This is a genomic window from Embleya hyalina, from assembly GCF_003967355.1.
Classification (GTDB): domain Bacteria; phylum Actinomycetota; class Actinomycetes; order Streptomycetales; family Streptomycetaceae; genus Embleya; species Embleya hyalina.
In genome coordinates this window covers 280,479-337,538 of the sequence record NZ_BIFH01000016.1, presented here as the reverse complement: position 1 = coordinate 337,538, position 57,060 = coordinate 280,479, and the positions used below count along the sequence as shown (strand labels likewise).

General features: G+C 72.7%; 56 protein-coding genes (2 of these 56 running past the window's edge). 31 read left to right on the top strand and 25 right to left on the bottom strand.

From position 1 onward, the window contains the following. Together EMA17_RS12210 and EMA17_RS12205 are read right to left on the bottom strand one after the other, a co-directional pair. Window positions 1-1,452, bottom strand: the start of a protein-coding gene (locus EMA17_RS12210; protein ID WP_126636954.1) for a non-ribosomal peptide synthetase/MFS transporter. Its footprint begins 4,014 nt before the window's first position; only the first 1,452 of its 5,466 coding nucleotides appear in the window; its start codon is at window positions 1,450-1,452; the stop codon falls past the left edge of the window. Further along, entirely contained in the window at window positions 1,449-6,455 is a 5,007-nt protein-coding gene (locus EMA17_RS12205; RefSeq protein WP_160161383.1) for a non-ribosomal peptide synthetase, read from the bottom strand. The genes EMA17_RS12210 and EMA17_RS12205 overlap by 4 nt, the downstream gene beginning before the upstream one ends. Before the next feature lie 480 nt (window positions 6,456-6,935). On the opposite strand from EMA17_RS12205, the gene EMA17_RS12200 reads away from it, so the two are divergent. Next, window positions 6,936-8,873: a glycerophosphodiester phosphodiesterase gene (locus tag EMA17_RS12200; protein WP_126636952.1), complete on the top strand. Its 1,938-nt coding sequence runs from the start codon at window positions 6,936-6,938 to the stop codon at window positions 8,871-8,873. Between the two features lie 134 nt (window positions 8,874-9,007). On the opposite strand, the gene EMA17_RS12195 is transcribed toward EMA17_RS12200, so the two are convergent. After that, a complete protein-coding gene (locus EMA17_RS12195) occupies window positions 9,008-9,577 on the bottom strand; it encodes a hypothetical protein (RefSeq protein ID WP_126636951.1) in 570 nt (189 codons plus the stop codon). Between the two features lie 124 nt (window positions 9,578-9,701). Between EMA17_RS12195 and EMA17_RS12190 the strand changes: the two genes are divergently transcribed. Further along, the gene (locus EMA17_RS12190) at window positions 9,702-10,259 is read left to right on the top strand and encodes a 2'-5' RNA ligase family protein (RefSeq protein WP_126636950.1); all 558 of its coding nucleotides are present in this window, start codon (window positions 9,702-9,704) and stop codon (window positions 10,257-10,259) included. A gap of 47 nt (window positions 10,260-10,306) precedes the next feature. Here the strand turns inward: EMA17_RS12190 and EMA17_RS12185 are convergent, their stop codons facing one another. The 3 genes from EMA17_RS12185 to EMA17_RS12175 form a co-directional block, all read right to left on the bottom strand. Next, window positions 10,307-10,855: a DUF1062 domain-containing protein gene (locus tag EMA17_RS12185; RefSeq protein ID WP_126636949.1), complete on the bottom strand. Its 549-nt coding sequence runs from the start codon at window positions 10,853-10,855 to the stop codon at window positions 10,307-10,309. A gap of 276 nt (window positions 10,856-11,131) precedes the next feature. Next, entirely contained in the window at window positions 11,132-11,485 is a 354-nt protein-coding gene (locus tag EMA17_RS12180; RefSeq protein ID WP_126636948.1) for a DUF6204 family protein, read from the bottom strand. A gap of 73 nt (window positions 11,486-11,558) precedes the next feature. Further along, window positions 11,559-11,999 (bottom strand): Lrp/AsnC family transcriptional regulator, encoded by a 441-nt coding sequence (locus tag EMA17_RS12175; protein WP_126636947.1) that lies wholly within the window; start codon window positions 11,997-11,999, stop codon window positions 11,559-11,561. Between the two features lie 248 nt (window positions 12,000-12,247). Here EMA17_RS12175 and EMA17_RS12170 point away from each other — a divergent pair, with 248 nt between their 5' ends. From EMA17_RS12170 to EMA17_RS12115, 12 genes are all read left to right on the top strand, one after another. Further along, window positions 12,248-13,738 (top strand): YibE/F family protein, encoded by a 1,491-nt coding sequence (locus EMA17_RS12170; RefSeq protein ID WP_126636946.1) that lies wholly within the window; start codon window positions 12,248-12,250, stop codon window positions 13,736-13,738. A gap of 80 nt (window positions 13,739-13,818) precedes the next feature. Continuing rightward, window positions 13,819-14,418, top strand: a complete 600-nt coding sequence (locus tag EMA17_RS12165) for a helix-turn-helix domain-containing protein (RefSeq protein ID WP_126636945.1) — start codon at window positions 13,819-13,821, stop codon at window positions 14,416-14,418. Window positions 14,419-14,430: 12 nt separating this feature from the next. Then, window positions 14,431-14,949 (top strand): GNAT family N-acetyltransferase, encoded by a 519-nt coding sequence (locus tag EMA17_RS12160; protein ID WP_126636944.1) that lies wholly within the window; start codon window positions 14,431-14,433, stop codon window positions 14,947-14,949. A gap of 208 nt (window positions 14,950-15,157) precedes the next feature. After that, complete coding sequence (locus EMA17_RS12155) at window positions 15,158-15,934, top strand: hypothetical protein (RefSeq protein WP_246126608.1); 777 nt, start codon at window positions 15,158-15,160, stop codon at window positions 15,932-15,934. A gap of 92 nt (window positions 15,935-16,026) precedes the next feature. Continuing rightward, complete coding sequence (locus EMA17_RS12150) at window positions 16,027-16,743, top strand: hypothetical protein (RefSeq protein ID WP_126636943.1); 717 nt, start codon at window positions 16,027-16,029, stop codon at window positions 16,741-16,743. Window positions 16,744-16,904: 161 nt separating this feature from the next. Beyond that, window positions 16,905-17,360 carry a VOC family protein gene (locus EMA17_RS12145; RefSeq protein ID WP_126636942.1) on the top strand — a complete coding sequence of 152 codons (456 nt, stop codon included), beginning with the start codon at window positions 16,905-16,907 and terminating at the stop codon, window positions 17,358-17,360. Between the two features lie 69 nt (window positions 17,361-17,429). Continuing rightward, complete coding sequence (locus EMA17_RS12140; RefSeq protein WP_126636941.1) at window positions 17,430-18,428, top strand: pyridoxamine 5'-phosphate oxidase family protein; 999 nt, start codon at window positions 17,430-17,432, stop codon at window positions 18,426-18,428. Then, on the top strand, window positions 18,407-18,619 hold the full coding sequence (locus EMA17_RS12135; RefSeq protein WP_126636940.1) for a ferredoxin: 213 nt from the start codon (window positions 18,407-18,409) through the stop codon (window positions 18,617-18,619). The genes EMA17_RS12140 and EMA17_RS12135 overlap by 22 nt, the downstream gene beginning before the upstream one ends. Window positions 18,620-18,833: 214 nt before the next feature. Next, window positions 18,834-19,373, top strand: coding sequence for a hypothetical protein (locus tag EMA17_RS12130; protein ID WP_126636939.1), 540 nt, complete (start codon window positions 18,834-18,836; stop codon window positions 19,371-19,373). 247 nt (window positions 19,374-19,620) lie between these two features. Then, complete coding sequence (locus tag EMA17_RS12125; RefSeq protein WP_126636938.1) at window positions 19,621-20,457, top strand: DUF4097 family beta strand repeat-containing protein; 837 nt, start codon at window positions 19,621-19,623, stop codon at window positions 20,455-20,457. A 34-nt stretch (window positions 20,458-20,491) separates the two neighbouring features. Continuing rightward, complete coding sequence (locus EMA17_RS12120) at window positions 20,492-21,502, top strand: ATP-binding cassette domain-containing protein (RefSeq protein WP_126636937.1); 1,011 nt, start codon at window positions 20,492-20,494, stop codon at window positions 21,500-21,502. Further along, complete coding sequence (locus EMA17_RS12115; RefSeq protein WP_126636936.1) at window positions 21,499-22,284, top strand: ABC transporter permease; 786 nt, start codon at window positions 21,499-21,501, stop codon at window positions 22,282-22,284. The genes EMA17_RS12120 and EMA17_RS12115 overlap by 4 nt, the downstream gene beginning before the upstream one ends. 253 nt (window positions 22,285-22,537) lie before the next feature. Here the strand turns inward: EMA17_RS12115 and EMA17_RS51705 are convergent, their stop codons facing one another. Then, window positions 22,538-23,320: an ABC transporter permease gene (locus EMA17_RS51705; RefSeq protein ID WP_160161382.1), complete on the bottom strand. Its 783-nt coding sequence runs from the start codon at window positions 23,318-23,320 to the stop codon at window positions 22,538-22,540. Beyond that, window positions 23,317-24,246, bottom strand: coding sequence for an ABC transporter ATP-binding protein (locus tag EMA17_RS12105; RefSeq protein ID WP_126636934.1), 930 nt, complete (start codon window positions 24,244-24,246; stop codon window positions 23,317-23,319). The genes EMA17_RS51705 and EMA17_RS12105 overlap by 4 nt, the downstream gene beginning before the upstream one ends. Window positions 24,247-24,445: 199 nt before the next feature. Here EMA17_RS12105 and EMA17_RS12100 point away from each other — a divergent pair, with 199 nt between their 5' ends. Both EMA17_RS12100 and EMA17_RS12095 read left to right on the top strand, forming a co-directional pair. After that, entirely contained in the window at window positions 24,446-25,669 is a 1,224-nt protein-coding gene (locus EMA17_RS12100; RefSeq protein ID WP_126636933.1) for a sensor histidine kinase, read from the top strand. Continuing rightward, window positions 25,666-26,349, top strand: a complete 684-nt coding sequence (locus tag EMA17_RS12095) for a response regulator (RefSeq protein ID WP_126636932.1) — start codon at window positions 25,666-25,668, stop codon at window positions 26,347-26,349. Before EMA17_RS12100 ends, EMA17_RS12095 begins: the two co-directional genes overlap by 4 nt. Window positions 26,350-26,361: 12 nt before the next feature. On the opposite strand, the gene EMA17_RS12090 is transcribed toward EMA17_RS12095, so the two are convergent. From EMA17_RS12090 to EMA17_RS12080, 3 genes are all read right to left on the bottom strand, one after another. Next, window positions 26,362-26,802, bottom strand: a complete 441-nt coding sequence (locus tag EMA17_RS12090; protein ID WP_126636931.1) for an NUDIX domain-containing protein — start codon at window positions 26,800-26,802, stop codon at window positions 26,362-26,364. Between the two features lie 230 nt (window positions 26,803-27,032). Continuing rightward, entirely contained in the window at window positions 27,033-27,485 is a 453-nt protein-coding gene (locus EMA17_RS12085) for a cytidine deaminase (RefSeq protein ID WP_126636930.1), read from the bottom strand. Window positions 27,486-27,558: 73 nt separating this feature from the next. Beyond that, window positions 27,559-28,134 carry a TetR/AcrR family transcriptional regulator gene (locus tag EMA17_RS12080; protein ID WP_126636929.1) on the bottom strand — a complete coding sequence of 192 codons (576 nt, stop codon included), beginning with the start codon at window positions 28,132-28,134 and terminating at the stop codon, window positions 27,559-27,561. A 131-nt stretch (window positions 28,135-28,265) separates the two neighbouring features. Between EMA17_RS12080 and EMA17_RS12075 the strand changes: the two genes are divergently transcribed. Both EMA17_RS12075 and EMA17_RS12070 read left to right on the top strand, forming a co-directional pair. Further along, entirely contained in the window at window positions 28,266-28,946 is a 681-nt protein-coding gene (locus EMA17_RS12075) for a hypothetical protein (RefSeq protein ID WP_371862990.1), read from the top strand. 74 nt (window positions 28,947-29,020) lie between these two features. After that, window positions 29,021-30,007, top strand: a complete 987-nt coding sequence (locus EMA17_RS12070) for a helix-turn-helix domain-containing protein (protein ID WP_246126607.1) — start codon at window positions 29,021-29,023, stop codon at window positions 30,005-30,007. A gap of 22 nt (window positions 30,008-30,029) precedes the next feature. On the opposite strand, the gene EMA17_RS12065 is transcribed toward EMA17_RS12070, so the two are convergent. The 5 genes from EMA17_RS12065 to EMA17_RS12045 all read right to left on the bottom strand — a co-directional run bounded on the left by EMA17_RS12065 (window position 30,030) and on the right by EMA17_RS12045 (window position 34,601). After that, a complete protein-coding gene (locus EMA17_RS12065; protein WP_126636927.1) occupies window positions 30,030-30,890 on the bottom strand; it encodes an alpha/beta fold hydrolase in 861 nt (286 codons plus the stop codon). Between the two features lie 112 nt (window positions 30,891-31,002). Then, window positions 31,003-31,500, bottom strand: a complete 498-nt coding sequence (locus tag EMA17_RS12060; protein WP_246126606.1) for a TetR/AcrR family transcriptional regulator — start codon at window positions 31,498-31,500, stop codon at window positions 31,003-31,005. 808 nt (window positions 31,501-32,308) lie between these two features. Then, window positions 32,309-33,295 (bottom strand): aminoglycoside phosphotransferase family protein, encoded by a 987-nt coding sequence (locus EMA17_RS12055; protein ID WP_246126605.1) that lies wholly within the window; start codon window positions 33,293-33,295, stop codon window positions 32,309-32,311. Window positions 33,296-33,409: 114 nt separating this feature from the next. Next, window positions 33,410-34,015, bottom strand: a complete 606-nt coding sequence (locus EMA17_RS12050; RefSeq protein WP_246126604.1) for an HIT family protein — start codon at window positions 34,013-34,015, stop codon at window positions 33,410-33,412. 292 nt (window positions 34,016-34,307) lie between these two features. Beyond that, a complete protein-coding gene (locus EMA17_RS12045; protein ID WP_126636925.1) occupies window positions 34,308-34,601 on the bottom strand; it encodes a hypothetical protein in 294 nt (97 codons plus the stop codon). Between the two features lie 207 nt (window positions 34,602-34,808). Here EMA17_RS12045 and EMA17_RS12040 point away from each other — a divergent pair, with 207 nt between their 5' ends. From EMA17_RS12040 to EMA17_RS12030, 3 genes are all read left to right on the top strand, one after another. Continuing rightward, window positions 34,809-39,944, top strand: a complete 5,136-nt coding sequence (locus tag EMA17_RS12040; RefSeq protein ID WP_160161381.1) for a caspase, EACC1-associated type — start codon at window positions 34,809-34,811, stop codon at window positions 39,942-39,944. A gap of 48 nt (window positions 39,945-39,992) precedes the next feature. Continuing rightward, window positions 39,993-40,502, top strand: a complete 510-nt coding sequence (locus tag EMA17_RS12035; protein WP_126636923.1) for a DinB family protein — start codon at window positions 39,993-39,995, stop codon at window positions 40,500-40,502. Window positions 40,503-40,707: 205 nt separating this feature from the next. After that, window positions 40,708-41,733, top strand: coding sequence for an AraC family transcriptional regulator (locus EMA17_RS12030; RefSeq protein ID WP_126636922.1), 1,026 nt, complete (start codon window positions 40,708-40,710; stop codon window positions 41,731-41,733). Here the strand turns inward: EMA17_RS12030 and EMA17_RS12025 are convergent. The 3 genes from EMA17_RS12025 to EMA17_RS52900 all read right to left on the bottom strand — a co-directional run bounded on the left by EMA17_RS12025 (window position 41,720) and on the right by EMA17_RS52900 (window position 43,961). Then, window positions 41,720-42,268 (bottom strand): GNAT family N-acetyltransferase, encoded by a 549-nt coding sequence (locus EMA17_RS12025; protein ID WP_126636921.1) that lies wholly within the window; start codon window positions 42,266-42,268, stop codon window positions 41,720-41,722. The two genes, EMA17_RS12030 and EMA17_RS12025, sit on opposite strands and share 14 nt — an antisense overlap. Window positions 42,269-42,358: 90 nt before the next feature. Further along, complete coding sequence (locus tag EMA17_RS12020) at window positions 42,359-43,114, bottom strand: class I SAM-dependent methyltransferase (protein ID WP_126636920.1); 756 nt, start codon at window positions 43,112-43,114, stop codon at window positions 42,359-42,361. A 28-nt stretch (window positions 43,115-43,142) separates the two neighbouring features. Continuing rightward, the gene (locus EMA17_RS52900; RefSeq protein WP_174861348.1) at window positions 43,143-43,961 is read right to left on the bottom strand and encodes a GtrA domain-containing protein; all 819 of its coding nucleotides are present in this window, start codon (window positions 43,959-43,961) and stop codon (window positions 43,143-43,145) included. A gap of 319 nt (window positions 43,962-44,280) precedes the next feature. On the opposite strand from EMA17_RS52900, the gene EMA17_RS12010 reads away from it, so the two are divergent. Beyond that, window positions 44,281-45,279 (top strand): acetylxylan esterase, encoded by a 999-nt coding sequence (locus EMA17_RS12010; RefSeq protein WP_126636919.1) that lies wholly within the window; start codon window positions 44,281-44,283, stop codon window positions 45,277-45,279. Here EMA17_RS12010 and EMA17_RS12005 read toward each other — a convergent pair. The 3 genes from EMA17_RS12005 to pip form a co-directional block, all read right to left on the bottom strand. Further along, window positions 45,260-45,748 (bottom strand): GNAT family N-acetyltransferase, encoded by a 489-nt coding sequence (locus EMA17_RS12005; RefSeq protein WP_126636918.1) that lies wholly within the window; start codon window positions 45,746-45,748, stop codon window positions 45,260-45,262. The two genes, EMA17_RS12010 and EMA17_RS12005, sit on opposite strands and share 20 nt — an antisense overlap. An 88-nt stretch (window positions 45,749-45,836) precedes the next feature. Then, on the bottom strand, window positions 45,837-46,328 hold the full coding sequence (locus EMA17_RS12000) for a DUF1877 family protein (RefSeq protein ID WP_126636917.1): 492 nt from the start codon (window positions 46,326-46,328) through the stop codon (window positions 45,837-45,839). 70 nt (window positions 46,329-46,398) lie between these two features. After that, window positions 46,399-47,355, bottom strand: coding sequence for a prolyl aminopeptidase (pip, locus tag EMA17_RS11995; RefSeq protein ID WP_126636916.1), 957 nt, complete (start codon window positions 47,353-47,355; stop codon window positions 46,399-46,401). Between the two features lie 72 nt (window positions 47,356-47,427). Here pip and EMA17_RS11990 point away from each other — a divergent pair, with 72 nt between their 5' ends. Next, window positions 47,428-48,018, top strand: a complete 591-nt coding sequence (locus EMA17_RS11990; RefSeq protein WP_246126603.1) for a MarR family transcriptional regulator — start codon at window positions 47,428-47,430, stop codon at window positions 48,016-48,018. Here the strand turns inward: EMA17_RS11990 and EMA17_RS11985 are convergent. Beyond that, window positions 47,987-48,874: a SecDF P1 head subdomain-containing protein gene (locus tag EMA17_RS11985; RefSeq protein ID WP_126636915.1), complete on the bottom strand. Its 888-nt coding sequence runs from the start codon at window positions 48,872-48,874 to the stop codon at window positions 47,987-47,989. The genes EMA17_RS11990 and EMA17_RS11985 overlap by 32 nt on opposite strands. A 200-nt stretch (window positions 48,875-49,074) precedes the next feature. Between EMA17_RS11985 and EMA17_RS11980 the strand changes: the two genes are divergently transcribed. Both EMA17_RS11980 and EMA17_RS11975 read left to right on the top strand, forming a co-directional pair. Then, window positions 49,075-49,506 carry a hypothetical protein gene (locus EMA17_RS11980; RefSeq protein ID WP_126636914.1) on the top strand — a complete coding sequence of 144 codons (432 nt, stop codon included), beginning with the start codon at window positions 49,075-49,077 and terminating at the stop codon, window positions 49,504-49,506. Window positions 49,507-49,580: 74 nt separating this feature from the next. After that, entirely contained in the window at window positions 49,581-50,018 is a 438-nt protein-coding gene (locus EMA17_RS11975) for an ankyrin repeat domain-containing protein (RefSeq protein ID WP_126636913.1), read from the top strand. Window positions 50,019-50,110: 92 nt separating this feature from the next. On the opposite strand, the gene EMA17_RS11970 is transcribed toward EMA17_RS11975, so the two are convergent. Then, complete coding sequence (locus EMA17_RS11970) at window positions 50,111-51,019, bottom strand: Gfo/Idh/MocA family protein (protein ID WP_126636912.1); 909 nt, start codon at window positions 51,017-51,019, stop codon at window positions 50,111-50,113. Between the two features lie 43 nt (window positions 51,020-51,062). Beyond that, on the bottom strand, window positions 51,063-51,545 hold the full coding sequence (locus tag EMA17_RS11965; RefSeq protein ID WP_126636911.1) for a hypothetical protein: 483 nt from the start codon (window positions 51,543-51,545) through the stop codon (window positions 51,063-51,065). A 427-nt stretch (window positions 51,546-51,972) separates the two neighbouring features. Between EMA17_RS11965 and EMA17_RS11960 the strand changes: the two genes are divergently transcribed. From EMA17_RS11960 to EMA17_RS11940, 6 genes are all read left to right on the top strand, one after another. Next, window positions 51,973-52,992 carry an ACP S-malonyltransferase gene (locus tag EMA17_RS11960; protein WP_160161380.1) on the top strand — a complete coding sequence of 340 codons (1,020 nt, stop codon included), beginning with the start codon at window positions 51,973-51,975 and terminating at the stop codon, window positions 52,990-52,992. 40 nt (window positions 52,993-53,032) lie between these two features. Further along, window positions 53,033-54,799: a SpoIIE family protein phosphatase gene (locus EMA17_RS11955; RefSeq protein WP_160161379.1), complete on the top strand. Its 1,767-nt coding sequence runs from the start codon at window positions 53,033-53,035 to the stop codon at window positions 54,797-54,799. 161 nt (window positions 54,800-54,960) lie between these two features. Then, a complete protein-coding gene (locus EMA17_RS11950; protein ID WP_126636908.1) occupies window positions 54,961-55,431 on the top strand; it encodes a hypothetical protein in 471 nt (156 codons plus the stop codon). 3 nt (window positions 55,432-55,434) lie between these two features. Further along, window positions 55,435-56,166, top strand: a complete 732-nt coding sequence (locus tag EMA17_RS11945; protein WP_126636907.1) for a class F sortase — start codon at window positions 55,435-55,437, stop codon at window positions 56,164-56,166. Between the two features lie 225 nt (window positions 56,167-56,391). Beyond that, window positions 56,392-56,520, top strand: a complete 129-nt coding sequence (locus EMA17_RS55300; RefSeq protein WP_281290480.1) for a hypothetical protein — start codon at window positions 56,392-56,394, stop codon at window positions 56,518-56,520. Window positions 56,521-56,856: 336 nt separating this feature from the next. Next, window positions 56,857-57,060 carry the beginning of a MauE/DoxX family redox-associated membrane protein gene (locus tag EMA17_RS11940; protein WP_126636906.1) on the top strand. 318 nt of this gene lie beyond the right edge of the window, so only the first 204 of its 522 coding nucleotides appear in the window; its start codon is at window positions 56,857-56,859; its stop codon lies off the right edge, out of view.

Below are 57,060 nucleotides of genomic sequence, written 5' to 3'. Positions count from 1 at the left end.
TTCCTCGGCGGCGGTCAGCAACGGCAGTTCGGCCACAAGCCGTTCCGGGTCGGCCGCCATCGCGTCCAGGACGGTGGCGAGGTGGTCGAAGGTGCGCCGGATGGTGCTCTCGTCGTAGAGCGCGCTGCGCCAGACCAGGTCGGCGCGCAACTCGTCGGCGGGTCCGGTGTCGAGCACCGCGATGGCCAGGTCGAACTTCGCGGCGCCGGTGTACGTGTCCCGCCACTCGACCTCGACGCCGGGCAACGTGGGCTGTACCGAGGTCTGGTTGTGCACGTTGAGCAGCACCTGGAACAGCGGTGTGTAGGCGAGTTCGCGATCGAGGTCGAGCGCGTCGACGAGTCGGTCGAAGGGCAGTTCCTGGCGGGCGAACGCGGCGAGGGTTCCCTCCCGGACCCGGTCGAGCAGTTCGCGTACGCTCGGTTCGCCCGACAGATCGGTGCGCATCGCGAGGGTGTTGACGAAGCAGCCGATCAACGTGTCGGTGCTGCGGTGCGTGCGCCCGGCCACCGGGCTGCCGACGGTCACGTCGGTGCCGCCGTGGTACCGGGCGAGCACCACCTGGAGGGCGGTCAGCAGCACCATGTACGTGGTGGTGGCGGTGCGTTCGGCCAGGGCCCGGACGCGGCGCGAGCGGTCCGCGCCGAAGGCGACCTGGACGCGCTCGCCCGTGGTGTCGGCGACGGCGGGGCGCGGGCGGTCGGTGGGGACGGTGACGGTGGCGGGTGCGCCGCGCAGCCGGTCCACCCACCAGGCGCGCTGCCGGTCGAGCTCGGCGGCGAGGGTGGTCTCCTGGCGGTAGGCGACGTCGGCGTACTGGACCGGCAGGGGCGGCAGTTCGGGTGCACGGCCGGCGAGGCGGGCGGTGTACGCGGCGGTCAGCTCGCGAAACAGCACGCCCACCGACCAGGCGTCGGCCGCGATGTGGTGCAGCACCACGCTCAGTACGTAGCGGTCGTCGGATCGTAACAGGGCGGCCCGGATCGGCGCTTCCTCGGCCAGGTCGAAGGGTTGCCGGGCCTCGGCGGCGAGCCGGTCCGCCACGTCCGGCTCCGGCAGGTCCAGGACGGACATCGCGAACCGGTCGACGTCCAGGACGGTGGGCAGCACGTGGCCGTCCACGCTGGGGTACACCGTGCGCAGCACCTCGTGCCGGGCCACCACGTCGGTCAGCGCGGCGCCGAGCGCGGCCTCGTCGGGGCGGCCGGTCAGGCGCAGCACGAGCGGCATGTTGTAGGCGGCGCCGTCGGGTTCGTACTGGGCCAGGAACCACATCCGGCGTTGCGCGGCGGACAGCGGCGTGGGCACCCCGGCGGGCCTGGGGATCAACTCGGCCCGGGGTGTGGCGGATCGGGCCCGGGCCAGCCGGCGGCGCAGGTGTTCGCGGCGGGCGCGCTCGGGATCGCGGTCGGGCTCGGCGCGGGTGGTCAGGATCTCCTCGGAGTCGGTCATCGTACGTCCCGCACACTCGGGCCGGGGTATTCGGTCGGGCCGGTGTGCTCGATGACGTCGGCGTATTCGTCGAACACCGCGGGATCCTCCGGTTCGGCCATCAGGATGTCCTCGATCCGGCGGGCCATCGCGGCCAGGCTCGGCGCCTCGAAGACGACGCGCAACGGGAAGGTGATCTCGAAGCGCTCCTCGACCATGGCCGCCATGCGCAGTGCCTGGAGCGAGTTGCCGCCCAGGCCCAGGAACCGGTCGTCGCGGCCGATCCGGGCCGGCCCGAGCAGTTCGTGCCAGATCTCGGCCAGGATCTCCTCGCAGTCGCCCTCCGGTGGCGCGCCGCTGCCGCCGGGGCGCGGCTCCGGCAGGGCCTTGCGGTCGATCTTTCCGGCGGGGGTCAGCGGCAGCGCGTCGAGCGGGATCAGTACGCCGGGGATCAGGTGTCGGGGCAGCCGTTCGGCGAGCGCGGTGGTCGACTCGGCGGCGACCAGCGGTGTTTCCGAGACGACGTAGCCGACCAGGGTCGGCCCGGCGGGTGCGTCCCAGACGCTCGCGACGGCGGCGGTCACGCCCGGCAGCGCGGTCAACCCCGCCTCCACCTCGCCCAGTTCGATCCGGAAGCCGCGCAGCTTGACCTGGTGGTCGGCCCGGCCGTGGAATTCGAGCGAACCGTCGCGGCGCCGGCAGGCGATGTCGCCGGTGCGGTACATCAGCGCGCCGGGTGGGCCGAACGGGTCGTGGACGAAACGCTCCGCGGTGGTTTCGGCGTTGCCCGGGTAGCCCAGCGCGACACCGGCGCCGGCGACGCACAACTCGCCGGGCGCGTTGACGGGGGCGGGGCGGCCGGCCGAATCCAGCACGTACACGCGGGTGTTGTCGATCGGCGTGCCGATCGGGACCACGCGCAGCGCGGCGTGCGTGCGGTCGACGCGCAGCAGGGTGGACCAGACCGTGGTCTCGGTGGGGCCGTACATGTTCCACACCCGCGCGCAGCGGTCGAGCAGCGCGCCGGCCAGGTCGCCGGTCAGCGCCTCGCCGCCGGAGAGCGCGACCAGGCCGGGGCGGCCGGGCCAGTGCGCCTCCAGGAGCATGCGCCACGTGGCCGGGGTGGCCTGGCACACCGTGACCTCGCGGCGGTCGAGCCATTCGGCCAGCCGGCGGCCGTCGGCGCTCGTCTCCCGGTCGGCGATCTCCACCCGGGCGCCGACCACGAGCGGCAGCCACAGTTCCAGGGCGGCGATGTCGAAGGTGAGCGTGGTGACGGCGGCCATCGTGTCGGCGGCGGTGAGTCCGGGTTCGCGGGCCATCGAGAGCAGGAAGTTGACGATGGCGCGGTGCGGGACGGCGACCGCCTTGGGCCGGCCCGTGGAGCCGGAGGTGTGGATGAGGTAGGCCGGATCCTCGGCCTCGATGCCCGGGTCCGGGGTGGCGGCGGGGGCGAGGCGGACCTCGTCGCCGTCCACCAGGACCACGTCGTAGCCGGGGTCGGCCAACAGCGGCACGCCGGCCGCGTGCGCGCTCTCCCCGACGATCAGGGTGACCTTGGCGTCGTCGAGCAGGGCCCGGTTGCGGGCGATCGGCTGGTCGGTGTCGATCGGCAGGTAGGCGGCGCCGGTGCGCAACACGGCCAGGAGCGCGGCGGGCAGCAGGTGGGTGCGGGGCATGGCGACCGCCACGCGGGTGCCGCGCTCGGCGCCGTGGTAGCGCAGGGTGCGGGCCAACCGGGCGGCGAGGGCGTCCAGTTCGTTGTAGGTGAGGGTGCCGCTCGCGGCGGAGACGGCGATCGTGTCCGGGGTGCGGGCGATCCGCGCGGCGATCAGATCGGGCAGGGACACGTCGGGGCGGGCGATCGGGGCGGGGTTGGCGGCGTCGACCACCCGCGTGTATTCGGCCGGATCGAGCATGATCGTTTCGGCGATCGCCCGGTCGGGCGCCGCCAGGCCCTCGGCCAGGATCGCCATCAGGTGGTCGACGATCGTCGCGATCGAGGTCTCGTCGTAGCGCCCGGTGCGGTACTCCACGGACAGCAGCGGTCCGCTCGCCGGGAACTCGACGAACATCGACACGTCGGTCTTGGCCCCGCCGTTGCACATCTCTTCCAGGAACTCCAGAGTCATGCCGGGGAGTTCGACCGCCGCGCCCGGGTGGTTCTGTACCGCGAGCAGCAGTTGGGACACGGGTGTGGAGGTGTCGGCGCCGGCCACGCCCGCGAAGCGCAGCTGCTCCAGGTAGGGCAGCGCGCTGTGGTCGAGCGCGTCGAGCACGACCGGGCGCAGCCGGTGCACCAGCCCCCGGAACGAGTCGCCGCCCTCGACCCGGAAGCGCAGCGGCACCGTGTTCAGCAACGGGCCGACCACGTCCTCCAGTTCCGGCAGCGGGCGGACCGCGAACGGGGTGAGTACGGCCTGGTCGACGCGGCCGGTGTAGCGGTTCACGAGGATGCCGAGCGCGGCGAGCATGGCCATGTACAGGCTGGCCCCCTCGCCGGCCGCCCACTCCTCGGCGGCGCGCACGAGGCCGGCGTCGAGGCGGCGGGCGAACCGGGCCCCGCTCGGGTCGAACGGGTCGGCGTGGGTGCGATCGCCCGGCAGGTACTGTTCCGGGTCCAGGTCGGCCAGCCGGCCGGCCCAGCGGCGCGCCTCGTCCTCGTGCGCGTCGGCGTACCGGCGCTCCCAGGCGGCCACGTCGCGGTATTGGAGCGCGGGTTCGGCGAGCGGCAGGCCCTGGTAGGCCCGGGCCAGGTCGTTCAGGAGCAGTCCGATCGACCAGCCGTCCATCGCGATGTGGTGCACGACGAGCAGCAGTTCGTAGCGGTCCGGGCCCACGCGCACGGCGACCGCGCGCAGCAGCCGACCCTCCGCGCGGTCCAGCGGCCGGCGCGCGTAGGGGCGCAGTGCCGCCTCCACCTGCGCGGGGTCCGCGTCCGGCAGGTCGATCAGCGGTACCTCGACCGGGTAGGGCGGTCGAATCTCGGCCACCGCCGCGCCGGCCCGGAACATCAGCGCGGTGCGCAACACCTCGTGCCGCCGCACCAGTTCACCCAGGGCCCGACTCAGTTCGGCCGGATCCAGCGCGCCGGTCGCCCGGATCCGCAGCGGCACGTTGTACAGCGCGCTGCCGGGGGCGACCAGTTCGTGCGTGGCGAACTCGCGCTGGACGGTGCCCACCAGGACGGGGGTGCGCGGGTCGCGGTACGGCGGTTCGACCAGAGGTCCGGTCGAGCCCGGTTCGGCCCGCTCGACCCGTTCGGCCACGGCGGCGGGGGTGGGCAGGGCGAAGAAGGTGTCGAGCGGTATGCGAACCCCGAACTCCCGCTCGACGCGGGCCAGTAGTGCGACGGCCAGGAGCGAGTTGCCGCCGGCGTCCAGGAACGGGTCGTGCACGCCGATGCGGGGCACGCCTAGCACGTCGTGGAAGATCGCCACGACGCGGGTCTCGGTGGGTGTGCGCGGGCCGACGAACTCGGCGGCCACGAAGCGGGATCGGCCGACCTCGGGCAGCGCCTTGCGGTCGATCTTGCCGTTGAGGGTGAGCGGCAGCTCCGGGAGGAGGCGAACGGCGTCGGGGAGCATGTAGGCGGGGAGCCGGGTGAGGCAGTGGGCGCGCAGGTCGGCGGGACCGGCGGCAGGCGCCCGGGCGGCGGCGCCGACGGCCGGACCGGCGGTGGTCCTCCCGGCGGCGGGCTGCACGAACGCCGCCAGGAAGGGACCGGCCGCGTCCTCGCGCAGCACCACGGCGGCGGCCTGCACTCCGGGGTGTCCGGTCAACACCGCCTCGATCTCGCCGAGTTCGATCCGGAAGCCGCGCAGCTTGACCTGCTGGTCGACCCGGCCGTGATACTCCAGCGCGCCGTCGGGTCTGCGGCGCACCAGGTCGCCGGTGCGGTAGCGGCGTTCCCCCGCCACCGTGACGAAGCGCTCGGCGGTCAGGTCGGGGCGGCCGTGATACCCCTGCGCGAGTCCGTCGCCCGCGAGGTACAGCTCGCCCAGCTCGCCGGCCGCGGCGGGTTCGCCGTCCTCGGCGTGTACGTGGGCGGTGGTGCCGGGGATCGGTACGCCGATCAGCGGCTCGGCCCGGTCGTCGCGGTCCACCACGGCCCAGGTGGAGTACACGGTGTCCTCGGTCGGCCCGTACAGGTTGTACAGGAACTCGACCTGCGGGCACGCGTACACCTGGTCCGCGACCCGGCGCGACAGCGCCTCGCCGACCAGGTTGATCGTGCGAACCCCGGCCGGCAGTCCGGGACCGCGCAGCAGCGCGGCGATCGCGCTGGGCACGGTGTTGATCAGGGTGACCTCGTCCCGGGCGGGCGCGTCGGCGAGCGCCAGCACGTTCTCGACGAGGATCACCGTGCCGCCGACGGCGAGCGGGAAGAACAGTTCGTAGACGGAGATGTCGAAGCACACCGAGGTGGAGCACAACACCCCGCGGACCTGGTCGGGGCGATAGGTGTCGGCCGCCCAGCGCAACATCGCGACGACCCCGCGGTGGGTCACCCGGACACCCTTGGGCCGGCCGGTGGAGCCCGAGGTGTAGAGCACGTAGGCGAGATCGTCCGGGCCGGTCGCCGCGCGGGCGGGCGTCGGGTCGGCGGGCGGCGGGCCGTCGACGTGCACGAGCCTGGTCGCGGCTTCGGCCAGGAGGTGTTCGTGGGCGCGGTCGGTGACCACGACGGGGGCCCGCGAGTCGCCGATCACCCACTCCAGCCGGTCGCGCGGATACTCGGGGTCGAGCGGTACGTACGCGGCTCCGGCGCGGAGGATCGCGAGCAGGGTGGCGACGAGGTGGGGTGTGCGGGGCAGGCAGACCCCGACCAGAGTGCCCCTGGTCACCCCGGCCGCCGCGAGGCGCGCCCCGATCGCATCGGCTTGCTCGCCCAACTCGCGGTAGGAGAGCCGGTGTTCGCCGGCGATCACCGCGATCGACGCGGGCGTTCGCACGATTCGGGCGTCCACCGGAGCGGCCAGGGGTGCGGCCGGATCCAGCTCGGGGAATGCGGTTGAACTCATCGACTCTCCTGAAGGGTCCTCATGCCGATTCGTGGTCGGCGACGCAGGCGATGTGCTCCCGGGGAGATCGTGGAGGAAGGATTTGACTGTGCCTAGCATCTTCCCCCCACGACTTCGGGTTGGCCGAAAGCAGCCGTAGCACCACCACGCCCGGAGGGCGACGAACCGGGTCGAGTCGGACCGTGGCGGCCGGCCTCGAGGGGAGCAGGTCTATCGCGCAACGCTTGCGAAAGGCTTGGCACGCACCGGAGTCGCGGGTCGTCCGGGTTGGTTGCGCGGGGGGCGGGCCCAGGAGAGGCCGCTTCGGGAGCCGCGGTTGTCGGGGTTGCCCGGGGGCCGGTTCGCGGGAGTCGGGGCGTATGTGAGTGATGGGCGCTTCGCCCGGCTGTCGGCTGCCGGACACCCGGCGGACCCGATCGTTGGTCCGGGCTTCAGGCGCGTGTGGTCGGCGGTTCGTCGGCGATCCCTACCGTTTCGGGCATGCCTGCACAGACACCCGCGTCACCGTTCCGGCTGCCTCGGCGGCACCGCTCCCGGCTCCGGGCCGGCGCCCTGGGCACCGCCCTGGGCCTGGCCGCGACCGCCGCGCTCGCCGGCGTCTCGGTCGCCGCCTCGACCGACTCGGCCCAGGCCGCGCCCGCCGTCGGCGACGTGGTGGTCTCGGAGGACTTCAGCGGCTCCGCGCTGCCCGCCGGTTGGCGCGCGGTCGAGGGCGACTGGAAGGTCGAGAACGGCCGCTTGGTCGGTACGTCCGCCAACTCCGGTCAGCAGAGCCGGATCACCTTCGGCCGACACCTGGAGGACTTCCGCTTCGAGGCGGTCGCCCGCTTCGAGAGCGCCGTCGACGCGGCCCGCTGGACCGCGTTCGGCCTGGACGTGCCGGCCACGGGGAACACGCCGTGGTCGATCGCCACGATGCGTACCGGCACCACCGCCGCCAACGGCCTCGAATTCGCCCAGCGCACCACCGCCAACGCCTGGAACGTCACCGACACCGGCTCCGCGCCGATCGCCGCCGGTACCGGCCGCGACGTACGGATCGCGGTCGAGGTGCACGGCGCCCGGGCCCGACTGATCGTGGACGGACGCGAGGCGCTGCGCACCACCCGGGTGCAGCGCTCCGCCGACGGCGGCCAGGCGCTCCTCGTCAACGGCGCGCGGGTCTCCTTCGACGACGTCAAGGTCACCACGCTCGCCCCGGAGGCCAACGCCTACCTGCGGGCGCCGGGTGCGCCGATGTCCGTCGTCGCGCACCGGGGCGCGTCCTCCGCCGCGCCGGAGAACACGCTGATCTCGGACGAGACCGCCCGCCGGGCCGGCGCCGACTGGATCGAGAACGACGTACAGCCGAGCCTGGACGGCATCCCGCACATCCTGCACGACGACACGGTGAATCGCACCACCGACGGCAAGGGCCGGATCCGCGATCTGACGGCCGCTCAACTGGCGTCCCTGGACGCGGGTTCGTGGTTCTCCCCGCTGCACACCGGGGCGCGGGTGCCGACGCTGCGCGCCCAGTTGGACGACCTGCGCACGCGCGGCGGCAACCTGCTCCTGGAGATCAAGGGCAAGCACACCAAGGACGAAGTGGCCCGCATCATCCGGGACATCAGGGACACCGGGATGAGCGGCCGGGTCTTCGTCCAGAGCTTCGAGGTCGACGCGCTGGAATTCACCCACGAGTTGGCGCCCGACCTGCCGCTGGGCCTGCTCCGCAGCGCCCTGGACGCGGACCCGGTCGCCCTCGCCAAGCGCCTCGACCTCAAGGCCTACAACCCATCGGCCGGCGGCCTGGCCGCCCGCCCCGGCGTGGTCGCCGACCTGCATCGGGCCGGCGTCGCGGTGATGGTCTGGACGGTCGACGACGCCGCCGGCTGGAAGACCCTGGAGGCGGGCGGTGTGGACGCGGTGATCACCAACCGTCCGGCCGAACTCGCGGGCTGGAACGCCGCGTGGCGCCAGAACGGCACCCCGCCGACGCCGGCCGCCCCGACGGTGCGCATCCTCGCCCCGGCCGCCGGAGCCCGCGTCGAACGCGCGGCCTCCCCGGTGCCCGCGCTCGACACCACCGGCGCCGAGTCGGTGCGACTCACCCTGGACGGCGCGGAGTTCGCGGCGGGCACCCCGATCGACACCACCGCCCTCCCCCTCGGTGCGCACACCCTCCGCGCCGAAGCCAAGGGCCCCGGCGGCACCACGGTCGCGGAATCCACCTTCACGATCACCGCCACGCGCACCGGCCTGGCCCACCTGATCCTGACCTCCGGCGCCGACCGCGTCGCGGTGGCCACCCTGACCACCATGCTCGCCCACGACCAGTACCCCCAGCTGGCCAATTGGGCGGAGAACCAGTCCGGCCGCACCATCCCGGCCCCCAAGGCCCGACAGATAGCCGGCGACGCCCGCGCCCTGAGCTGACCGGAGCCGGACGCCACAGCCACAGCCACAGCCACACGACGTCTCCGGTGCACGCGAGATCGCGTGCACCGGAGACGTATTCGTGCGCCCCGCACCGAAGTGCCGTCGACGTCACCGATCGTGGGGGACGGGCATCACGAGAGCGAGGCGAGAAGCCCGATCCCTTCCGCCAGGACGCCGGGCTGTCCGAGGGCACGGAAGTCGGCCTCGACCGCCGCCAGGTCGAGGGCGCCGGCGCGCACGGCGCGGCAGCGGACGACGGACCACAGGAAAACGTCGAGGTTGTCGAACTGCGTCCCGTCCTCGATCACCTCCTCCTCGTGGAACCACACCGCGACCCGGCCGTTCGCGAGCACGACGTAGTAGTTGCCCCCTCCGTCGGCGCCGATGGACCAGACGTCGTCGTCGGAAAGCTCCGTCTCGTAGTCGGAGTCGAGGATCCGGCAGTCGTTGGCGGCGAACTCGAAGCCGTACGACCAGTCGTATATGTCGAGAAACCCGCCCGGCAGGCTTCCCGACCGGACCCTGCGGTCGAAACCGGCCAGGGCCGTCGCGGCGTCGCGCGAGAGCCCGGCGAGGAACGGTTCGACCGGGCGGATCGACGCCGGGATGTCGACGCGCGGCCCGTCGGGGAACCAGCGCGCCAGGTCGGCGTCCAGCTCCCGATCGACGTACCCGGTCAATTGAGCAACGGTGAGAGACATACGGCGAGGTTAGCCGGCGCACACCGAACCGGACACGGCCGACCGGATGTCGGGCCGCCGCGTCCGGCCGGCGCCGCCGGTGAGCCTGGGGTCGCGGGGTCGACCCGGACCGTAGACTTCGGGAATGGGCGAGCGGTTTGTGGTCAGTGCGCTTGTGTTGCTGGTTCCCGATGTGGAACAGGTCGTCGAGCCCTGGCGGGAGCGATACGACCCGCGCGTCGCCGAGGGGATCCCGGCGCATGTGACCGTGTTGTACCCGTGGTTGCCGCCCACGGAGATCGCCACCGAGGACCTGGAGGCACTGGGCGCGATCGCCGGTGGGCAACCCGCGATGGAGCTGGTCTTCGAGCGGATCGGGCAGTTCCATCGCGGGCTGTGGCTGGCCCCCGACCCGGCCGACCCGGTGCTGCGACTGATCGAGGCGGTGACCGACCGCTGGCCGGACTACCTCCCCTACGGCGGCGCCTACCTCGACGATCCGGACGACGTCGGACCACACCTGACCGTCGCCCTCGGCCGGGACACCGACGAACTGCGGACCCTGGCCGAGGAGGTCACCACCCGCCTGCCCCTCACCACCCGGGTCGCCGGCCTCGACCTGGTGGTCGGCGACGAGGACGGCACCTGGTCCCTGCGCGAGTCCTTCCCTTTTGCTACCCCGAGCCCCCCGACCCGGGACTAGGCCCCGTCCGGCGGGACTTGCCGGACGGGACCGGGTCCCGAGGGGGTTCAGGGTTTGAGCATGAAGGTGAAGTCGGCGCAGACCTTGCCGGTCAGCCGGACGGCGGAAACGACTTTTCCGTCCGTGACCAGTCGCTCGACCTCGGCCCTGGGCAGGCCGCGACCTTCGGCGATCAGGCGCACCGGACGGACGGGTATCCCTGCCGCGAACCGGACCGCGACGTCGATCACCTCGCGCTCCGGACGAGCCGTTCCGCCGGTGTCCAGGCGCCAGGCGCCGGTCCAGTCGAGGGCGATGCGATTGCGGCGCCGGACGAGCGGATCCCGGAGCAGTTCGGCCGCCAGGCCGAGGTCGTTGGCATGCAGCCGATCGAGGAGTTCGGGTCGTACGGAGCGCACGTTCGTTCGCTCCAGGACCGTCAGCTTCGCCGTTTCCCCGCAGGCGGTACAGAGCGCGAGGAGCCAGGCGTCGATGCGCTTGTGGTGCGCGTTGACGCGGAATTTGCCGTTCGCCCGGAGGCGCTCGGCCGCGCAGCCGTGGCAGCGGCGGAGAACGAGGGGCAGGCGGGTGGGCATGACCACCCAGGTTTCGAGCACAGGTGTACACCGGTTCCAGTGAGAAGACCGCAGCAAGAAGCAGCGCGGCGCGGATGCGCGACGCGCGACCAACAGCGCTCGGGGAATCTCACACGGTGTACAACGGCACTTCCTTGCCTGGAGGACGGGTCCGGCAGCACGGTAACGGCGCACGGTGACGCCGTTCCACCGATTTTCCGACGGTGCACGACCAGCCGTCGCCACCACCGAGGATGAACGAGGTGGATCCTCGCGGGTCGGTGGATGGCGAGACGTGGGCGCCGCTTCCGAAAGGGTCTAGCCGGCTGCCCGGGCCCTGCGTTGGCGCTTGGACAACGGGGCCTGGGACAGGTCCTCGGCTTGGGCCCGGAGGTTCTTGTGACCGTAGCCGCGATCGGTCAGCCATCGGTCCGCGGCGGCCAGCGCCCGCTCGGTGGCCGCGACGATGTCCTCCTCCGCCTCGCCCGAGTCGACGAAGCGGAAGGTGAAGAACGCGCGCGCCGCGAGGTCGTACGTCAGGTGACCCTCGGGCGTGAAGGCCGCCCGCAACACGTCGTGCTCGGCGGCCCGGGCGAGCAGTTCCGCCCGCTGCTCCTCGCCCAGCCCGTCGAAGGCGCCTCGGACGGTGATTCGGAAGGTGCGTTCGCTCATGGGCAAACCCTAGGCGGCGCCTCAACCGGATTTCGGTCCGGACGTCCGGGACCCCGCACAGGCCCCCCGGGGCTCAGCGCTCCTTCGTCCACGACCCCAGGACCATCAGCGTCTTGGTGCCGGTGACGTTCCCGTTGCGGCGGAGGTGGTCGATCACCTGTTGCAGATGGGTGATGTCGCGGACCCGGACATGGATCAGCGCGTCCGGATCGCCGGCGATCGTGTACACCGCCTGTACCTCGGGGGTGTCCGTGGCGGTGCGCACGATCTCGCTCACCGGCATGCTGCCCGGGTAGCGCAGTTCGGTGAACGCCTCGACGCCCCATCCCAGCTTGGCGTGGTCGATCTGCACGGTGAAGCCGGTGATCACACCCTCCTCGCGCAGCCGGTCCACCCGGCGCTTGACCGCCGCGACCGACAGGCCGATCTGCCCGGCCATCTCGGAGAAGGTGCGCCGCCCGTCCTCGCGCAACATGCGCAGGATGTTGTGGTCGATGCTGTCGATCTCGGCCATGCCCGACGCTCCCGTCCTCGGCGCTGCCCACGCAAAGCATCGAACCCGAGTCCGATCGGCAGGCAAGAATCTTGCGGCCTGTACCCGATCCCCCGCAAGGTGCTTGCGCCGACGACCGAACGGCCCACGTCGAGGCCGACCCCCCGGGATCCTTCCGGATCGTGCCGCGCGGCCCGATACGCTTCCCGCCGGGACCCGAGACCCCGGGGACGACGACGCGTCGACCGGTTCGGCGGGAGGGCTTCGCCATGCGCAGGACACGAGCGGATCACCAGGATCCCGAGGACGTCGGCGGCCCGACCCACCCACCGGGTCGCGGCCGGCGGAGCCACGGGAGCGACCACCACGCGCCCCATCCGCCCCCGGCGAACCACGGCCACGCCCACGCCCACGCGCACGGCCCCGCCTCCCCCGTCTCGACCCGGCTGCGGCGCGTGGTGGCCGCCGTTCTCATCCCGTTCGCCGCCGCCGTGGTGGTCGGCCTCGTGGTGTTGTGGCCCAGCGGTACACCCGCGCATCCGCGTACGGGCGTGGGCTTCGACCAGGAGACCCGGGACGGGCGCGTCACCAAGGTCGAGGAGTTGCCCTGCGCCCAGGCGGACGCCGACGCGTTCGCCGCCGGCAACGGCCACCCCGGCGACCCGGCCGGCGCCGCCGCTCCCCCGCCGGACGCCACACCCGGCGGCGTCCCCTGGCCCCCGCCCACCACCGCGCCCGGCTCGGCGCCCCCGCCCGCCGACTGCCGCCGAGCCACCATCGAGATCACCTCCGGCGCCGACAAGGGCCGCCGGGTCACCGAGGTGGTCCGGCCGGACCAGCTGCGCCGGTTCTCGGTCGGGCAGGGGGTGGTGCTCGCGTACGCCCCGGGCGCGCCCGAGGACCTGCGCTATTCGGTGATCGACGTCCGGCGCGGCCCGCCGATGTTGCTGCTCGCCGGCCTGTTCGCGGTCGCGGTGATCGTGGTCGGGCGGATGCGCGGGCTGACCGCACTGATCGCGCTCGCGATCAGCTTCGCGGTGTTGTCCTTCTTCATCCTCCCGGCCATCCTGCACGGGTCGGATCCGCTCCTGGTCGCGGTCGTCGGCGGCAGCGCGATCATGTTCACGGCCCTGTACCTGTGTCACGGCATATCCGCGCGCACGTCGGTCGCGGTGGTCGGCACGCTGGTCTCGGTGGCCCTGATCGGGGTGTTGGGGAAGCTGTTCATCGGGTGGGCGCACCTGACCGGCAACACCTCCGACGAAACCGGCCTCGTACACGCGCTGTATCCGCACATCGAGTTGCACGGCCTGCTGTTGGCCGGATTCATCATCGGTTCGCTGGGCGTACTCGACGATGTGACGGTCACTCAGACCTCGGCGGTGTGGGAACTCAAGCAGGCCGACCCGACCATGACGGCCCGTCGGCTCTACCGCGCGGGCATCCGGATCGGCCGCGACCACATCGCGTCGACGGTCAACACGCTGGTACTGGCCTACGCGGGCGCCGCGTTGCCGTTGATGTTGCTCTTCTCGATCGCGCGCCGGGACGTGCTGGACGTGGCCACCAGCGAGATCGTCGCCGAGGAGATCGCCCGCACGCTGGTCGGCAGCATCGGCCTGGTCGCCTCGGTCCCGGTCACCACCGCGCTGGCGGCGCTCCTGGCCGCGGCCGATCACGGCCGGCCGACGAAGGGTGCCGCCGCGCCGGCCGTCACCGTACCGGCGCCCGCGTCCCGGGGTCGCCACCGAGGCCGCTGAGCGCGCGCGGAGCCTCGCGCCGCTCGGCGTGACGAACCCCACCACGCGCCATCTCCCGTATTCGGGATACCGTCTCGAATATGAGAGACACGGACGAGGACGCGGCGGCGCCGAGCCGTGCCGCCGCACAGGTCGAGGCGCGGCTGGCCGGTCGGCTCGCCGAACTCCGGTCGGAACGCGGCTGGTCGCTGGACGAGTTGGGGCGCCGGACGGACGTGAGCCGGTCCACCCTGTCCCGGCTGGAGCGGGGCGAGATCAGCCCGACGGCGGCGCTGCTCGGCCGATTGTGCACGGCGTACGAACGGACCATGTCGCAGTTGCTGGCCGAGGTCGAGTCGGAGCCACCACGGCTGGTCCGCGCCGAGCGGCAGGAGGTGTGGCAGGACCGGACCTCGGGCTTCACTCGTCGATCGGTGTCCCCGCCGCATCCGAGCCTGCGCGGCGAGGTCGTCGAGGGCACCCTGCGCCCGGGCGCGGACATCGCCTACGACGGCCCGTCCCTACCCGGCCTCGAACACCACATCTGGGTGCTGGACGGCGTCCTGGAGGTCACCTCGGGCGGTCGGCCGCACGAGGTGCGCGCCGGCGACTGCCTGCGCTACCGGTCGTGGGACCGCTCACGCTTTCGCAACCCGGGACCCGAACCGGTCCGCTACGCCCTGCTGATCGTCCTGCCCTGACGGAGAGCCGCCTTGCACACCATCACCCGATTGACCGTCGACGACTTCCGCGCCGGCATCGCGAACCTGGCCGACCTCCTCGTCGACGTGGTCGCCGGCGGCTCCTCCGTCGGCTTCGTCACCCCGCTCGACCACGCCGCGGCGGCGGCCTGGTGGCGCTCCCTGGACTCCTCCGTGGCCGACGGCAGCCGCCGGGTGTGGGTCGCCCGAGGCCCGAACGGCGTGGCCGGCACGGTCGGTCTCGTCCTGGACCCCAGGCCGAACAGCCGGCATCGCGCCGAGGTGGTCAAGCTCATGGTCCACGGCGACGCCCGGGGGCGCGGACTCGGCCGAGCCCTGCTGCGCACCGCCGAACAGGGCGCCGCCGACGCGGGGAGACACCTGCTCCTGCTCGACACCGAGGCCGAGAGCACCGCCGACCACCTGTACCGGACGGCCGGCTGGACCCGATACGGACTGGTCCCGGACTATGCGACCGACCCGGCCGGGACGCTGCGGGACTGCACCTTCTACTACAAGCGCGTCGCCTGAGCCCGAACGGTTCGCACCGGGTGGATCGGTCACCGGTCGCCCGGCGCCGCTCCCCCGACCGGTAACCCCCCGCCGGTGATGGGGCTGTCCCCCGTGCCGGGCCTGGGGGTCGCCGGATTCCGGGCGGGGGTCGAACTTCCCTACCTTCGTGGGGGTTCGGCCCTTGCCGAACGGGAACGCCAGTCGCACCCCAGGGGGAACGATCACCGTGGACCGCAGGAGAAACCGCACCTTCACCAGGCTGGCCGCCGGTACCGGACTCGCCCTCGCCGCCGTGGCGTCGACCACCGCGCCGGCGCTCGCCGAGGCACCGCCACGAGACCGGGCGGCCCCGTCCGCCGCCGCGCTCCCCACCTTCGACTTCGGCGACTGCCCGGCACTGCCCGCCGGCGCGGATCCCGACAGGTGGCGCTGCGAAGTACACGTCGCCACCGGGGAGATGCGGCTGGGCGGGATCGTCGTCCCGATTCGCCCGATGACCATCACGCACGCCGAGGGCCCGCTGCCCGACGGCACCACGGGCCAGGTCTTCGGCGCGCTGCACGCGACCCCGAGCCCGACCTCCGGCGGCCTGCTCGGCGTCCCCGGCCTCCCCGAGCGCGCGCCGCTCCTCGGGATGAACGTCGAGACCAAGTACGGCGGTTGGTTCGACTTCCTCTCGCACGGCACCTCGGCCGGCGGCCTGGACGTGACACTGGCCCTGAGCGGCCCGCTGCTGCCGAAGGACTGCTCGATCGGCACCGCCGAGCAGCCGATCCGGCTGACCATGACGCGCAAGGGTCCCAGCGAGTGGATCTCCAAGGACCCGCCCGTCCTCAAGGGAACCCTGTGGGACGACACGGTCGCCGTCCCCGCCGCCGGCGGTTGTGGTCCGCTCGGCACGGTGCTGAACCGGCACAACGGCCTGCCCTCGCCCGGCGGCAGCAACTCGGTCACCCTGGACGGGCTGTACACGTTCAAGACGTACAGCCGGCTCGGTCGCTGATCCACGCCCGTCGGCGTCACGTCCCGTCGGGGCGAGCACGATCGTCCTATCCTGACCGGACAGCCGCGACCGAGTGTGGGGAGAACGTCGACATGGAGCTGGCGGCGCGGTACCGGGGGTTGTACGAGGCCGGACTGTTCACCGCGGAGTGCGCCGAGGACGCCTATCCCCTCGGCGCGCTCGACCCGGTGCTGCGCGCCTCGATACGGCGCGAACTCGGCGCCCGGGAAAGCAGTATCGACTACTGCGACAGCCGGATGGACGTGGCGGCGGCGGTCGAGGGCCTGGCCGCGATCGCACCGCGCTACGCCGAGCTGCGCCGGGAGCTGTTCTCCGACCGGCACCACGTCGGGCGCCCGGCGTCGCGGTGGCGCGTGGTGAGCCCCGACCTCGCGGTGCTGGCCCCGCTCCAGGTGTGGCGGCAGCCGCCGGCGTACGCCCTGCTGCTGCGTGACCCGGGGACGGCGACCGGGGGCGCCCAGTCGTGGGACTTCATCGTCTACCCGCGTTCCGGGGATCCCCGGGTGCCCGGAACCACGTACACCACGATGGTCTTCCCGGAAGCCTCCTCGACACCCGGATCCACGGCCGGTCCCGCCGGTCCGGCGTCCGGCGCCGTGCCCGGCTCGACGCCCGGTTCCGGGGCGGCGTGGCTGCCGGGCACCGTACAGGTGACCAGGCAACTCGAGGAACAACGCGAGCACTACGAGCAACTGACCTACGGCTTCGCGGCGTTGGGGCGCAGGGTGCGGTTCGCCGCGCTCGACGACCCCGACGGCGGCCGCGGGCCACAACCCCCGATCGACTGACCCGCAGAGCCACGACCAATCCCGCGGTCGGCCGACCGCGGGATTGGCCTGCCTTCGATTTCTAATGACTACAGAAGTGTGTAATCATTAGATAGATGGTGCTCATCCCGAGCACCGAGCATGTGGCGTCGCGTCGCGCCGATCGGGAACAAGGAGCAACGATGGGCAACCTCAAGGCACTTCAGACCGGCCATGTCGGGCTGAACGTCACCGACCTCGACCGTTCCGTGGCCTTCTACCGGGCGGTCCTGGAGGTCGAGGTATCGGCCGAGGGCAACGAGGAGGGTCGCCGCTTCGCGTTCCTCGGGCGGGACGGGAAGCTCCTGATCACGCTGTGGCAGCAGAGCGAGGGCGCGTTCCCGACCCGGAGTCCCGGATTGCACCACCTGTCCTTCCAGGTGGAGACCATCGACGAGGTGAAGGCCGCCGAACGGGTCCTGCGCGGCCTCGACGCGCACTTCGACTACGACGGCGTCGTCCCGCACGGCGAGCACGGCACCTCCGGCGGGATCTTCTTCACCGACCCGGACGGCATCCGCCTGGAGATCTACGCCCCGTCCGGCGCCGACCCGGCCGACGCCCCCACCGCCGGTGCGCCGACCTGCGGCTTCTTCTAGACCCGGCGGCGCACCACCCCCACCAACCGCACGCCCCACACCGCACACCGCAGATCCGGAGGCAATGTCGTGGCAACCGACTACCACCGCGGGGAACGCGCGGTACAGGACCGCGCCCGACTCACCAGCCAGGCCGCGCACTCGCTCGGCGGCATCGGGGACGCCATCCCGCCGGTCGCCGCGGCATTCCTCGCCGAACAGCCCATGATCATCGTCGGCGGCGCGGACGCGGCCGGTCGGATCTGGTGCTCACAACTGACCGGCGACCCCGGCTTCCTGTCCGCCCCCGACCCGCACACACTCACCATCGACGCACTGCCACTCGCCGAGGACCCGCTCGCGGACCTCCTCGGCGAACCGGCCCGGGTCGGGATGATCGCCATCGAGCCGGCGTCCCGGCGCAGGATGCGGATCAACGGCCGCTCCACGCCGGTGCCCGGCGGCCTGCGCGTGCTGCCCGACCAGGTCATCGCCAACTGCCCGAAGTACATCCAAAAACGCGACTACCGCATCCTCCGCGACCCGAACTCCCGCCGGCGGGAGGACGATCGCGCGGTCATCCGGGGCACCGCGCTCACCCCGGACCAGCAACGAACCCTGCGCGCCGCCGACACCTTCTTCGTGGCCACCGCCGACGAACGCGGCAACACCGACGCCTCGCACCGAGGCGGCAACCCGGGCTTCGTGGAGGTGTCGTCCCCGACCGTGCTGCGCTGGCCGGACTACGTCGGCAACGCCATGTTCCTGACCCTGGGGAATCTCGAACTGCACCCGGTCGCGGGGCTGTTGGTCCCGGGTTGGGACAACGGGACGTCCCTGCACCTGTCCGGTACGACCCGCACCCTGTGGGATGGCGACGAGATCGCCCGAATCCCCGGCGCCCAGCGCCTGGTCGAGTTCACCGTCACGGACGTGGTGGAGATCCCCGACGCCGTCCCGCTGCGTTGGAGCGCGCCACAATCCTCCCGCTTCAACCCGCCCGTCCAGCACCCGACTTCAGCACCGGGTACACCCGCACACCCGCACACCGGCAAGGGAGTCGAACCATGCGCGTCACCGTCGACATGAACCTGTGCGAGAGCCACGGTCAGTGCGTGTTCGCCGCGCCCGACGTGTTCTCCTTCGACGACGACGATTTCCTCGTCTACGAGGCCCGGCCGTCGGACGCGCTCCGAGCGCACGTCCGGACCGCCATGGGCATGTGCCCGGCCCGCGCCATCTCGATCACCGACGAAGACGGGCCGGACCCCACGTCCTGATCCCGGCCACCACCACCCGCCGCGGGCGCGGGCCCGGACCGGCACCGCCCGACCGTGGCCCCGCCACATCGCACGACCCCGCCCGGAGCCATCGGCTCCGGGCGGACGTGTTTCGGGCCGGCCAGGACGGTGGCGCGCGGGCCGTGACACGCCCCTGGCGCATGAATGGCGCCATTGGCTCGCAATGACGCCATGGATGTGCCATGATGACGTCATGGACCTCACACCGTACGTCGACAACCTTCGTCGGGAACTCGCCATCGCCGCCGCCGCAGGCGGCGCCGAGGCTCGGGACGTGGCCGAACGGCTGACCGCTCCACTGGAGTCGGCCGCCCGGCTCACCCTCATGAACGCACTGTCCGCAGCGATGGCCGAGGTCACCAGCGAGCTGGCGCCGGGCTCCGTGGACATCCGCCTGCGCGGCCTCGACCCCGAGTTCGTGGTGACGACGCCGCCGCCACAGGAGGCGTACGCGGCGCCGGCGGCGGACGAGCCGGCGCCGAGGTCCGTGCCGATGGCGCCACTCGCGGCGCCGGACGGGGACGAGGGCGGGATGGCCCGGATCAACTTCCGCCTCCCCGCCCACCTCAAGACCCGGGTCGAGGAGACCGCCGGACACGCGGGCCTGTCGGTCAACGCCTGGCTGGTCCGCGCGGTCGCCGGCGCCATGGAGCCCGCCATCCCGAGCACCCCCGCCCCCGGCCCCCAGCGCGGTCACCGCGGCCGCCAGGGCTACACGGGCTGGGCCCGCTAGCCGGGCCCGCTCCGCCGAGGCCGAGGCCGACACCGGGCCGACGCCGCGAGCGGACCCCGGGCGGTGCGCCGGTGCCGACCCACCGACGCACCGCCCCACCGAAGCGCTCCGCCACCGCCACACGGCCGCGCCGGCGCCCCCGCCCGACCGGCCCACGCGCCCGCGCCCCACCACCGGGCGACCCCACACACCACCGAGTCACCCCGACTCGCACCACCTCGCATCGAGCCATGAGGACGGCACCGCCATGCCTACTTTCGCCACCCCCGAACCCATCACCGCCACCCTCGAGTTCGACATCGGCATGGTCCGGATCACCGCGAGCAGGCGCACCGACACGCTCGTCGAGGTCCGGCCCGTCAACGACCGGGACGAACTCGACGTACGCACGGCCGAGCAGACCACCGTCACCTGCACCGACGGCAGGCTGCTGGTCAAGGGCCCCAAGAAGCGCTCGCCGTTCGGCAAGTCCGGCTCGGTGGACATCGTCGTCGAGTTGCCGGCCGGCTCCGACCTGCACGGCACCACGCCGCTGGCCGACTTCACCTGCACCGGGCCGCTCGGCGAGTGCCGGATCAGGACCTCGGTCGGCACCCTCCGGATCGACTCGGCCGAGACCCTCGACGCCCACACCGACCACGGCGCCATCCACGCGGACCGCGTCGTCGGCGACGCCGAGGTGAGCGCCGCCGGCCGCATCGAGATCGGCACCGTCGGCGGCACGGCGACGCTCAGGAACGCCAACGGCGACACCACGATCCGCGAGGTGGCCGGCCGCCTGCAGGTCGGCTCGGCCAACGGTCGGATCACCGTGGGCGTCGCGCACTCCGACGTCGACGCGAAGTGCGCCAACGGCACGATCCGGCTCGACGAGGTGGCCCGCGGCCGGGTCCACCTCCAGTCCGGCTCCGGCGACCTCGAGATCGGCATCCGCGAGTCCACCGCGGCCTGGCTCGACGTACGGACCCGAATGGGCAGCGTCCGCAACTCCCTCGACGCCGCCCAGGGGCCCGACGCCACCGAGCGGACGGTCGAGGTGCACGCCCGCACCGCCATCGGCCACATCGTGATCCGCCGCGCCTGAATCGACGAGCCACGACCCTAGGGACACGATCGCCATGACCACGACCACGACCACGACCACCGCCACCCGCGGCCGCACCCGCACCCTCGCGATCAGCGCCACCGGCCTGACCAAGTCCTACGGCGACAAGAAGGTGCTGGACGGCATCGACCTGCACATCCCCGAAGGCACCGTCTTCGCCCTGCTCGGACCCAACGGCGCGGGCAAGACCACGACGGTACAGATCCTGTCCACCCTGATCACCGCGGACGCCGGCCGGGCCGAGATCGCCGGGCACGACCTGACCGGCGCAGCCGACGGCGTACGCCGATCCATCGGCGTCACCGGCCAGTTCGCCGCGGTGGACAACCTGCTCACCGCCCGGGAGAACCTGATCCTGATGGCGGACCTGCACCACCTCGGCCGGCGCGAGGGCCGCCGTCGGGCCGACGACCTGCTCGCCCGCTTCGACCTCACCGAGGTCGCCCACTCCTCGGTGGTCACCTTCTCCGGCGGCATGCGACGCAAGCTCGACCTGGCGATGACCCTGGTCGGCGACCCCCGGGTGATCTTCCTCGACGAGCCGACCACCGGCCTCGATCCGCGCAGCCGGCGGATCATGTGGGAGATCATCCGCGACCTGGTCACCGACCGCGGCGTCACCATCCTCCTCACCACGCAATACCTGGACGAGGCCGACGAACTCGCCGACCGGATCGCGGTCCTGGACCACGGCACGTTGATCGCCGAGGGCACCGCCGACGAACTCAAGCGGCGTATCCCCGGCGCGCACATCCGGCTCCGCTTCGCCGACGCGCACCGGCTCGACGCCGCCGCCGACCTCTTCCGCGCCACCAGCCGCAACGACGAGACGCTCACCCTGAACATCCCGTGCGACCCCGGCATCCCCACCCTGCGCGCCATCCTCGACGCGCTCGACACGGCGTCGATCCCCGCCGAGGAACTGACCGTGCACACCCCCGACCTGGACGACGTCTTCCTCACCCTCACCGGCCGGCCGCAGGTCGACCGCGTTCCGGACTCCCGGAAGGAAAACCCGCGATGAGCACCCTGTCCTACGCGGTCAGCGATTCGGCGACCATGTTGCGCCGCAACCTGCGACACGCGCTGCGCTATCCCTCGGTGACCGTCTCCGTGGTCGCCATGCCGATCGTGATGCTGCTGCTGTTCAACTACGCCTTCGGCAACGCCCTCGGCGCCGGGATCGCCGACTCCCCCACCGGCGACGCCGAGTACATCGACTACGTCGCTCCCGGCATCATCCTGATGGCGGCCACCTCCGGGGCCCTGGCCACGGCGATCTCGGTATGCGTCGACATGACCGAGGGCATCGTCAACCGCTTCCGCACGATGTCCGTCTCCCGGGCGGCGTTCCTGACCGGACACGTCGTCGGCAGCGTGATCCAGACCCTGGTCAGCCTGGCCCTGGTGATCGGCACCGCACTCGCCGTCGGCTTCCGACCGAACGCCACGGCGCTCGAATGGCTCGCCGCGATGGGCCTGCTCACGCTGCTGACGCTGGCCCTGACCTGGATCTCGGCCGGCATCGGCCTGGTCGCCAAGAACGTGGAGACCGCCAGCAACATCCCGATGCCGATGACGTTCCTGCCGTTCCTCGGCAGCGCCATCGTCCCGACGGATTCGATGCCCACCGGGTTGCGCTGGTTCGCCGAGTACCAGCCGTTCACCCCGATCATCGAAACCCTCCGGGGCCTGCTCCTCGGCACCGAGATCGGCAACAACGCGATCATCGCCCTCGCCTGGTGCCTCGGCGCCGCCCTGGTCGGTTATGTATGGGCTCGCAGGGTGTTCAACAAGGCTCGCTGAGCGCCTTCTCCCCGAGCACCGAAAAGGGCTCTGACCTGGTACTTGCATGGCGAAGTGCATGGCAACCCGCACGGCGACTCGCACGGTGACTCGCACGGCGAACTGCACGGCAACCCACAGCACACAACACCCGCTCCCCGGCGGCCACACCCCACCCACCGCACTCGGCCGTCCGACCCGGAACCCCCGGTCGGACGGCCAAGCGCATGTCACCCCGAGACCACCGAGACCACCAAGGCCGACAAACCCGCCCTCACACGTCCCGCCGCTCGATCACCCACGCCGCGACGGCCAGCGCGACGCCGACCCACAGCAGGCACACCACGACCGCCGTCACCGTGGACGGCCGCCCGGCGGCATCGGCCCCCGTGGTACTGCTCAACGCCTGGAACGCCTGCTGCAGAGTGCCGTTCCGCAACCGGTCCCCGGCCGCCCCGGTCACCATCGGCGCCACGAAGAACAGCCCGAACAGCGCCGCGATCGCACCCGCCGTGTGCCGGACGATCACCCCGAGCGCCAGCCCGATCAGCGCGAACACCATCACGAACGCGCCCGTCGCGAGCACCGCCCGCAACACGTGCGGCGCGCCGAGCCCCACCTCCAGATGTTCGTCGGCCAGGATCGCCTGCCCCAGGAAGAACGTGGCGAAGGCGATCACCTCCCCCAGGACGAGTGTGGCCCCGCCGACGACCACGACCTTGGCCGCGAACACCCGCCGCCGCCTCGGTACCGCAGTGAACGTGGTCCGGATCAGCCCCGACCCGTACTCCGAACTCGCCGTCGACACCCCGAGCGTGCCCACCGCGAGCACCACCACGTAGTAGCCGCCGCTGAACCCGAACCGGACCGGGTCGAACGCGGCCCGCCGCTCCGCCGACATCGCGTCCCGGTCCGCGACCAGGTTGCCCAGGTCGAACGCACCGAGACCGAGCGCCGCGACGGCGGACACCAGCACGGTGAAATACGTCGAACGCAACGTGCGCAGCTTGATCCACTCGGCCGCCAACACCCCGCGCGGAACCAGGACCCGGCTCACGCGCCCGCCCCGTCCGGCACCCCGTCGGCCGCCCGGTGGACCGCTTCCGGCTCGGTGATCCGCAGGTATGCCTCCTCCAACGACCCCTGCCGGGCCACCAGTTCGTGAATCACCAGGCCCTCCCCCGCGGCCAGTTCGCCGATCCGGGAGTAGGCCAACCCCTCCACCGCGAGCGCCCCGTCCGGCTCGACCGTCACCGTCGCCCCCCGCGCCGTCAACAACGCCGACAACCTCGGACCGTACGGGGACCGCACCAGTACATCGCCCCGCGCACCGCCGCGCACGAACTCGGCGATCGTGGTGTCCACGATCACCCGCCCCCGGCTCAACACGATCACGTGGTCGGCGGTCAGCGCCATCTCGCTCATCAGGTGGCCGGCCACGAACACCGTCCGCCCCTCGGCCGCCGACTTTCGCAGCAGCGTGCGGATCCACCGGACCCCGTCCGGGTCGAGCCCGTTGACCGGCTCGTCCAACAGCAACACCGGCGGGTCGCCGAGCAGCGCCACCGCGATGCCCAGCCGCTGTCGCATGCCCAGCGAGAAGCCGCCCGCCCGACGCCGGGCCGCGGCACGCAGCCCGACCACGTCCAGCACCTCGTCCACCCGGCCACGCGCGATGTCGTTGCTCGCGGCGATGCTCGCCAGGTGGTGGTACGCGCTGCGCCCGGCCGGCACCGCGTCCGCGTCCAACAGGGCCCCGACCCGGCGCAGCGGCCGGTCGAACGCACGGTGGGGCCGCCCGTCCACCAGGGCGTGGCCCGCGGTGGGTGCGACCAGGCCCAGGATCATCCGCATGGTGGTGGACTTGCCCGACCCGTTCGGACCGAGGAATCCGGTCACCCGTCCCGGTTCGACGGTGAAGGTGACATCGTCCACGGCCACACGCGCGCCGTATCTCTTGGTGAGCCCGCGCACTTCGATCATCTCGTCTCCCGGATCCGCGTCGGCCGGTCGGCCCGTCCCGGTGCCGCCGGCGATACGCCCTCCAGCGTGTCGGCGCGCCGACGCGCGGTCATCGCACCGTGGCCGGAGCGCGCGGTCGGGATCGGGGTCCGACTACGACCGTGGTCATAGGTCTGCCGGGCGATGAGGGACGGCGGCCGGCGAGCCTACCCTCGACGGCATGACAGCCATGGGCTCCGAGCCGTCGCGTCCGTTCACCCTGCGGCTGCGGGCCGAGCACCGGGTCGCCCTCGACGTGCTCGCGGCCCTGGTCGGGGCGGCGATCGCGGTGCTGCGCGTACTGGACGCCTACCACCACCACGACCCGCACGGACGCGGCTGGCCCGAGCCGGGCCCGCTGGACCTGTGGGTCGCGTTGGCCGGCGTCGGCACACTGGCCGGCGCGCTGGTGCTGCGCCGGTTTCGGCCCGCGCTCGCGATGGGGGTGGTGGTCGCGGCCTGGGCGGTCGTGGTGGCCGTGGCCGGGAAGACCACGATCGCGCCGGCCGTGGGCGGGCCGTTCGTGGTGCTGGTCTCGATGGCCGTGGTCTACCGCGCGGCGGTGACGTGCCCGCCGCGCGGCGCGGTCGGCGTGCTCGCGGTCGGCCTGCTGGGCGCGGTGCCGTGGTTGTTCGGTTCGGAGGACCTGCGGCGCAACGCGTGGTTGACGCCGCTGTTCGTCGGCCTCGCGGGCGCGGTGGGCTACGCGGTCGGCCGGCAGCGCGCGTACGCCGCCGCGCTGCGCGAACATCACGCGGAACTGGCCCGGTCCGAGTTCGCCGAGGAACGTCTGCGGCTGGCCCGGGAGTTGCACGACGTGATCGCGCACAGCCTGGGGGTGGTCAACGTGCAGGCCGGATACGGCGGCTTCGTGCTCGACCAGCGGCCGGCGGCGGCCCGGGAGGCGTTGGCGACGATCCGGCGGATCAGCGGCGAGACGATCCGCGAGATGCGCGGCCTGCTCGGGGTGCTGCGCGCGGACGGGCCGGCCGACCGGCTGCCCGCGCCGGGGCTGGCCGATCTGCCCGCGCTGCTCGACCGCGGCGCCGAGGCGGGCCTACGGGTGGAATCGACCGTGCTCGGTGTGCCGCGCGAGTTGCCGCCCGGCGTGGAGTTGTCCGCGTACCGGATCGTCCAGGAGGCGCTGACCAACATCACCCGGCACGCGCGCACCGCGAACGGGCGGGTCACCGTCGACTATCGCGGGGACGCGCTGGCGATCGAGGTCAGCGACGACGGCGTCGGGCCGGGAACCGGGTGGCCGGACGAACTCCCGTACGGGCACGGGCTGGCCGGGATGCGCGAGCGGGTCGGGCTGTACGGCGGGGAGTTCACCGCCGGCCCGCTGCCGGGGCGCGGCTTCCGGGTGACCGCGGTGTTGCCGTTGCCCGAGCGCGCCGCATGAGCGTGCGGGTCCTGGTCGCCGACGATCAGGCGCTGGTGCGCGCGGGGTTTCGCGGGATCATCGAGATGGCGCCGGGCCTCACCGTGGTCGCCGAGGCCGGTACCGGTACGGCCGCGGTCGAACTCGCCCGGCGGGAGCGGCCGGACGTAGTGCTGATGGACATCCGGATGCCGGGCATGGACGGCCTGGAGGCCACCCGGCTGATCACCGGCGCGGGCGGCCCGGCGGGCGTCCCGGGGGTGCGGGTGTTGATCCTGACCATGTTCGACCTCGACGAGCACATCTACGAGGCGCTGCGCGGCGGCGCGAGCGGGTTCCTGCTCAAGGACACCGCGCCCGAGGACCTGTTGGCCGCGATCCGGGTGATCGCCGCGGGCGACGCGCTGCTCGCGCCGAGCGTGACCCGGCGCCTGATCGCCGAGTTCGCCGACCGACCGGCCCCGAGCGGGGGCGTCGAGCCGGCCGCCCCGCCCGTCACGCTGCCCGGGATCACCGCGCGCGAGCACGAGGTCCTGGCCCTGATCGCCGAGGGTCACACCAATCCCGAGATCGCCCGCCGCCTGCACATCACCGAGGGCACCACCAAGACCCACGTGGGCCACCTGCTCGCCAAACTCGGCGCCCGCGACCGCGTACAACTGGTGATCACCGCGTTCCGCGCGGGACTGCGCCCGCACTAGAGCAGGAGCCGGTCAGGACCACGGGGTCGGGTGGGCCCTGGTGTGCCAGGCGGTCACCGCCGTGGCGTCGGTGGGTTCCACGTCCGGCGGGAGGTCGGTGGGGTCGAGCCAGGCCAGGCGGGCGCACTGGTCGGGTTCGGCGTTGGTGGGATCGCCGGTCCAGGCGGCGGTGTGGAAGTACCAGCCGATCACCGGTGCGCCGGTGTCGCCGAGCACCTGCGAGACGTAGGCCGTGCGCAGGTCGGCCGTGGCCACGTCGGTGGCGATCTCCTCCCTGGTCTCCCGGGCGCACGCCTCGATCAGGAGTTCGCCGGGGTCGACCAGGCCGCCCGGAAGCGCGAGCAGGCCGTCGGCGAAGCCGGTGTCCTTGCGCTCCATGAACAACACCGCCCCGTCCGCGCGTTCGAGGATGATGGCGGCGTAGGCGATGGCGTTGTGGCGGTGGTCGCTCACGTGTCGGTCTCCCCAGGGTCGATCCGGGTGCTTCGGGGCACTTGCGGGCGCTTCGGGCGCCTACGGGTGCTTCGGGTGAACGCCCCGGCACGACGGTGTCGTCGCCGGCGAGCGGCGGACCGACGGGATCGACCCGCGCTCCGACACGCACCCGTGCCCGGACCAACGACCGGCGTGGGACGGACGTCACGCCCGAACCGGCGGGGAGGGAAAGCCGGCAACGGCCGCCGCTATCGGGTCGGTTCGATCTCCTCCGGCCGGTAGGGCCAGACGTCGTCCGGGAACACTCTTGCGAACCAGTGGGGTTGTACGTCCCGCAGGAGCAGGCTGCGCCACCGGCGAGGGTCGGCCGGCTCGGGAACGGCCACGGCCACGTCCGGACCGTAGGCGAACAGCCGTTCCTGGCAGACCCCGCACGGGGCGAGCACCCAGTACCCCCCACCTTCGTCGGCGGCGCTCACGCACACCGACGCGACCACGTCGCGGTCGAGCTTGTACGCCTCGCAGATCGCCCCCGTCTCGTGGCACAGGCTCACGGCGATGTTCGGCGGGTTCGGCGCGGTGCTGGTCAGGATCGTGCCATCGGCCAGGCGCAGGGCGGCGGCACCGGACCCGTCGCGCCCGGCGAATCGACGACGTGCCAACTCGATCGCGGCGTCCACGAGTTCCTGGTCGACGCTCATGTGGAGCATGGTACTGCGCGGAGATCGCGCGGATCCCGGACGCGGGGTCGGCGCGGGACGCCCGTGTGTGTCCTCACACTCCCACGATGCGTTCGACCGCCGCCTCGACGAGGCGGTCGCGTTCGGCCGCCGAGAACACGTCCGGCAGGGTGAGCTGTTCGACGATGAGCCAGTTGAACGCCAGGTACAGGAGGCGGACCGCGGTGGCGTCGCCGGGGAGGCCGGATTGCTCGTGATAGCTCACGTTGGCCGCCATGTCGGCCCGGACCCGCTCGGTCAGCACGGTGCGCAACTCCGGCCGCCGGGTCGCCTCCAGGCGCAGTTCGAGCAAGGCGAGGTAGCCGGTGCGGAAGGCACTGACCCGGTCGACGACTTCGCGCATCAACACGGTGTACGTCTCCCGGTCCGGCGTGCTCGCGCGCTGTCGCGCGATGATCTCCTCGCCGGGCTCCAGCCGCTCGTAGACCCGGGCACCGGCCTGGGTGAGCAGGTCGTCGCGGCTCGTGAAGTAGTTGGAGGCGGTACCGGTCGGCACCTCCGCCTCGACATCGACCGCCCGGAACGTCAGCCCCCGGGCACCCTCCTTGGCCAACACCTCGATGGCGGCATCGACCAGCGCCGCCCTCCGCTCGGCGTTCCTGCGCACCATGCGAACCACTCCATCCGTAGTACTACGCCTTCCATGGAGAGTACAACGCCGACGCCGCCGAGGGCGGTGGGCGGCGCACTGTCGGTGGGCGGCCTCGGGTGGTCGACGGCGGGGGGCGGTACGGTCCTGGCATGCATGATTCACCGCGAGTCGGCGCCTCCGACCCCATGCCCGAACCGGCGTCGCCCGGGCCCGTGACCGCGGACGACCTGGATCTGGCCGTCCGGCTCGCGGTGGCCGCGCTCCGCGCGGCGCCGGCGGCCGCCTGGGACGACCGGGCCGGTTCGCTGGAGTGGGACTGCTGGGAGACGGTCGAGCACCTGAGCGACGACCTCTTCGCGTACGCCGCCCAACTCGGCCTGCGGACCCCGCCGTTGACCGCCAACGTGCCCTTCCTCTGGGAGAGCCGGCGCCCGGGCGGCCCGGCGAACGCGATCCACGCGGACCGCGCGGCCGGCCCCGGCGGCCTGCTGCAGGTCCTGGAGGCGAGCGGCGCACTGCTGGTGTCCATGGTGCGGACCACGCCGTCGAGCGTGCGCGCCCACCACATCTTCGGCGACGCGGACCCCGAGGGCTTCGCGGCGATGGGCATCCTGGAGACCGTGGTCCACACGTACGACCTGACCGAGGGCCTGGGCCTCCCCTGGAGCCCGCCCGCCGACGTGTGCGCACGGGTGATCGCCCGGATCCTCCCGGACGTCCCGCAGGACACCGACCCCTGGCCCACCCTCCTGTGGGCCACCGGCCGAGGCGACCTGCCCGGCCACCCCCGCCGCACCTCGTGGCGCTGGTACAGCGAGCCGCGACCGTAGCGGCACGGGGCCGGGCGCCGGGTCGGGCCGGCCGGGCGGACGTCCGGAACGACACGATGCGTACACTTCCGGACGTGAGCACAGTCGCGATAGCCGTCGCCGACGGCATCCTGCATTTCGAACTGGCCCTGGCCCACGAGATCTTCGGGTCACCGGCGCCGACCTCGGTCCCGACCTCCGTCGAGCACTGGTACGACGTGATCGTCTGCGGGGCCGGCCCGGTGCGGGCCGACGGGCGCTTCCTGCTCGAACCCGACGGCGGCCTCGACCGGCTCGCCGACGCCGACACCGTGATCGTCCCCGGCTGGGCCGACGTGGACACCGCCCCGCCGGCGGACCTCGTCGACGCGGTACGCGCGGCCCACGAGGCCGGCGCGCGGGTGGCCTCGCTCTGTACGGGTGCCTTCGTGCTGGCCGCCGCGGGGCTGCTCGACGGGCGGCGCGCCACCACCCACTGGGCCCACACCGAGGCCCTGGCCGAGCGTTATCCCGAGGTCGAGGTGGACCCGGACGTGTTGTACGTCGACAACGGCAGCGTGCTCACCTCGGCCGGCAAGGCCGCCGCCATGGATCTGAGCCTGCACATGATCCGCCTCGACCACGGCTCGACGGTCGCCAACACGATCGCCCGCCGACTGGTGGTGGCACCGCACCGGCCGGGCGGCCAGGCCCAGTTCGTCGCCACTCCGGTGCCCGAACAACCCGACCACCCGCTCGGCGAACTGCTCGGCTGGGCGGCCGGCCGGCTGGACCGGCCCCTGACGGTGGAGGACCTGGCCCGCCGAGCCAACATGAGCTCGCGCCACCTGGGCCGGCACTTCCGGTCGGTGACGGGCACCACCCCGTTGCAGTGGCTGCTGATCCAACGCATCCACCGGGCCCAGGAGTTGCTGGAGACCACGGACGACAGCGTGGACGCCGTCGCCGAGGCCACCGGCATGGGCACCGCGGCCACTCTGCGCCGCCACTTCAACCGCACGGTGGGCGTACCGCCCGACGCGTATCGCCGGACATTCCATCGCCGGCGTGCGGACGGGGAGTCGGCGCCGGACCGCCGGTAGCGCGGACCGGTGCCGGCGCCGACTACCGGGCCGGGTCGGTCGCGAGGGTGAACTCCCTCACGACGCGCGCCAATTCCGCGGGGCGATCGAGAGGGATGAGGGTATAGCTGTCGTCGATCTCGACCAGCCGTCCCCCGGGCAGGAGTTCGGCGAGCCGGCGGCCGTGTTCCGGGGGCATGACCCGGTCGGCGCTCGCCCAGACCACGAGGGCCGGGCGGTCGAAGTCGGGCAGGCGCTCCGCCGCCCCGAGCAGGACGTCGGTGTCCGCGCCCGCCGCGCGCAACATGCGCACCGCGTCGCGGCGGATCTCGGGTCGGGACAGGACGGGTGCCGCCCAGCGGGCGGTGGCGGCGTCACCGCGCTTGGTCAACCACCCGAACGCGAGCGGGAGTCGGCGTATCGGGCGCAGCCGCATCTGCTGCATGAAGAGCCCGAACAGGCGCGGCGGGAGTTTGCCCGCTCGTACGAGGGTCCTGCCGGTGAGCCCGGGTGGAAAGTTGTCGAAGGCGTCACACGAGGCGAGCACGACCCGTCCCACCCGGGCGGTGTCTCCGCCGGCGATCACCAGTTGCACGAGCGCTCCGCCGGTGTCGACGCCGACCAGGGTGACCTCGCCCAGGTCGAGCGCGTCCAGGAACTCGCCCACCAGCGCGGCCACTCCGGGCAGCGACAGGTCGGCGTCGGCGGACACCGCGTGCCGGTGCGCGCCGAGCGGCAGGGTGGGTGCCAGGCAGCGGTGGTCGACGGCCAGCGCCGCGATCACCTCGTCCCACAACGACGAATCCATCAGGAACCCGTGGAGCAGCACGACCGTGGGACCGTCGCCACCGGTGTCCTCGTACCCGATCGTGCCCACCGACAGCCGAACTTCCTTTTGGGCCATGGTCTCCCCCTCCGGCAGCACCCGGCGTTCACCGTTGACCGTTCGCCTTCAAAAAAAGTGAACCACGTGGTTCGCAAACTGTCCACGGGAACCACCGGACGCCGGTGTACCGTCACTCGTCGGCGGCCTCCTCCCGCTCCAGCGCCCGGATCAGCGCCTCGAACCCGGCGGCGACCCCGGCCGTGTCACCACTGGTCCGCGCGTCCACCAAAAACCCCCGAAGCACCGCGAGGATCATCTCGGCGACCTCGAACTTGCGCTGCTCGGGCCAGTGTTCGGGACAGATGGCGAGCAGCGTGGGCAGATACTGCCGGGACGCCCCGCGACCGAGTTCGGCGTAGCGGTCGGGGTCGTACATCGCCAGTCCGATGGCCTGGTCGAGCACCCGCGCCTCGTCTCCGACCAGGATCGGCCACACCACCCGCACCCACTCGGCCAGCGGCAACCGATCGGGACCGGGCCGCCCGGCGGCGACGGAGCGATCGATCCGCCGATCGCGCAGCCGCAGAATGGCCTGCCGAAGCAGGTCGTCGGCGCCGTCGAAGTGATAGAGCAGGACCTTGTGCGTGGTATCGGCGGCGCGCGCGGCCCGACGCAGCGAAAAGTCCACGAGCCCATTGGCCGCGAGATCCGCGGTGACCCGATCCAGCAACTCCCGCCGCCGAGCCTCCCCCCGCGGCGACCCGGCGGATCGCCGATAGCCGACGGCGGAGGATGCCTCTGCGCCCGGCTCGACCGGCTCATGTGCGGAGGGGTTCACGTCGGCAACTCCCATGGTCGAGGATCCGCTGTCCGCACCCGGCGAGAGCGTCGGACGTACGGCGCGGTACGCGGTACGCGGCGCGCGATCGCCGCCCGGGCGCGACGAGTGCACCGGTCGACATTAGTGCCGTTCCCGGCGACGTCCGGCCCGCCGCGACACCCATCGCCCCACGCGACACCCGAACCGACGTCGACCGCCCGGCACGACCACACCCACGTGCCGTGCCGCAAACGGTGAGGGTATGACGACGATCCCGCGGCGTCCTCGACCCGGCTTCATGGGGGCCGGTGGGAGGCGCGGGGCCCGCTCGTGCGGTTCGGCTGTGGTCCGGCTCCCGAGCACCGCTCGGCGCATGTCGACCGCATCGACACCGCGGCCGGCCGGGCCGAGGAGAACCACCCGGCACGTTTCGGCGGCGTTCCCGCGCCGCCGCACGCCCTCGACTCCTTCGACGAGTCGTCGACCCACACCCGGCGCTACCCGGCGCTCCGTCCCGCGCTCCCCGCCGCGACCGGCCGACGCGCCGTCGGTCGTCGCGTACCTCGCGGCCCCGGTGGTGCTGCGCCGAACGCTGGGCGACACCCCGTCGATCCGCCTCGACGACGCATGGATCCGAGCCGCCGAGCCGGGCCGCCGACCTTGCGCTCCGCGGGCGTCAGCCGCGCCGATGGGCGACCGTCGGCCATGGCCACCGGTCCGCCGCCCGGCCCGCTTCCGGGCCCGGCGGCTCGGGGACCCGGTCGAGGGCGGAGGGTTGCCAGGCGCGGTCCCGTTGCGCGCGCAGCAGGGGGATGGGGCTGTCGTCCGTGCCGTACAGGCGGTCCGCGAGGCGGATCAGCGTGTCGTGGCGGGCGAGTGCGAGCCCCCGGGCCCACGACCGGGGGCCGTATCCGGCCCCCGCGGCCACCCGGACGGCGGCCGCGGCGCCCACCGCGATGGCCAATCCGGCGATGTCCTCGGCGGGATCGCCGACCACCGCGTCCGTCCAGTCCAGCACCCCGCGCACCCGACCGCCGCTGCCGACCATCAGGTGCTCGCCCTTGAGATCCGCGTGCACGACGACGCTCGACACGGGATCCGCGCTCGGGCCGCGCAGCGGTGTCCCGTCGAACTCGCCGTCGGTGGTGAGTCGTCGCGCCGCCGCCTCGGCCGGCGCGCGCAGTTCGGCCATCGACCGGGGCGCGACCACGGGCAGACCGACGCCGACCGCGTCCGCCTCGGTGACCCGGGCCAGGCCGGCCAACATCCGTGCCAGGCCGACCTCGCCCCGCCGCGAGACCCGACGCAGTTCGGCGGAGGTGCCGGGGATGCGGGTGTCGACGGAGTAGGCGAGCCCGTCCGCCCACTCGCCGGCGGCCACGCTCGCGGGCAGCGCGACGCCGACCACGGGACGCAGCAGGTCGCGCAGGGCGATCTCGCGACGCTGCCGGTCGGACGTGTCGGCGTCTTGGGCCAACCGGAGAACGTGATCCGACCCGACCCACCACGAGGAGTGCTCCCCGCCCTCGTCGATCGGCCGCACGAGTCGCCCCGCGTCCCGACCCAACACCGCGTCGACCAGGCTCCGCACCACCCGCTCCGTCGGCACGGGCATCCCGGACGCGGTGGACGGCGGCTCGAACGCGGAGGCGGGTGCGGACATCCGCCGATCATCCCAGCCGGGGCCGGGACCACCAACGGGTTATCCCGCCACCCTGCCACGCCCCGGCGGGCAACGGCGCGGCCGGCAACGAACCCGCCCGCCCCGGCGATCGCCTCACACGACGGCCTCCTCGGAGCCCTCGTCGCCCGCCCGACCCGCGTCCCGCGAACCGCTCCCGCCCGACGGCGGGAGCGTGTCCCCCACCACCGCCTCCGTCGCCCCCGGGTCGGCCAGCAGGGCTCGCAACGCCGCCGCGTCCGCCTGGATGTGGGTCTCGTCCTGTCGGTCGCGGTCGAGGTGGGCGAAGGCGGGTGGGCGGTCGGGGGTCGGGGCGGTGGGGTGACGGGGGATCAGGTGTGCGTGCAGGTGCGGGATGTCGTTCTCGAGGAGGGATACGTTGAGCCCGGGCATCGGCCGGTAGTGCGCCTCGATCGCCCGCCCCGCCGAGGTCACCTCGGTCATGAACCCGGCGAGCTGACGTGCGGTCAGATCGGTCAGGCGTGCGACGTGGCCGCCGGTCCACATCACGACGACGTACCCCCGTACCCGCCCCGAGCGCCACAGGTAGGCGTTGCCGTAGACGCCGCGCCTGAGCAGCAGGCCCCAGCCGATGTCGGGTGCGGCGAAGTCCTTTTCGCACATCGCGCAGGACGCGTCCTGGTGCGGCTCCGCGTACCGTTCGGGCCAGGTGGACGCTTCGAGCGGGCGGGGTCCGGGCACCTGGGAACCACACACGACGGCCTCCAACACGAACGGGGGCGAGAGCCCGCTTGCTGCTGCAAACGTTCGGTTGAGTCAACGAAAAGCGTCGAACCGATGTCACGCCCCCGCCCCGGCCTGTGACCGGCCCGCAGCGCCTTCGGGACGGATCCGCGACAGGCGCGCCCCCACCCGCCCGAGGTTTCACCCACTCGGGCGACAAACCCTCACTCGCCCGGGACGACCCCGCTCAGCCGCCCGAGTGGTGCGGCGGAGCCGCCGGTCGAGCCGACCGCCCCGCCGACACCGCGTACTACGACGGTTCCCGACCGTCCCCACGGTGCCGCGCCACCGGCACGATCGGTAGGGTCTCCGCCATCGCCGGGTCCGTACCGCCCGCGATCTCGGCCGGCGACGCCGCTCCCGAGCCCGGTCCCACCACGATCGCGTAGGTGCGCGCGAGCTGTTCCAGCTCCTTGACGCTCACCGCCTCCTTGCCCGCCTGACCGGCCATCCGGGCCACCGCGTCGAGCAGCGCCACCCGGGCCCGCTCCGCCGCGTCGGTCTCCGCCTCCACCGCTGCCCCCTGCTCCGCCGCCTTGCCCACTCCGCAAACCTCCGCGTCGAACCTCGACAATGCGCTCGGCAGGCTACCGCCGATTCCACCCCGCACCGACCGCCCGCAGGTCCACGCCCCGACCCCACCGTTTCGCCCCACCCCGTCGACTCCACCCATTAGGCTGAACCACCCGGCCGGTCGAGGGGGATGGATGCAGGTGCCGAGCGACGACCCGCCGTCCCGGGCCCGTTAGACATGAGCAGCGCACCGCACGACCCGCGGGGATCCCGGGTGGTCCTGGTCGGCGCACACACCTTCGAACACCTGGCCCCGTTGCCGGCCGTGGCCCGCAATCTGTCCCGGCTGCGCGAATTGCTGACCGATCCGGAGGTCTGGGGCCTGCCGGCCGAGAACTGTGTCGTGATCGAGCAGCCGGACCACCGCGACCTGGTCCTGGACGCGCTCACCGACGCCACGGCCGCCGCGACCGACCTGGTCCTGCTGTACTACGCGGGCCACGGCCTGGTCTCCCCGGACACCGAGGACCTGCTGCTGTCCCTCCCCCGCTGCCGCCCCGAACGGCCCTACACGGCACTGCCGTTCCAGGAGATCCGCGACGTGCTGCGCGCGGCCCGCCGAGTCCCCGCCAAGGCGGTACTCCTGGACTGCTGCTTCGCCGGCCGGGCCCTGGCCGGGGCGATGGGTCCCGACGACGTGCGGCTGACCGAGCTGTCCCGGGTGGAGGGCAGCTACGTGCTGGCCGCCGCCTCGGCGACCCGGCAGGCGATCGCCCCGGTGGGCGGGCAATACACGGCCTTCACCGGGCAGTTGATCGACGTCCTCGAAAACGGCGTCCCGGGCGGCCCGAAGACCCTCGACCTGGCCACGGTGCACGCCCACCTGCACCGGACCCTGCCCGAACTGGGCTTCCCCCGGCCCCGACAGCGCAACGAGGATCAGGGCGCCCGGATCGTACTGGGCTGGAACCGCCACCCCTCGGCGGCCGCCGCGGCTCCCCGACTACCCGCCCACTTACGGGACTTGCTGCACGCGCAGACCATCGCCGCGCGCAACTTCACCTACCGCCTCTACGACGCGCCACTCGACGGACTCGCCACCGTCTACGTCCGGCAACAGGCCCGCAGCGCCCCGACCGCACCCACCCGGCAACCCCTCGACCGCATCCGGGATCCCCGCCGGAACCCGCGCGAAGAGGAGCACCACCAAAGGCACTTCGTATCAACCGAGCCGAGCGGAACCGCGATCGCCCCCGCCCGGGCCGCCGAGGACACGCTCGGACGGCACCGCCACGTCCTGATCACCGGCGGCGCGGGCCAGGGCAAGTCCACCCTGAGCCTGCAACTGGCCGCGTCCCTGGCCCTCGCCTACGAGTCGGGAGATGCCCAGGGCACCGACGGCGAACGGCTGTTGCCCCTGCGCGTGACCGCCGGACGCCTGGCCGCCGGGCGCAGCGCGCTGATCCCGCGCCTGGTCCGGATCCTCTCCGCCGAACTGGCGCCACACCTCGACTACGCCCTCCCGGACGACCTGCTCGACCACCTGCCCGAGAACACCACGTGCCTGCTGATCGTCGACGGCCTGGACGAGATCACCGATCCCGAGCGACGGCGCGGCCTGGTCGCCGAGTTGGCGGGTCGGGTCCGCAACCCCGACGGCCGTTTCCGACTGCTGATCACCACCAGGCCGCTGCCCAACGACGAACTGGCCCCGCTCCAACACGCGGCGACGGGGACCTACACGCTGGAGCCGTTCGACCGCGAGCAGCTGCGCGAATTCGCCCACCGCTGGTTCCGCGACCATCCCGACGGGCCGACCCTGGCGGCCGGCTTCCTGCGCCAGACCGAGGCCGCCGGCGTCCGCGACCTGGTCCGCGTGCCGCTGCTGGCGACGGTGGCGGCGCTCGTCTACCGCAAGCACCCGACCACGCCGCTGCCGAGCAACCGATTCACCCTCTACTGCGACTACTTCACCCTCCTGACCGACGCACACCTGGAGGAGATGCACGAGCAGCAACAAACCGTGCTGCAACGCTGGACGCTACGCCCCGCCGTACATCGATCCAGCGTCGCCTTCCTGTTCGACCACCGCCCCGAACTCGTCGAACACCTGGCCGTCACGGTGGTCACCGACCCGACGGCCGGCACCCGCCCCCTCCTCGACCTGGCCCTGGACTGGCTCGACGAACACGACTGCCGGGCCACGCGCCGAGGCGTCCCGGAGTGGCCCAGGCTCGTCGCGTCGGTGCTCGGCACGGTCGGCGTCTTCACCCATCACCACGACTTCCTGCGCTTCACCCACTACAGCTTCGCCGAACACCTGGCCGCCGACGTCCGCGCCGACCGACTGCCGCCCCACTTCGACCCGGCGGCCCCGGACTGGACCCACACGGTGCACCGAGCCGTCCACGGCGACCTGTTCGCCCACGCGATCCTGGCCCACCACGCCCACCGGTACGGCACGGGCGACGCGATCCTGGACTGGCTGGGTCGCGGCACCGGCGACTTCGCGGCGTTGGCCGGCGAACTCCTGGCCCGGGGCGTGCCGGCGGCGAATCGGCACGCGGAGTCGTTCGCGGCGAACCTGATGTCGACGTTGGCGCGGGAATCGAGCGACGAGGAACTGCGACGTGCGGCCTCGAACGCGGCGGCACTGCTCGGGGAACCCGCCGTGCGTCGAACACTGTTCGACTTCCTGGGGAGTCGCTACCGGAAGCACGATGTCCGCGTTCGGCTGGCGCAGTCCCTGACGTCCCACGACACCACCATGGCAATCGACATCCTGCGGGGCGTACTCGACCGGGAGGGCATCTCCCTCGACACACGTATCTCGGCCATGCGCGCGCTGGCCGCCTGTGGTTCCGCGCATGTCGCGGAGGCCACCGAAGCATTGTGGACCGCGCTCCGCTCGGATGACGCCACAGCCGCAAACGTGATCGACGCCGCCAGTGGACTGGCCTCGCTGGCGCCGGAACACAAGGACGCCGCCGTCACCGCGCTTCGGACCGTCCTCGCCGACGCCACCTCGACCGGCCACGAATGTGCTCGGGCCGCACGAGCGCTGGCCGAGATCGATCCCACACACGGGCCGGAAGCCGCGAAGGCATTGCGCGAGGTCCAAACCGGGTCACACAACTCGCCCTACGATCGCATCTTCGCCGCAGAGCAGTTGGCGGCACTCGGTCCCGCGTATACCGGGGAAGCCGCGGATGTCCTCCGCGCCCTCATCGTCGCGCCCAACACCAATGTGTATGTGCACAGGCAGGCCATACGGTCCCTGGCCGGCCTCGGCCCGGGTCAAACCCTGGAGGCGGCGCAACTACTGCGCGCGGACCTGGCGGCGCGGAACATCAGCGACGACAACGTGGCGGAAACGGCCATGGCACTGGCGGAACTTGCCCCCGTCCACGCAAACGAGAGCATCGACGCCCTGCTCCGACTCCTGGCATTGCCCACAGTGGATACCGTCCGGCGCTGTGGTGTCGCGCAATCGCTGACCCGACTGGACCCGAGCCGACTCGCCGAGGCCGCCGAGGTCATTCGCCGCGTACTCACCGCGCCGACGTCGGCCGCGAGCAAGCGAATCAACGCCGCCGCCACATTGGGGCACTTCGGTCCCGACCATGTGACGGAGGCGGCGACATACCTGCAAGCAACGCTCGCCGCCACCGATGTGACGGCGGCGGACCGCAGAATCGCGGCGGAACACCTGGCCCGACTCGGACCCACGTTCGTGCCGGCGGCCGCTCGAGAACTGCGCGAGGTCCTGACGGCGCCCGACGCCGGGCCCTGGGAACGCATGGAAATCCCTCGGTGCCTGTCGGGCCTCGACGCGATCCATATCCCCGAGGCCATCGACACCCTCACTCGAATGTTCGACGACCCGAACATCTCCCCGTCGTACCGCAACCACATCGCCATCATGCTGATACCCCTCGCGCCCGACGACCTCGACTCCATGGCGAGCCGGCTCCGAAGCATGCTGAGCAACCCCGACACCGCCCTCCGGCATCGGGCGGAAACGGCGCGCACCCTGCACACCCTCGGGGGCGGCACCGACGAGGTGGCAGAGGTCCTTCGCGCCACCCTGTACGCATCGGACGCGGACGCCGGGAGCAGGCGTGAGGCCGCGCAGATCCTGGGCTATCGCCATGTGCGCTACATGGCGGAGTCCACGGCCGCGCTTCGGGACCTGCTCTCGGCTCCCGACGCCGACCCGGAAACACGCGCCTGGGCCGCCACAGACCTGTCCGATCGAGATCCGGACGACGAAGCGTTGGCGGCGAACACACTGCGCGAGATGGCCGCTTGCCGAACGATCCGACCGGTCGACCGGGCATTCGCCGTCCAGCTTCTCGCCACGTTCGGTCAGGGCTACACCGAAGAGGCCGCGGCCACGAGTCGAGCCCTGCTGCACACACCCGGTCTGTCCGCGCACACCCGCATCGCCGTCGCCAGGGTTGTCGTCATGATCTCGCCCGCCTGCACGAGCGACGCGGTTTCGTCGACGCGGGACATCCTCCGGGACCCCGCCACGCAGCCCGTCCTGCGTCGGGTGGCCGCGCGCAACCTCGGCGACTTCGGCGCCGGCTACCTCGACGAAGCCTCCGACGCGCTCTGGAGCATCATCACGGCACCCGACATCGACCCGACCGAGCGATGCCGGGCGGCCCATGCTCTGCACGTGGTCGGCACCGCCCGCAGAGACGAACTGGCCCAAACCCTCCGCACCATCCTCACCGACCCCTCCGCCGCCTCCCTCGCCCGAACCCTCGCCGCCCACACACTCGGCCGGCTCGGCCGCGGCTACGTCCACGAAGGCGCCGACCACCTCCGCGCCATCCTCGCCGCGCCCGACCTCACCTCGTCCGCACGGGCCAAGGCGGCGGCGAAACTCGCCGATCTCGGGCAGGGCTTCCAAGCCGAGGGCGTCACCACACTGCAACTCCTGCTCACCTCCACCGACACCCGCCCCGACGAGCAGATCACGGTGGCCCGCAGGCTGTTCAAGCTCAGCCGCCAATCCCTCCCCGACATCGCCACCACCCTTCGCGCCGTCCTCGCCGCCCCCGACGCCACCCCCTACACCCGCACCCGCGCGGCCCGCCTGCTCGGCACCCTCAGCCCACGCTTCCTCGACGAAGCCGCCGAACACCTCCGTCGTATCCCGGCCGCCCCCGCCACACCCCCCGTCGCCACCCGCCGCGCCGCGACCGCCCTCGGCATGCTCAGCCCACGCTTCCGCCCCGAGGCCGCCGCGATCCTGCGCGCCCTCCCCGCCGGCGACCTCACCGTCTCGACCTCCTACGCCCGCCGGGCCGTCGCCCGCCTCCTCCGCGACTTCGGCCAGGGATACGAGCTCCCCACCTGCTAGAAAGCAGGTCCACCCGAACACCGACGCGAAGCGAGAGCGAGTACACCCATGGCCACCGACCAACGCCCCACCCCACCCGTGACCGGCGACGAACGCGAGATGATGCGGGCCTTTCTCGACTTCCACCGGGCCACGCTCGCGATGAAGTGCGAAGGGCTCTCCGACGAGGAGCTACGCCGGCGGTCGATGCCGCCGTCGACGCTCTCCCTGCTCGGACTGGTCCGGCACATGGCGGAGGTGGAGCGCACCTGGTTCCGGCGGGTGATCAACGCGGAGGACATCCCGCTCGTGTGGTCCGACGAGGGCGACTTCCAGGTGGCCTACGACGCGAGCGGGTCGACCCGCTCGGAGGCCTTCGCCGCCTGGGAGGCAGAGGTGGCCCACTCGCGACGGATCGAGGCCGAGGCGGAGTCCCTGGACGTCATCGGCCACAACGCCAGGTGGGACCAGGACGTGTCGCTGCGTCTGGTCATGCTGCACCTGATGCACGAGTACGCCCGCCACAACGGCCACGCCGACTTCCTCCGCGAGGGCGTCGACGGCACTGTCGGCGCCTGACCCGCCCCCGCCCGCTTCCTCCCCACCGCGACCGCCGTCCCGAATTTCGGGACGGCGGTCGCGCGTTTCGCCCCCCGGTGAAACCCCACCCGACACCGCCCGGGGACACGACGACCCACTGGGGGACACTTCGCGTCGACAAGGGGACCGAAGACGCCAGATCCCTGATCACCATTGCGGCCGACCGTCCGGATATGCTCCGGCAGTGATCGAGTACACGCTTTCCTCGCACGCGGCACGCGTGGTGCGGGACGCTGCCCTGAAGGCCGGGGTGGCGATGAGCGAACTCGCGCATCTGCCGGGCTTCGAGCCGGAGACGCTGGCGGACCCGATGATGCGGGTGCCCACCGCCAGCGTGGTCCGGACCTGGGAACTGACCGTCGCCACCGGACCGCCCGACGTCGCCATCCGGGCCGCGGAGAACGCCACGCTGGGTCGGCTGCACGTGTGGGACTACCTGTTCACCTCCGCCGGCTCGTTCGCCGACGGCTGCCGCGACGCGGCACGCTACGTGTCGACGATGTCCGACCCGGTGGTCGAGATGACCGTGGTCGAGGACGATCGACGCCTCACCGTCACCTACGGCATCGCGAACTACTCGCCGGCCGCGGTCACCGCGATCGACGAATTCGCGATGGCGGTCCTGCTCAAGCGGGCACGCGACGCCCGCGGCCCGGGTGTGGTCCCCGTACACGTCGCCCTCGCGCACCGGGCCCCGAAGAACCACCGGCACCTGATCGAGGCGTTCGGCACCCGCGCCATCGACTTCGGCGCCCGAACGAACTCGATGACCTTCCTCGACATGGACGCCGAACGCCCCGGCCCGACCGGCCCCGGCGACGACGAACTCGGGCTGATCCTGCGCCGATACGCGGACAACCTGATGGAGAACGCCCGCCCGGCGGCCGGATGGCACGGCAGGTTCCGATCGGTGCTGGCCGCCTCCCTCGGCGGCGAGGAACTGAGCCTGGAGATGGTCGCCCACCGGATGGCGATGAGCCCGCGCACCCTCCAGCGCCGGCTGAGCGACCTGGAGACCACCTGGCGGGACGAGATCGAATCGGTGCGGCACGAACACGCCGCGACACTCCTGCGCGATACGGAGCTACCGGTCCAGTCGATAGCCGGGCGGCTGGGCTACACCGACGCCCGCGCCCTGCGCCGCGCCTTCCAACGCTGGACCGGCCAGACCCCCGACGCCTACCGGAGAACCGCCGTCACGGGCGCCTGACCCCGACCGGGGCATCGGCCACCGGCTCCGCGCCGTCGGCGCCCGGCGACCACTCGATCGCGTAGTGCCTGAGCCCGGCCTCCTCCTTGACCAGCCGCATCCCCACCGCCGCCATCACGTGCTGCGACGCCACGTTGTCGTGCGCGGTGTCCCCGACGACCCGGTGCACGCCCGCGGCTCGGGCGAAGCGCAACAGTTCACGCAGTGCCTCCGTGGCATAGCCGCGCCCGCGCACCGCCTCGATCAGGCCGTAGCCGATCGTCACCGTGCCGCTTTCGTCCGGCACGCCGTGAAAGCCCATGCCACCGATCGCCACGCCGTCCTCCCGGCGGCGGATCTCGTAGTTGCCGAAGGCCCCCGGATCCCCGACGGTCGCGCAGGTACGCAGAAACCGGCCGCCCCCGGCCACGTCCCCGGCCGTCGGATAGCCGACCTCCCATCGGTCGTCGGCGGCCGGCTCACCGGCCACCACCCGCTCCGTCTCGGCGACGGTCAGCGGGTGCAGTACGAGTCGTGCGGTTTCGAGATCTCCCATGGGAGCCTGGAGTATCACGGCGAAGGCCGCCCCGCATCCGATTTCCACCCGTGCCGACCTGCGGGAACACCCACCGACCCCGGCCCCGGGTCAGTCCTTGCGCGCCGCCAGGACCTGTAGGCCGCGCGCGCCCGTCCGGTTGTGCTCGACCGTCAGCCCGACGTCCCGGCAGCGCTCGGCGAGCCAGGTCGGGGCGATCCGCAGCTTCGGGTAACTGCCGACGTGCTGGGTCCAGCCGGTGCCGTCGTGGACGTGCAGGAGATCGTGGACCAGGACCGTGTCGTCGTCCGGGTATTCGAGGAAGCAGGTGAACACCCGATCGTCGGTGCTCCGTATCGGGATGAACCGGTCGATTCCATGCAGGGTTTCGGTCAGGTCGCGGTAGGTGACGACCAGTCGACCCCCGGTGGCGAGAGCCTGCGCGATCTCGGCGAGCAGCGCGCTCACGTCGTCCTTCGTCGACAGGTGGGTGAGCGTGTCACCCATGCACACCACGGCCGCGACCTCACCCGGCGCGGCGAGTTCGGGCAACACCTTGCGGATGTCCCCGTACACCGGCTCGATCGCGGGCAACCCGGCCGCGTGTTCGGCCAGTTCGGCCAGCAGGATCCGGCTGGTGTCGACCGCCAGGACCCGGCCGAAGCCGAGTCCGGCCAGGGCCAGACTCTGATTGCCGGGTCCACAGCCCAGATCCACGGCCAAGGCGGACGTCGCCGTCGGGGCGACGCCCAACCCGGTCAGCAACTCGCCCTGCCCGGCGGCGATCGGTGCCAGGTCGCCACCCAGCATCCAGGTGTAGTTGGCGGCCAGGATTCGCTCGTAGTGTTCGGCGGCGGCGCGGGTCATCCACGGACTCCTGTCGAAGGTATGACGCCTACGCCGTCGCGACCATGGCCACGCGCGTCGGCGCGACCCAGCCGTCGGACGCAGGAAGAATCACAAGCGACTCGATCACCCGTCGCGAACCCCGACCGGCCGACTCCGGCGCGGAGGCCGTGGGCACGAAGGCGGGAGCGGACAGCAGCGCCGACACCACGTCCGACGCGGAGCGGGACGCGGACGCGGGGGCGGGCACGAACACCGGCGACAGGGGCCCGAACACGCGCACGGGCTCGGGCTCGGCCACCGGCGCGGCAGCGAGCCCGGTCGCGGACTCGCCCGCGGCCACGGCGACACCGGCAGGCGCACCGACCTCCGCCGCCGCGCTCGCGACCCGCGCCCGCGTCGCCGTCGCCGACTCCACCCCGGCCCCGATCCCCGCCTCCACCTCCGCCGCGTTCGACCGCGCCCGAACCCGGACTCGAACAACGAAGCGCAGGAAGAGGAACCGGGCGATCCCGGCGATCCCGGAAGCCGTCAGATAGACCGCCTGCTCCTTGACCACGCCGGGCGACGACTGCAGCGCGTGCAGCGCGAGCATCGCGCCGGTGGTGAACAGGTAGCACACCAGCGCGGACAGCGCGGCCTGGACGTGCAGTCGGCCCCGCGCCCGACCCGCGCCGAAGGTGAACCGGCTGTGCAGTTCGGTCGCCAGGAGCGTGAAGACCACGGTCACCAGGGCGTTGGCGACGGCTATGGAGAGGTGCCCGGTGAGGGCCACGAGCGCGGCGCTCGACGCGAGTCCGGTGCCACCGCCGCAGACGACGAAGCGCACGAACGCGGCCACGGTCCCCGACTTCCCTGCGGCGCTCATGAGTCCCCTGGTTCCTCTTCTTCGACCGGTCGTCGTCTTCTACTCGACAAATCTAGAGGTCCGGAAGCACCGGTGAATCAGTCGTGTGTAGGTACTGCTGTTACTGCTTGGGGAGGACTCCCCCCTAGGGGTACTACTCCCGACGACGCAGTGAGGGCGACAAAAGTACTGCCGGGAACCTACGTCCACGGCCCCCTACTCCTCAGGGAACACCCTTGGATCGGGCACCCGTTCGGTCGGCGCCCCGCCCCGGGTGATCACCGTGATCCGCCGGCCCCGACAATGCCGATCAGAACCACCCCTCGGAGAGGAACCCGCCATGCCCCTGAGCGACCTGTCACTGCCGGAGTTGGACCAGTTTCGCCCGGAACGGTCAGAGCCGGCCGACTTCGACGCCTTCTGGGCCCGTACGCTCGACGAGGCCGACGCCCACCCCCTCGCCCCGACGTTCACGCCCGAGACCGGTCCGCTGACCGCGGTCGAGGTGTACGACGTCTCCTTCGCGGGCCACGGCGGCCAACGGGTGCACGGGTGGCTGGTGCTGCCCGTGCATCGGGACGGGCCCCTGCCGTGTGTCGTGGAGTTCCCCGGATACGGCGGCGGTCGGGGTCTGCCGCACGAGCAACTGCTGTACGCCGCCGCCGGGTTCGCCCATCTCGTGATCGACGTGCGCGGCCAGGGCGGCAGTTGGCGCGCCGGCGCCACGGGGGACGACGCGCCCTCGGGCGACGGCGCCGGTCACCCGGGCTTCTTGACCCGGGGCGTCACCGACCCGGATCGGTACTACTACCGCCGGGTCACCGTCGACGCGGTCCGGGCGATCGCCGTCGCCCGCAGCCATCCGGCCGTCGACCCGACCCGGATCGCCGCGCTTGGCGCGAGCCAGGGCGGGGGCCTGGCCCTCACGGTCGCCGGCCTGGTGCCCGACCTGACCGCGGTGGTGGCCGACGTACCGTTCCTGTGCCACTTCCGCCGCGGCGCGGAGATCGCCGCGACGGGCCCCTACGGCGAACTGGCCCGCTACCTCGCCGTACACCGGGACCGCGTCGACCGGGCGTTCCGCACCCTCGACTACTTCGACGCGGTCAACCACGGCGCCCGCGCGACCGCCCCGGCGCGGTTCAGCGTGGCGCTGATGGACACCACGTGCCCGCCCTCCACGGTGTACGCCGCCTACCACCACTACGCGGCGGACAAGCGCATGGAGGTGTACACGTTCAACGGCCACGAGGGCGGCGGCGCGTACCAGGACGGGCTGAACCTGACCTACCTGCGCGGCGCCTTCGGAATCGACCGACTCACAGCGCCAAGTGCATGATGTGCAGCCCGACGTAGCCGTGTTTCGGGTGGTCGAACCCCTCCGGCAGGGTGCCGATCACCTCGAAGCCGAGGCTGCGGTACAGCCGCACCGCGTGCTCGTTCGTCGCCACGACCGAGTTGAACTGCATCGCCCGGTAGCCCTGCGCCCGGGCCCACTCGATGGTGTATTCGCACAGCGCCCGGCCGACCCCCCGCCCCGAGTGTGCGGGGTCGACCATGTAACTGGCACTGGCGATGTGCGACCCGTTGCCCATGTGGTTGCGATTCATCTTCGCGGTGCCGAGCACCGCTCCGGCCTCGTCCACCGCGACCACCGCGCGGGACGGCGGGGCCGGCAGCCACCACTCGCGACCCTCGTCCATCCCCAGGTCGAGCGGATAGGTGAACGTCTCGCCGGCCGCGACGATCCCATGGAAGAACGGCCAGATCGCCGCCCAGTCGTCGCTTCCCGCTTCCCTGATCAACATTCGATCCAGCATGCCGATCCCGACCCGGACCCGCCACCCGGTTTTCGCGGCCGACGGTCCGCGGGTCGACGGTTCGGAGCTCCGCGGTTCAGAGGTCCACCGTGAAGATCACCGCGCTCCCGGCCTCGGCGGCCCGGCGATAGAACTCCTTCAGGTCCGGCAGGAACCGCTCGGTGTACGCGATGTCCGCCTCGTCGGCGGTCCCCTCGTAGTCGACGAACTCCAGTTCGGCGAACCGCCCGCGCAACCACGGCCCATCCAACGGAGCCAGCGCCGCGGCCACGTCCCGCACCTCGTCCGGGGACACGTAGGCGACCTCGTGGTCGTCGCCCTCGTGCAGCAGGTACCCGCCCAGGAGCGTGTGCGACAGCGGGTATTCGCCGCCTTCGTAGGTCAACGTGCCGTCGGTCAGGCAGCGGTGGAGGGCGTCCCACGCCTTGTCCAACTCGGTGAGCCGGGACCGGTCCCAGCGCTCCTCGACCTCGTCGACGACCGCCATGACGGCCGCGTCGTCGTCCGCCGCCAGGAGTCGCTCCGACGCCTCGGCGTCCACCGCGAACAACACCGCACGACCACCCATGTCAGCCCTCCGCCCGTCGATGTCGGCACCAGGATGCCGGCCGGGTCGACGGGTGGTCGGCTCGGGCGGCTCAGGTGGCGGCGAAGCGGTCGAGGGCGGACAGGATCGTGGCGCGCATCGTGTCGCTGCCCAGGTGTCCGGCGTCGTCGACGACCTCCAGCGTGGCGTCCGGCCAGGCCCGGGCCAGGCGCCAGGCGGTTTCCAGCGGGCTGCTCAGGTCGAGGCGGCCGTGGATCAGTACGCCCGGGATGCCGGCGAGTCGGCCGGCATCGCGGATCAGGACACCCTCGGACAACCACGCGCCGTGCGAGAAGTAGTGCGCGGCGATCCGCACCAGCGCGGTGCGGGACGCCGGAGGACGGCCGCCGTACGCGCCGGGCCGGCCGTTCGGTTCGCCCCCGACCACCGCGTCCTCCCACGCGCACCACTCCCGCACCGCGTGCTCGCGCACCGCCGGATCCGGGTGCTCCAGAAGACGGGCGTAGCCCGCGACCGGGTCGTCGCGCTCGCCCTCGGGCAGCACGTCCCGAAAACGCTCCCACTCGGCGGGCAGGAAACGGCCGACCCCGCGATACAGCCAGTCGATCTCGACCCGACGGGTGCTGGTGACGGCCGGGATGACGATCTCGGACACCCGCCCGGGATGGCGCTGCGCGTAGGCCAGGATCAGCGTCGACCCCCACGAGCCGCCGTACAGCAACCAGCGTTCCAGGCCCAGGTGTTCGCGCAGCCGCTCGATGTCGGCGAGCAGGTGCTCGGTGGTGTTGTGCCGCATGTCGGTGTCCGGATCGCTCGCGTGCGGCGTACTGCGCCCGCACCCGCGCTGGTCGAAGAGCACGACGCGGTAGCGACTCGGGTCGAACAGTTGCCGCACTCCCGTCGAACACCCGGACCCCGGACCGCCGTGCACAACGAGCGCGGGCTTCCCGGCGGGATTCCCGCAGCTCTCCCAGTAGACGCGGTTGCCGTCCCCGACGTCGAGCATTCCGTGCTCGTAGGGCTCGATCGGCGGATATGGAACGGTCACGGTGTTCCCTCGGTCGAAGGGCGAGTGGGCAGGGGCCGACTCTAATACAACAGCGCTGTTATATTTACCGCCATGACCCCGCCCATGAGCCCGCCACCCCCGACGCCGCCCGTCGGAACGACCCCCGGCCCGGAACTGCTCGGGACCAGGCTGCGGCACCTGCTCGACCTCCTCGACGCGGGTGTCGCCGCGGCCTACGCCGACCTCGGGCCGGCCGGATTCCGCCCGCGGTACACGCCCGTGGTCCGGGTCCTGGCGGCGCACGGGCCCGCCTCGATCCGCGACCTGGCCGCCGCGATCGGCGTCACCCACTCGGCCGCGAGCCAGACCGTGGCGCACATGGTCAAGGCGGGCCTGGTCACCCTCTCCCCCGGGGCCGACGCCCGCCGACGCATCGTCACCACCACCCCCGAGGCCGAACGCCTGCTGCCCGTCCTGGACGCCGAATGGGCGGCCACCACCACCGCCGCCCGTGCCCTGGAGGCCGAACTCCCCTACCCCCTCAGCCGGTTGATCGACGAAGCACTGACCGCCCTGGACCGCCGCCCGATGCGGGACCGGATCGCCGACGCCATGGCCGCGCACCAGGAGCGGCCACGTCCGGACCCGCTCCCGGAAGGGACGGGAACCCTCAGCGCCCCGGCTCGAACGACTCGACCCTGAACGCCGCCGGCAGCATGCCCGAGCCGATGGTCCCGGCCAGTTGCCGGGCATCCGCCTCGGTGTAGGTGCCGGAGATCACCGCGGCCCCGGGGATCGCGGATCGCACCATCGGCGCCACCAGCACCCGGCCGTCCCACACGATCGCGACCTGGTTGGCGGGCGGGTCGCGCCGGGCCGCATCGGCGGTGAGCGTGGTGAAGGCGGCCTGGCCCTTCTGCGTCCAGTCGAGCTGTATCTCCCAACCACCGGTGCCCTGGGGCGCCTTGGCCTCCGCCTTCGCCACATCGACCCCGGTGATCACCGCGGGCGCCAGCGTGTACTTCGCCATCTGCTTGTCGTCGCAGGCCACGATCGGCGCGGCGGGATCGTCCACCCGCGACACCGCCGGATCGCCGCACTCCGGCCCGCCCGAGGGAGCCGCCGTGTCGCCCGGGCCCCCGGTCGCGGACGGGTACGGCGTCGCCGTCGTCACGGCGCGCACGCTCAACTGTCCGGTGCGCGCGATCGCCGCGAGCCGCCCCCGGGAGTCGTCCCCCGACGTGGTCACCCCGATCCGCACCACCAGCGCGCCGTCCCGCACCGTCACCGACTTCACCGGCAGCCGCCCCGCGCTCGCCCGCTTGCGGATGGTCTCCGCCGAGGCGGCCAACTGCCGCTCGTCCAGCGCGCGTTCCGGGACCAGGCGGGCCTCGGCGACGTCCCGGCCCGATGCCTCGTCCGCCGGCTTGGTGTGGTCGCCGTCCTTGAACTTCACCGGATCATCCGACGAACACCCCGCCACCCCCAGCACGGCGGCCACCGCGACGGTGACGACGAGGGACCGGGCGGCGCGGCGCGTACACGTTGGCTGAGTCACCCGCCACACCATGCCGGCTCGCCGGGCCGGTCGGAAACGCCCCCGACGCCCGCGAACCGCGCGCGGGAGGCCCCGCACCCCGCGGATCCAGGGATGATCCCGACCGAAAAGGGCACTGGTCCCGGATGTGATGCCCGCCGGTCCGCCCCGTCCGCCCGGGGCGGACGCGCGCGGCCGAGTCGACGTGCGAGGAGACAACCGTGCTGGACAACCGCAACCTCCGTGAGCTGATCCGCCGGTGGCGGGCCACCCCGCAGAGCACCGTCGCGCTCTTCGCCGAGGCCGACGCCGCGATCCGGGCGACCCTCGCGACCAAGGAGCGGGTGTTGTACCCGGCGGTCCGCGACGCCGACGAGCACCGGGCCGGCCACGTCGACGCCGCGATCGCGCAGGGCCGCCGGATCGAGGCGTTCCTGGACTCGGCCGCGCGACTCGGCCCGGAGGGCCAGGGTTTCCACGACGAGGCACAGGACGCGGCATCCGCGATGGACGGCCTCCTGCTGCACGAACAACGCGACCTGCGCCCGGCCCTGGACCACCTCTCCGAGGACGAGCAGAACCGCCTCGACCGCGACTACGAGATCGCCTGGGTGGAGGAAAGCACCCGGGCCGCAGCCCGACACCGCGTCTGAGACCGACCTCGACCCGCGCCGGCGACCCGGAAATCGTCGCCGTCGGTCGTGCTCGCCCCGCTACCCTCGCCGGCGTGAACAATCGTGAGCGCAAACGACTGTCGACACTGCTGGTGGACGCCGCCGGACTGGGCCGGTTCGCCGCGGCGACCGCCGCGCTGCGGGCGGGTGCCGATCCGAACCGGGCCGACCGGCACGGCACCACCCCCCTGTACGCCGCCTCGGTGCACGGCGCCACCGACGTGGTGACGCTCCTGCTCCGGGCCGGCGCCGCGCCCGACACCGAGAGCGGACACGGCACCGAGGGCACCCCGCTGTGCGCGGCGGCCTGCTGGGGACACACCGAGACCGTCCGCGAACTGCTCGCCCACGGCGCGGATCCCCACCTGCGCGAGGACCACGGCACCGGGCACACCCCGCTGCACTGGGCCGAGGCCGGCTCCCACGCGGACACGGCGGCCGTGCTGCGGGCGGCGGGTGCCCGGGCCGATCACGGCGCGGTGGGGCGATAGGCGAGGGCGGCGCCGACTGGGGCTTCGGCGCGACTTCGCCCGCTCCGGGCGCCGACTCCGCCCGCGGCCGCGTCGGTTCGTCCGCCCTCGGCTCAGCCGGTGTGCTTCTCCACCTCGGTGACCACCAGTTCGCACATCTCGTGGGTGCGCAGCACGTCGTCGAGGTCGGGGAACACGCCGGTGCGGACCGCCTCCGTGAAGGACAGCACGAGTTGCTCGATCCCGCGTTGCCGGGCGATCGGCGTCCAGTCGCCGCGCCGCCGCGCCGTCGGCAGGCCGCGGTCGTGGTCGACCACGTCGGCCAGGTTGTACACCTCGCGCATCGTGTCCCGGCCGGAGACCTCCAGGATCTCCTCGTTCGACCCGCTGCGGAGGTTGAGCGTGCCGATCGCGCTGAACCCCGCGCCGGACAGGTGCAGGACGAAGTGTTGCGCCAGCCCGTCCACGACGCGCGCCCGCACGTCGACCCGCTCGATCGTGCCCGGCGCGAGGAAGCGCAGCGTGTCGACCACGTGGATCAGGTCGTCGAAGACGACGGTCCGCACCTCGCGCGCGGTGTCGACCCGGTTGCGCCGCACCACGATCAGATCGCGCGGCAACTCCCGGCTCGCCGCGTAGGCCGGTACATGGCGACGGTTGAAGCCGACCATCAGGCCGACGCCGCGCTCGCGGGACAGCTCCAGCAGGCGCGCACTGTCGGCCAGGGTGTACGCCAGCGGCTTGTCCACGAACGTGGGCACGCCCGCCTCCAGCAACCGGGTCACCAGCGCCGGGTGCGCGGAGGTGGCGGCGTGGACGAAGGCCGCGTCCAGCCCGTCGGCGAGCAACCCGTCGAGATCGGCGTGGCAGTGCTCGGCGGGCACGCGGTACGCGGCGGCGATCCGGCGCAGCGTCTCGGGCGTACGGGTGTGCAGCCGCAGGTCGAGGTCCGGCAGCGTCGAGAGGACCGGCAGGTAGGCCTTTTCCGCGATGTCGCCCAACCCGATGACGCCGACCCTCATGCGAACCCCTCGCGTATGTACGCCGCCGGGCCGGACGCCCGGGTCATGGCGTGGTCAGCATAGGGGTGCCCTCGGCCCGCGGTGTTCCCGGATCCACCGGCGCCACCTCCGGCCCGTGTTCCACGCGCGGGCCCGACGGTTCGGCCGCGGCCGCGGTGGGACCCGGGGCGGCGTGGGCCGGGCGCGGCGGGGTGGGCGGCAGGTCGGTGGGGCGTACGAGGCCGTGTGCGCCGGTCCGGCGGTCGCCGACCGCGAGCCACGCGTGACTCGCGTCGTCCGTCGTGGCCGGGTCGGTGGTCGAGGTGTGCCGCACGGTGAGTACGTCGCCGCGGTGCACGATCTCGACCGCGGCGGAGTGTTCGGAGGGGTCGTGGCGGACCGCGACGTCGTCCGCCGCCACCTGACGATCGTCGCCGGTCACCACGACCGTGGTGCCGGCGTCGGGGGCCGGCGCGGCGGCGGCGGATCCGGTGAGGGCGGCGGCCGCGACGAGGCCGGCGGCGAGTGCCCGGCTGGAGGTGTTCACGTTCGGCCCAACGATCCGGGTGCGCCTGGGCGACGGGCGGACGGCGCTCTCCCCTCGAATCGGCGACCCGCTCGGGGGCCGGGCCACCCGGATGGCATACGGCCGAACGGCCGACGCGGGCCGCCCGACGCCGGCTCCGGCTCGGTCGGCCGGCGTGTGCGCGGCCGGGCCCTGGGGTGGTCGCGGCGTGGGGCGCGGTTGCGGGCACGGGCCGGCTCGACTCTCCTGGAACCCTGGGCCGTCCTCCATCCCCGACCCGCCGCCCACGGCCCTGTCCCCACCGCCCGACCCGGACCGCGCCCGACCCGCGCGCCCGGGCTTCCGCCATGAGCGGGGGCGATCCGCGAGTCGCGCGGCGCAACCGTTGCCGCGAGTCCCGCGAGTCGCCTCCTGGTGCCAGAGACCACCGAGCCAAGGGAGAGTCTCCGTGAGCGTGCCACGTACCGCGATCGTCATGCCCGGTGTTGGCTCCTATGTGCCGGGCGCGTTGCGCCGGCTCCAGGATCGGCCCGCCGTCCGCGACACCCTGGACGAGGTCGACGACGCGGTGGGCGATCGGGCCACCCTGCCGCCGTCGCGCCTGCTCGTCGATCCCAACGCGCCGGACGCGCACGAGTTGATGGATCGGCACGAGCTGGCCCTGCATCTGGCCATCTACGCCGGGGCGCTGGCCGCGTTCCGGTTGTTGGAGGGCGACTTCGGGATCCGTCCCGACGTGCTGCTCGGGCACAGCCTGGGCGAGATGGCGGCGCTGGCCGCGGCCGGGGTGTTCACCGCGGGCGACGGGGCGCGGTTGTACCTGGCGCGGTCCGCGGCCTGCACCCTGTACACCACCGATCCGGGTGGGCTGCTCACCCTGCGGCTGGCTCCGGGGCACACCCTGGAGCTGCTGGGTTCGGCGCAGTTGCCGGGGCTCGATCTGGCCTGTGACAACTCGGCGAAGCACACGGTCGTGTCCGGGCCGGACGAATCGTTGGCGACGTTCGCCGCGTTGGCGAAGCGGCGGGCGGTGGCCTCGAAGCCGCTGACCGTGCGCACCCTGTTCCACAACCGGTTGCGCGAGTCGGCGGCGACCGAGTGGCGTCGGCTCGGCACCGATGTCGAGTTCCGCGCTCCCCGCTATCCGGTGTTGTCGCCGCTGCTCGGGCGTGACTACGCCGACGAGCGGGAGTTGCGCGACGGCGTGGTCGGACAGTTGCGGCACCCGGTGCGTTATCGCAACGCGGTGACCACGTTGCGGGAGCGGGGGATCGAGGTGTTCGTGGAGACCGGGGCCCGGGACGTGCTGGGGGCGTTCGCGCGGGCCGCCGACCCGCGGGTGCGTACCGCGGTGCCGGTGGCGGCCGGCGCCGATGTCGTCGGCGTCGCGGACACGCTGCGCACGTGCGGATTGTTGCCCCTCGACCCGGCCGCGCTCGCGGCTCCGTCAGGGGTGCCCGCGGGCTGAGCGCGGGAGACGGCGGCGGTGGCGGCGAGGAGGGAGCGGCTTGCACAGGGATGTCGACCCGGCGGACGACGAGTTCGACGCGGGCGGACCGCTCGGCGCCGACTCGCGGTTGTCGATGCGCGCCCGACTGCTGCTGTTCCACCGGGTCCTGGCCGAGACCAACGCGCCGATCGGCATCCTCGACCCGCGGTTGCGTCTCGTGTACGTCAATCCGGCGATGTCCGGGATCGACGGTCGGCCGGCGAGCGAGCAGGTGGGGCGGTCGATCGCCGAGGGCTTTCCCGGCCTGGAGGTGCCCGAGGACCTGCTGCGCGCGGTCCTGGCCGACGGGCTCGCGCGCGAGACCACGATCAGCGGCGTCACCACGGTGCGCGGTCTGCCGCAAAAGCGCTGGTGGCACGCCGCGTATCACCGGCTCGACGACGAGAACGGGGTGTTCGGCGTGGTCGGGATCCTGATGGAGACCACCCGGTCGCGGCGCACCCAACTGGCCCTGGACCAGGCGCACCGTCGGCTCGCGCTGCTCGATCGGGCCGCGCTGGAGATCGGTACCACCCTGGACACCGACACCACCTGCCGGGAACTGGTCGAGCTGCTGGTGCCGGTGCTCGCGGACGTGGTGGGTGTGGAACTCCTGGAGCCGGCCGACCCGGACCAGCACAGCGGTCGCCCGCGCCCGGCACCGGACACCGTGCGGCTGCGCCGGGCCGCGTGGACGTCGATCCCGGAGCTGCGCTACCTCAGCGCCGTCCTGGGGCGGCCCGGCGAGCACATCGACTATCAGCCGGGCGCCGACGTGGCGCGCGTGGTGCGTAGCGGCGCCACCGTGGTGGACAACCGCCCGCCCGACGACCGGTTGCGCACCACCGCGCCGGACGCGTCGCGGGTGGCGGTGTACCGGGAGGCGGGCATGCACTCGGCGCTGATGGTGCCGCTGATCGCGCGCGGGGAGATCATCGGCTCCCTCAGCCTGATCCGGGCCGGCGCCTCGCCGCCGTTCACCGAGGACGACGTGGAGATGGCCCGCGACCTCGCGTACCGGGCGGCGACGTGTGTGGACAACGCGCGGCGCTACTCGCGTGAGCACGGTGTCGCGCTGGCCCTGCAGCGCGCGCTGCTGTCCCGGCCCAAGGTGCCGCACCCGGACGTGGAACTGGCCACCCGGTATCTGCCCGCCGGGCGCAGCGCGGAGGTGGGCGGCGACTGGTTCGACGCGATCGCGCTGCCGCACGGGCGCACGCTGCTCGCCGTCGGCGACGTGATGGGGCACGGCGTGCAGGCGGCGGTGGACATGAGCCACTATCGGGCGCTGCTGCGGGTGTTGGCGGCCGGCGGGCTCACCCCCGAGGAGATCCTGACCCGGGCCGACCGAATGAGCCAGGAGGCGGAGTTGGATCGGGTGGCCACGTGTCTGCTGGTCCTGATCGACCCGCGCGCGGGGGTCTCCACGTTCGCCAACGCCGGGCATCTGCCGCCGCTGCTGATCGCGCCGGGCGGGACGAGCCGGTTGTTGCGCCTGCCGACCGGCCCGCCTCTGGGTACCGGGTGCGGGGGTTACGCGTCCTACATCCGGCCGGACGTGGCCGGCGGGGTGCTGATCCTGTACACCGACGGCCTGGTGGAGCGTCGGGACGAGGACATCGACGCGTCGCTGGCCCGCCTGGCGGGGGTGCGGCTGGCGCCGGACGCGCCGTTGGAGTCGCTGGTGGACACGATCCTGGACCGGCTGGTGGTGCCGCCGGTGGAGGACGACATCGCGGTGGTGGCGGCGCGGTTGCTGGACGGGGGCTCGGCGCGGGAGCGGTAAACCCCCCGCCGGGCGCGTTCCACCCCCACGCTCGACGTGATCCACCGTTCGGCGGCCAGCGGTGGCGGGCGGTTGGGCGGCTTTTTACGTTCCTTGTAGCGGAACTCCCCCTTGAACCCGGTCTGTCGGGTTCGGGTTCCGGCTGTCCATTGGAGGACGAAATGCGCTGTGCCCGTCTCGCCGTCGTCGGCACGATCGTCGGTCTCACCGTATGCGGTTCCGCAGGCGCGGCGTTCGCCGCCACGCCGATGCAGGCCGATTCCGGTCGCCCCGGCGACACCGTGTTGTTGTCGGACGACAAGCACTGCACCGCGAACACCGCGACCGCGACCTCGGAGGCGTTCACGTCCTCGGTCACCCTCACCCGTTCCGGCGACGAGGTCAAGGGTCAGGCGACCATCAAGGACGTGGCCACCGGCGACTACGAGGTCAAGGTCGTCTGCGGTGAGGGTCAGGAGCTGATCGGCAGCCTGCACGTGATGGGCGCCGCGCCGACCGCGCCGTCCACGGCCGGCTTCGGCGGCACCCAGGGAGCGGACCCGGCGCTGCTCGCGGTGGGTGGTCTGGTGCTCGCGGGCGCGGCCGGCACCGGCTTCGTCGCGCTGCGCCGTCGGACCGCGAACCCCGCCTGACCGATGACCCGTTCCGTACCCGAGGCACCCGAGGGCGCCGCGGATCGGCAGCACCGACGCAGTGGCCGCCGCCTGGTCTGGGCGGCGGCCACCGGCGCGCTGGCGATCTGCGGCACCGGTCTGTTGTACGCCGGGTTCGACGCCGACCGACCGCCGCCGCGCCCGCCCGCCGCCGCGGCCGTGCCGATCCCCCGGGCGGATCCGGGGCCGGGGCCGGTGGGCGCGACCGCGGGGCCGGCGGGCGCCGCCGAGGCGCCCGCGCCCGCGCCGGAGGCGACGCCGATGCGCGCGTCGTTCCCGACCCGGATCCGGATCCCGACACTGGACATCTCGGCGCCGCTGGCCCGGGTCGGTCTGGACAAGGACGGCGGCATCGACGTGCCCGCGCAGGCCGAGCGCAACCTGGCCGGCTGGTACCAGGGCGGCGTCACCCCCGGGCAGAAGGGCACCGCGTCGATCGCCGGCCACGTGGACACCGCCGCCGGCCCGGCGGTCTTCTATCCGCTCGGCGCGCTCCCGCGCGGGTCCCGGATCGAGATCGATCGTGAGGACGGCAGCGTCGCGGCGTTCGAGGTGGACGGGGTCGAGGCGTTCGCCAAGGACACGTTCCCCACCGCGCGGGTGTTCGGCGACGCGGCCCGGCCGGAATTGCGGCTGATCACCTGCGGTGGTGCGTACAGCAAGAAGAATCACTACTCCGGCAATGTCGTCGTCTTTGCCCACCTCGTCCCGTAAGCGGGTCGTATTGGTGCGCCGCGGGTCGGTATGCGGCCGCTTCATTACCTGCGGGGAATTGGCGGCGACCACGACCGGTATTCCTTGATCATCTCGGTCGAAGCGATTTTGGGTCTTGCCAATAAAAAGCGGAACTGGAAATAATCCGATCACCAATCCGAACGGCCCTACCCGGCCGGGAGAGGAGACGTCATGATGCGTCTCGCCGACCGCCTGCTCGACCGCGTGGCCCAAAAGGTCACCGCCGAAGCCGGCTGCTCGAACTACTACTACTGCCAGAACGGTTACTACTACCTGCGGCAGTGTTGCAAGGATGAGGGCTGCAGCACCGTCCTGATCGCCAAGGGCTGTTGATTCGAGGCCGGTGAAGACGCTGCGGGCGGGCCCCGACCCCCGCCCGCAGCACTCCCCGAAAGCGATTTCGCAGCAACAGAATTCCCCGAATCAATAATTTCCCGGCGAGATCGACTGCCGTCGATATCGGGACGCCCGACCCACAGGGTCGACCTTCCGCGGATCGCTCGATCACTGCTTCCGGCACGGCGCCGCGCACGCTCCTTCGTCGCACCCCGACCGATGAATTCGACGGGTGCCGGGCGACCGGGGGCACGAACGATCCCACCCGACTCGACGGCGGGCCGCGATGATTTCGCCGCCCGCCTTTTCCGTGTGCCATAAAAGGGGGTGCCCATGGGATATGCATATGTGGGCTGCGCTTGCCTGGTCGGACTGGTATTCGTCGCCTCCGCGGTCTCGAAGTTCCGGGACTTCGCGGGCTTCGTCGCGTCGGTGCCGCGGCTGGTGCCGATGCCGATCGGGCGGGCCCGGCCGATCGCGGTCCTCGTGGCGGGCGCGGAGACGGCGGTGCCGATCCTGGTCGCGGTCCCGCCCCTG

Bases quoted from the DNA above. Each gene is read 5' to 3' on its own strand.
- EMA17_RS12205 (WP_160161383.1), bottom strand. From the start codon at position 6,455: ATGAGTTCAACCGCATTCCCCGAGCTGGATCCGGCCGCACCCCTGGCC.
- EMA17_RS12200 (WP_126636952.1), top strand. From the start codon at position 6,936: ATGCCTGCACAGACACCCGCGTCACCGTTCCGGCTGCCTCGGCGGCAC.
- EMA17_RS12195 (WP_126636951.1), bottom strand. From the start codon at position 9,577: ATGTCTCTCACCGTTGCTCAATTGACCGGGTACGTCGATCGGGAGCTG.
- EMA17_RS12190 (WP_126636950.1), top strand. From the start codon at position 9,702: ATGGGCGAGCGGTTTGTGGTCAGTGCGCTTGTGTTGCTGGTTCCCGAT.
- EMA17_RS12180 (WP_126636948.1), bottom strand. From the start codon at position 11,485: ATGAGCGAACGCACCTTCCGAATCACCGTCCGAGGCGCCTTCGACGGG.
- EMA17_RS12175 (WP_126636947.1), bottom strand. From the start codon at position 11,999: ATGGCCGAGATCGACAGCATCGACCACAACATCCTGCGCATGTTGCGC.
- EMA17_RS12170 (WP_126636946.1), top strand. From the start codon at position 12,248: ATGCGCAGGACACGAGCGGATCACCAGGATCCCGAGGACGTCGGCGGC.
- EMA17_RS12165 (WP_126636945.1), top strand. From the start codon at position 13,819: ATGAGAGACACGGACGAGGACGCGGCGGCGCCGAGCCGTGCCGCCGCA.
- EMA17_RS12150 (WP_126636943.1), top strand. From the start codon at position 16,027: ATGGAGCTGGCGGCGCGGTACCGGGGGTTGTACGAGGCCGGACTGTTC.
- EMA17_RS12145 (WP_126636942.1), top strand. From the start codon at position 16,905: ATGGGCAACCTCAAGGCACTTCAGACCGGCCATGTCGGGCTGAACGTC.
- EMA17_RS12135 (WP_126636940.1), top strand. From the start codon at position 18,407: ATGCGCGTCACCGTCGACATGAACCTGTGCGAGAGCCACGGTCAGTGC.
- EMA17_RS12130 (WP_126636939.1), top strand. From the start codon at position 18,834: ATGGACCTCACACCGTACGTCGACAACCTTCGTCGGGAACTCGCCATC.
- EMA17_RS12125 (WP_126636938.1), top strand. From the start codon at position 19,621: ATGCCTACTTTCGCCACCCCCGAACCCATCACCGCCACCCTCGAGTTC.
- EMA17_RS12120 (WP_126636937.1), top strand. From the start codon at position 20,492: ATGACCACGACCACGACCACGACCACCGCCACCCGCGGCCGCACCCGC.
- EMA17_RS12115 (WP_126636936.1), top strand. From the start codon at position 21,499: ATGAGCACCCTGTCCTACGCGGTCAGCGATTCGGCGACCATGTTGCGC.
- EMA17_RS12105 (WP_126636934.1), bottom strand. From the start codon at position 24,246: ATGATCGAAGTGCGCGGGCTCACCAAGAGATACGGCGCGCGTGTGGCC.
- EMA17_RS12100 (WP_126636933.1), top strand. From the start codon at position 24,446: ATGACAGCCATGGGCTCCGAGCCGTCGCGTCCGTTCACCCTGCGGCTG.
- EMA17_RS12095 (WP_126636932.1), top strand. From the start codon at position 25,666: ATGAGCGTGCGGGTCCTGGTCGCCGACGATCAGGCGCTGGTGCGCGCG.
- EMA17_RS12085 (WP_126636930.1), bottom strand. From the start codon at position 27,485: ATGAGCGTCGACCAGGAACTCGTGGACGCCGCGATCGAGTTGGCACGT.
- EMA17_RS12080 (WP_126636929.1), bottom strand. From the start codon at position 28,134: ATGGTGCGCAGGAACGCCGAGCGGAGGGCGGCGCTGGTCGATGCCGCC.
- EMA17_RS12075 (WP_371862990.1), top strand. From the start codon at position 28,266: ATGCATGATTCACCGCGAGTCGGCGCCTCCGACCCCATGCCCGAACCG.
- EMA17_RS12065 (WP_126636927.1), bottom strand. From the start codon at position 30,890: ATGGCCCAAAAGGAAGTTCGGCTGTCGGTGGGCACGATCGGGTACGAG.
- EMA17_RS12055 (WP_246126605.1), bottom strand. From the start codon at position 33,295: ATGTCCGCACCCGCCTCCGCGTTCGAGCCGCCGTCCACCGCGTCCGGG.
- EMA17_RS12040 (WP_160161381.1), top strand. From the start codon at position 34,809: ATGAGCAGCGCACCGCACGACCCGCGGGGATCCCGGGTGGTCCTGGTC.
- EMA17_RS12035 (WP_126636923.1), top strand. From the start codon at position 39,993: ATGGCCACCGACCAACGCCCCACCCCACCCGTGACCGGCGACGAACGC.
- EMA17_RS12025 (WP_126636921.1), bottom strand. From the start codon at position 42,268: ATGGGAGATCTCGAAACCGCACGACTCGTACTGCACCCGCTGACCGTC.
- EMA17_RS12020 (WP_126636920.1), bottom strand. From the start codon at position 43,114: ATGACCCGCGCCGCCGCCGAACACTACGAGCGAATCCTGGCCGCCAAC.
- EMA17_RS52900 (WP_174861348.1), bottom strand. From the start codon at position 43,961: ATGAGCGCCGCAGGGAAGTCGGGGACCGTGGCCGCGTTCGTGCGCTTC.
- EMA17_RS12010 (WP_126636919.1), top strand. From the start codon at position 44,281: ATGCCCCTGAGCGACCTGTCACTGCCGGAGTTGGACCAGTTTCGCCCG.
- EMA17_RS12005 (WP_126636918.1), bottom strand. From the start codon at position 45,748: ATGTTGATCAGGGAAGCGGGAAGCGACGACTGGGCGGCGATCTGGCCG.
- EMA17_RS12000 (WP_126636917.1), bottom strand. From the start codon at position 46,328: ATGGGTGGTCGTGCGGTGTTGTTCGCGGTGGACGCCGAGGCGTCGGAG.
- EMA17_RS11990 (WP_246126603.1), top strand. From the start codon at position 47,428: ATGACCCCGCCCATGAGCCCGCCACCCCCGACGCCGCCCGTCGGAACG.
- EMA17_RS11970 (WP_126636912.1), bottom strand. From the start codon at position 51,019: ATGAGGGTCGGCGTCATCGGGTTGGGCGACATCGCGGAAAAGGCCTAC.
- EMA17_RS11950 (WP_126636908.1), top strand. From the start codon at position 54,961: ATGCGCTGTGCCCGTCTCGCCGTCGTCGGCACGATCGTCGGTCTCACC.
- EMA17_RS11945 (WP_126636907.1), top strand. From the start codon at position 55,435: ATGACCCGTTCCGTACCCGAGGCACCCGAGGGCGCCGCGGATCGGCAG.